The 55,495-nt window shown below is 71.5% G+C and carries 53 protein-coding genes and 4 tRNA genes (2 of these 57 running past the window's edge); 33 read left to right on the forward strand and 24 right to left on the reverse strand.

The window, feature by feature from the left end; translation table 11 throughout:
• Both DEI84_RS02170 and DEI84_RS15555 read left to right on the forward strand, forming a co-directional pair.
• On the forward strand, positions 1-641 hold the final stretch of the coding sequence (locus tag DEI84_RS02170) for a S8 family serine peptidase (protein WP_110889490.1). 1,159 nt of this gene lie to the left of the window's left edge; the window shows 641 of its 1,800 coding nt (coding positions 1,160-1,800); the start codon falls outside the window, past its left edge; the stop codon is at positions 639-641.
• Positions 638-3,391: a hypothetical protein gene (locus tag DEI84_RS15555; RefSeq protein WP_181420307.1), complete on the forward strand. Its 2,754-nt coding sequence runs from the start codon at positions 638-640 to the stop codon at positions 3,389-3,391. The genes DEI84_RS02170 and DEI84_RS15555 overlap by 4 nt, the downstream gene beginning before the upstream one ends.
• A 196-nt stretch (positions 3,392-3,587) precedes the next feature.
• Here DEI84_RS15555 and DEI84_RS02180 read toward each other — a convergent pair whose 3' ends face one another.
• Positions 3,588-4,112, reverse strand: a complete 525-nt coding sequence (locus DEI84_RS02180) for a MarR family winged helix-turn-helix transcriptional regulator (RefSeq protein ID WP_181420308.1) — start codon at positions 4,110-4,112, stop codon at positions 3,588-3,590.
• Between the two features lie 175 nt (positions 4,113-4,287).
• On the opposite strand from DEI84_RS02180, the gene DEI84_RS02185 reads away from it, so the two are divergent.
• Positions 4,288-4,599 (forward strand): hypothetical protein, encoded by a 312-nt coding sequence (locus tag DEI84_RS02185; RefSeq protein ID WP_110858041.1) that lies wholly within the window; start codon positions 4,288-4,290, stop codon positions 4,597-4,599.
• 183 nt (positions 4,600-4,782) lie between these two features.
• Here the strand turns inward: DEI84_RS02185 and DEI84_RS02190 are convergent, their stop codons facing one another.
• The 3 genes from DEI84_RS02190 to DEI84_RS02200 all read right to left on the reverse strand — a co-directional run bounded on the left by DEI84_RS02190 (position 4,783) and on the right by DEI84_RS02200 (position 8,821).
• Positions 4,783-6,588: an adenylyl cyclase gene (locus tag DEI84_RS02190; protein WP_258371664.1), complete on the reverse strand. Its 1,806-nt coding sequence runs from the start codon at positions 6,586-6,588 to the stop codon at positions 4,783-4,785.
• Between the two features lie 298 nt (positions 6,589-6,886).
• Positions 6,887-7,834, reverse strand: a complete 948-nt coding sequence (locus DEI84_RS02195; RefSeq protein ID WP_181420309.1) for an alpha/beta hydrolase — start codon at positions 7,832-7,834, stop codon at positions 6,887-6,889.
• Between the two features lie 111 nt (positions 7,835-7,945).
• Complete coding sequence (locus DEI84_RS02200; protein WP_110889494.1) at positions 7,946-8,821, reverse strand: DUF808 domain-containing protein; 876 nt, start codon at positions 8,819-8,821, stop codon at positions 7,946-7,948.
• Positions 8,822-8,924: 103 nt separating this feature from the next.
• On the opposite strand from DEI84_RS02200, the gene DEI84_RS02205 reads away from it, so the two are divergent.
• A complete protein-coding gene (locus tag DEI84_RS02205) occupies positions 8,925-9,803 on the forward strand; it encodes a serine hydrolase (RefSeq protein ID WP_110889495.1) in 879 nt (292 codons plus the stop codon).
• A gap of 148 nt (positions 9,804-9,951) precedes the next feature.
• Here DEI84_RS02205 and DEI84_RS02210 read toward each other — a convergent pair whose 3' ends face one another.
• Both DEI84_RS02210 and DEI84_RS02215 read right to left on the reverse strand, forming a co-directional pair.
• Positions 9,952-11,148 carry a PP2C family protein-serine/threonine phosphatase gene (locus DEI84_RS02210; RefSeq protein WP_181420310.1) on the reverse strand — a complete coding sequence of 399 codons (1,197 nt, stop codon included), beginning with the start codon at positions 11,146-11,148 and terminating at the stop codon, positions 9,952-9,954.
• Between the two features lie 25 nt (positions 11,149-11,173).
• Positions 11,174-11,671 (reverse strand): MarR family winged helix-turn-helix transcriptional regulator, encoded by a 498-nt coding sequence (locus DEI84_RS02215; protein WP_181420311.1) that lies wholly within the window; start codon positions 11,669-11,671, stop codon positions 11,174-11,176.
• Positions 11,672-11,790: 119 nt separating this feature from the next.
• On the opposite strand from DEI84_RS02215, the gene DEI84_RS02220 reads away from it, so the two are divergent.
• Both DEI84_RS02220 and DEI84_RS02225 read left to right on the forward strand, forming a co-directional pair.
• A complete protein-coding gene (locus DEI84_RS02220) occupies positions 11,791-15,327 on the forward strand; it encodes a proline dehydrogenase family protein (RefSeq protein WP_110889498.1) in 3,537 nt (1,178 codons plus the stop codon).
• A 59-nt stretch (positions 15,328-15,386) separates the two neighbouring features.
• Positions 15,387-15,599, forward strand: coding sequence for a hypothetical protein (locus DEI84_RS02225; protein WP_110825686.1), 213 nt, complete (start codon positions 15,387-15,389; stop codon positions 15,597-15,599).
• Between the two features lie 75 nt (positions 15,600-15,674).
• Here the strand turns inward: DEI84_RS02225 and DEI84_RS02230 are convergent, their stop codons facing one another.
• The 6 genes from DEI84_RS02230 to DEI84_RS02255 form a co-directional block, all read right to left on the reverse strand.
• Positions 15,675-16,028, reverse strand: coding sequence for a hypothetical protein (locus DEI84_RS02230; protein WP_146236283.1), 354 nt, complete (start codon positions 16,026-16,028; stop codon positions 15,675-15,677).
• Positions 16,025-17,023 (reverse strand): SDR family oxidoreductase, encoded by a 999-nt coding sequence (locus DEI84_RS02235; RefSeq protein ID WP_110825683.1) that lies wholly within the window; start codon positions 17,021-17,023, stop codon positions 16,025-16,027. Before DEI84_RS02235 ends, DEI84_RS02230 begins: the two co-directional genes overlap by 4 nt.
• 81 nt (positions 17,024-17,104) lie before the next feature.
• Positions 17,105-17,905, reverse strand: a complete 801-nt coding sequence (locus DEI84_RS02240; protein WP_258371665.1) for a YqjF family protein — start codon at positions 17,903-17,905, stop codon at positions 17,105-17,107.
• Entirely contained in the window at positions 17,902-18,744 is an 843-nt protein-coding gene (locus DEI84_RS02245) for a nitroreductase family protein (protein ID WP_110889500.1), read from the reverse strand. The genes DEI84_RS02240 and DEI84_RS02245 overlap by 4 nt, the downstream gene beginning before the upstream one ends.
• 32 nt (positions 18,745-18,776) lie before the next feature.
• The gene (locus DEI84_RS02250; RefSeq protein WP_110889501.1) at positions 18,777-19,082 is read right to left on the reverse strand and encodes a hypothetical protein; all 306 of its coding nucleotides are present in this window, start codon (positions 19,080-19,082) and stop codon (positions 18,777-18,779) included.
• An 86-nt stretch (positions 19,083-19,168) separates the two neighbouring features.
• Positions 19,169-19,606, reverse strand: a complete 438-nt coding sequence (locus DEI84_RS02255; protein WP_110825680.1) for an Lrp/AsnC family transcriptional regulator — start codon at positions 19,604-19,606, stop codon at positions 19,169-19,171.
• Between the two features lie 217 nt (positions 19,607-19,823).
• On the opposite strand from DEI84_RS02255, the gene ddaH reads away from it, so the two are divergent.
• Positions 19,824-20,714, forward strand: coding sequence for a dimethylargininase (gene ddaH / locus DEI84_RS02260; protein WP_220032856.1), 891 nt, complete (start codon positions 19,824-19,826; stop codon positions 20,712-20,714).
• Complete coding sequence (rocD, locus tag DEI84_RS02265; RefSeq protein ID WP_110889581.1) at positions 20,714-21,949, forward strand: ornithine--oxo-acid transaminase; 1,236 nt, start codon at positions 20,714-20,716, stop codon at positions 21,947-21,949. The genes ddaH and rocD overlap by 1 nt, the downstream gene beginning before the upstream one ends.
• Before the next feature lie 204 nt (positions 21,950-22,153).
• Here rocD and DEI84_RS02270 read toward each other — a convergent pair whose 3' ends face one another.
• Positions 22,154-23,155: an SDR family oxidoreductase gene (locus DEI84_RS02270; RefSeq protein ID WP_110889502.1), complete on the reverse strand. Its 1,002-nt coding sequence runs from the start codon at positions 23,153-23,155 to the stop codon at positions 22,154-22,156.
• Between the two features lie 287 nt (positions 23,156-23,442).
• Between DEI84_RS02270 and DEI84_RS02275 the strand changes: the two genes are divergently transcribed.
• Positions 23,443-24,237 (forward strand): NYN domain-containing protein, encoded by a 795-nt coding sequence (locus tag DEI84_RS02275; protein WP_258371666.1) that lies wholly within the window; start codon positions 23,443-23,445, stop codon positions 24,235-24,237.
• Between the two features lie 146 nt (positions 24,238-24,383).
• Entirely contained in the window at positions 24,384-25,394 is a 1,011-nt protein-coding gene (locus tag DEI84_RS02280) for an aldo/keto reductase family protein (protein WP_110889504.1), read from the forward strand.
• A 210-nt stretch (positions 25,395-25,604) separates the two neighbouring features.
• Here the strand turns inward: DEI84_RS02280 and DEI84_RS02285 are convergent.
• The 3 genes from DEI84_RS02285 to DEI84_RS02295 all read right to left on the reverse strand — a co-directional run bounded on the left by DEI84_RS02285 (position 25,605) and on the right by DEI84_RS02295 (position 25,891).
• Positions 25,605-25,677 (reverse strand) — tRNA-Phe (locus DEI84_RS02285).
• A 1-nt stretch (position 25,678) separates the two neighbouring features.
• A tRNA-Asp gene (locus tag DEI84_RS02290) sits at positions 25,679-25,755 on the reverse strand.
• Between the two features lie 63 nt (positions 25,756-25,818).
• A tRNA-Glu gene (locus tag DEI84_RS02295) sits at positions 25,819-25,891 on the reverse strand.
• 330 nt (positions 25,892-26,221) lie between these two features.
• On the opposite strand from DEI84_RS02295, the gene DEI84_RS02300 reads away from it, so the two are divergent.
• Positions 26,222-27,523 (forward strand): M23 family metallopeptidase, encoded by a 1,302-nt coding sequence (locus tag DEI84_RS02300; protein ID WP_146236284.1) that lies wholly within the window; start codon positions 26,222-26,224, stop codon positions 27,521-27,523.
• Positions 27,524-27,553: 30 nt separating this feature from the next.
• Entirely contained in the window at positions 27,554-29,023 is a 1,470-nt protein-coding gene (locus DEI84_RS15560; RefSeq protein WP_110889506.1) for an NlpC/P60 family protein, read from the forward strand.
• A 115-nt stretch (positions 29,024-29,138) separates the two neighbouring features.
• On the opposite strand, the gene DEI84_RS02310 is transcribed toward DEI84_RS15560, so the two are convergent.
• Positions 29,139-29,630, reverse strand: a complete 492-nt coding sequence (locus tag DEI84_RS02310) for an inorganic diphosphatase (protein ID WP_110825673.1) — start codon at positions 29,628-29,630, stop codon at positions 29,139-29,141.
• 66 nt (positions 29,631-29,696) lie between these two features.
• Between DEI84_RS02310 and tilS the strand changes: the two genes are divergently transcribed.
• The 14 genes from tilS (at position 29,697) to DEI84_RS02375 (ending at position 42,410) form a co-directional block, all read left to right on the forward strand.
• Complete coding sequence (tilS, locus tag DEI84_RS02315; RefSeq protein ID WP_110889507.1) at positions 29,697-30,734, forward strand: tRNA lysidine(34) synthetase TilS; 1,038 nt, start codon at positions 29,697-29,699, stop codon at positions 30,732-30,734.
• 9 nt (positions 30,735-30,743) lie between these two features.
• Positions 30,744-31,295: a hypoxanthine phosphoribosyltransferase gene (hpt, locus tag DEI84_RS02320; protein ID WP_110889508.1), complete on the forward strand. Its 552-nt coding sequence runs from the start codon at positions 30,744-30,746 to the stop codon at positions 31,293-31,295.
• Positions 31,296-31,413: 118 nt separating this feature from the next.
• The gene (ftsH, locus tag DEI84_RS02325) at positions 31,414-33,402 is read left to right on the forward strand and encodes an ATP-dependent zinc metalloprotease FtsH (protein ID WP_110825670.1); all 1,989 of its coding nucleotides are present in this window, start codon (positions 31,414-31,416) and stop codon (positions 33,400-33,402) included.
• Between the two features lie 6 nt (positions 33,403-33,408).
• Positions 33,409-34,371, forward strand: coding sequence for a dihydropteroate synthase (gene folP, locus DEI84_RS02330; protein WP_181420312.1), 963 nt, complete (start codon positions 33,409-33,411; stop codon positions 34,369-34,371).
• Positions 34,368-34,760 carry a dihydroneopterin aldolase gene (folB, locus tag DEI84_RS02335; RefSeq protein ID WP_110889509.1) on the forward strand — a complete coding sequence of 131 codons (393 nt, stop codon included), beginning with the start codon at positions 34,368-34,370 and terminating at the stop codon, positions 34,758-34,760. Before folP ends, folB begins: the two co-directional genes overlap by 4 nt.
• Positions 34,757-35,293: a 2-amino-4-hydroxy-6-hydroxymethyldihydropteridine diphosphokinase gene (gene folK / locus DEI84_RS02340; protein WP_110889510.1), complete on the forward strand. Its 537-nt coding sequence runs from the start codon at positions 34,757-34,759 to the stop codon at positions 35,291-35,293. Before folB ends, folK begins: the two co-directional genes overlap by 4 nt.
• A complete protein-coding gene (locus DEI84_RS02345; protein WP_146232834.1) occupies positions 35,290-35,766 on the forward strand; it encodes a DUF3180 domain-containing protein in 477 nt (158 codons plus the stop codon). The genes folK and DEI84_RS02345 overlap by 4 nt, the downstream gene beginning before the upstream one ends.
• Before the next feature lie 50 nt (positions 35,767-35,816).
• Positions 35,817-36,338, forward strand: coding sequence for a PH domain-containing protein (locus DEI84_RS02350; RefSeq protein ID WP_110825666.1), 522 nt, complete (start codon positions 35,817-35,819; stop codon positions 36,336-36,338).
• A 6-nt stretch (positions 36,339-36,344) separates the two neighbouring features.
• Positions 36,345-38,153: a PH domain-containing protein gene (locus DEI84_RS02355; RefSeq protein ID WP_110889512.1), complete on the forward strand. Its 1,809-nt coding sequence runs from the start codon at positions 36,345-36,347 to the stop codon at positions 38,151-38,153.
• The gene (locus DEI84_RS02360; protein ID WP_110825805.1) at positions 38,150-38,842 is read left to right on the forward strand and encodes a Rossmann-like and DUF2520 domain-containing protein; all 693 of its coding nucleotides are present in this window, start codon (positions 38,150-38,152) and stop codon (positions 38,840-38,842) included. Before DEI84_RS02355 ends, DEI84_RS02360 begins: the two co-directional genes overlap by 4 nt.
• 73 nt (positions 38,843-38,915) lie before the next feature.
• On the forward strand, positions 38,916-40,460 hold the full coding sequence (lysS, locus tag DEI84_RS02365) for a lysine--tRNA ligase (protein WP_181420313.1): 1,545 nt from the start codon (positions 38,916-38,918) through the stop codon (positions 40,458-40,460).
• Between the two features lie 77 nt (positions 40,461-40,537).
• Positions 40,538-40,741 (forward strand): hypothetical protein, encoded by a 204-nt coding sequence (locus DEI84_RS02370; protein WP_110889513.1) that lies wholly within the window; start codon positions 40,538-40,540, stop codon positions 40,739-40,741.
• A 142-nt stretch (positions 40,742-40,883) separates the two neighbouring features.
• Positions 40,884-41,015: a hypothetical protein gene (locus DEI84_RS15885; protein ID WP_258367478.1), complete on the forward strand. Its 132-nt coding sequence runs from the start codon at positions 40,884-40,886 to the stop codon at positions 41,013-41,015.
• A 342-nt stretch (positions 41,016-41,357) separates the two neighbouring features.
• Entirely contained in the window at positions 41,358-42,410 is a 1,053-nt protein-coding gene (locus tag DEI84_RS02375; RefSeq protein WP_110825663.1) for a sigma-70 family RNA polymerase sigma factor, read from the forward strand.
• A 176-nt stretch (positions 42,411-42,586) separates the two neighbouring features.
• On the opposite strand, the gene DEI84_RS02380 is transcribed toward DEI84_RS02375, so the two are convergent.
• Complete coding sequence (locus DEI84_RS02380; RefSeq protein WP_110825662.1) at positions 42,587-43,519, reverse strand: NAD(+)/NADH kinase; 933 nt, start codon at positions 43,517-43,519, stop codon at positions 42,587-42,589.
• Positions 43,520-43,744: 225 nt separating this feature from the next.
• On the opposite strand from DEI84_RS02380, the gene DEI84_RS02385 reads away from it, so the two are divergent.
• Positions 43,745-46,267, forward strand: a complete 2,523-nt coding sequence (locus DEI84_RS02385; protein ID WP_110825661.1) for an ATP-dependent Clp protease ATP-binding subunit — start codon at positions 43,745-43,747, stop codon at positions 46,265-46,267.
• 140 nt (positions 46,268-46,407) lie between these two features.
• Here DEI84_RS02385 and DEI84_RS02390 read toward each other — a convergent pair whose 3' ends face one another.
• Entirely contained in the window at positions 46,408-46,860 is a 453-nt protein-coding gene (locus DEI84_RS02390; RefSeq protein WP_110825660.1) for an SRPBCC family protein, read from the reverse strand.
• A gap of 125 nt (positions 46,861-46,985) precedes the next feature.
• On the opposite strand from DEI84_RS02390, the gene DEI84_RS02395 reads away from it, so the two are divergent.
• Both DEI84_RS02395 and DEI84_RS02400 read left to right on the forward strand, forming a co-directional pair.
• Complete coding sequence (locus tag DEI84_RS02395; protein WP_181420314.1) at positions 46,986-47,528, forward strand: amino-acid N-acetyltransferase; 543 nt, start codon at positions 46,986-46,988, stop codon at positions 47,526-47,528.
• 64 nt (positions 47,529-47,592) lie between these two features.
• Positions 47,593-48,282: a hypothetical protein gene (locus DEI84_RS02400; RefSeq protein ID WP_110889514.1), complete on the forward strand. Its 690-nt coding sequence runs from the start codon at positions 47,593-47,595 to the stop codon at positions 48,280-48,282.
• Between the two features lie 103 nt (positions 48,283-48,385).
• Here the strand turns inward: DEI84_RS02400 and DEI84_RS02405 are convergent, their stop codons facing one another.
• Both DEI84_RS02405 and DEI84_RS02410 read right to left on the reverse strand, forming a co-directional pair.
• Positions 48,386-48,592: a cold-shock protein gene (locus DEI84_RS02405; RefSeq protein WP_065963953.1), complete on the reverse strand. Its 207-nt coding sequence runs from the start codon at positions 48,590-48,592 to the stop codon at positions 48,386-48,388.
• A gap of 122 nt (positions 48,593-48,714) precedes the next feature.
• Positions 48,715-49,821, reverse strand: coding sequence for an acyl-CoA desaturase (locus DEI84_RS02410; RefSeq protein WP_110889515.1), 1,107 nt, complete (start codon positions 49,819-49,821; stop codon positions 48,715-48,717).
• 193 nt (positions 49,822-50,014) lie between these two features.
• On the opposite strand from DEI84_RS02410, the gene DEI84_RS02415 reads away from it, so the two are divergent.
• From DEI84_RS02415 to DEI84_RS02425, 3 genes are read left to right on the forward strand one after another with little or no spacing between them, the layout of a single operon-like run.
• Positions 50,015-50,302 (forward strand): hypothetical protein, encoded by a 288-nt coding sequence (locus tag DEI84_RS02415; RefSeq protein WP_110825657.1) that lies wholly within the window; start codon positions 50,015-50,017, stop codon positions 50,300-50,302.
• Between the two features lie 43 nt (positions 50,303-50,345).
• Positions 50,346-50,729, forward strand: a complete 384-nt coding sequence (locus tag DEI84_RS02420; RefSeq protein WP_110858042.1) for an SseB family protein — start codon at positions 50,346-50,348, stop codon at positions 50,727-50,729.
• Positions 50,730-50,775: 46 nt separating this feature from the next.
• Positions 50,776-51,891, forward strand: coding sequence for a VanZ family protein (locus DEI84_RS02425; RefSeq protein ID WP_110889516.1), 1,116 nt, complete (start codon positions 50,776-50,778; stop codon positions 51,889-51,891).
• 22 nt (positions 51,892-51,913) lie between these two features.
• Here the strand turns inward: DEI84_RS02425 and radA are convergent, their stop codons facing one another.
• Together radA and DEI84_RS02435 are read right to left on the reverse strand one after the other, a co-directional pair.
• Positions 51,914-53,275 carry a DNA repair protein RadA gene (radA, locus tag DEI84_RS02430; protein WP_110889517.1) on the reverse strand — a complete coding sequence of 454 codons (1,362 nt, stop codon included), beginning with the start codon at positions 53,273-53,275 and terminating at the stop codon, positions 51,914-51,916.
• Between the two features lie 9 nt (positions 53,276-53,284).
• Entirely contained in the window at positions 53,285-54,337 is a 1,053-nt protein-coding gene (locus DEI84_RS02435) for an SGNH/GDSL hydrolase family protein (protein ID WP_146236285.1), read from the reverse strand.
• Positions 54,338-54,478: 141 nt separating this feature from the next.
• Here DEI84_RS02435 and DEI84_RS02440 point away from each other — a divergent pair.
• Positions 54,479-54,568 (forward strand) — tRNA-Ser (locus DEI84_RS02440).
• Between the two features lie 241 nt (positions 54,569-54,809).
• Here DEI84_RS02440 and DEI84_RS02445 read toward each other — a convergent pair.
• Positions 54,810-55,495 carry the 3' portion of a hypothetical protein gene (locus DEI84_RS02445; RefSeq protein WP_146236286.1) on the reverse strand. Its footprint extends 226 nt past the window's final position, so only the last 686 of its 912 coding nucleotides appear in the window; its start codon lies beyond the right edge, outside the window; it ends in the stop codon at positions 54,810-54,812.

The raw sequence follows: 55,495 nt of genomic DNA on the forward strand, positions 1-55,495 counted from the left end.
CCCCGGCCTCGAGCCCGTACATCACCGCCGTCGGCGCGACGAGCACCGGTCTGGCCGCCGACGGGTCCGTCGCGGTCGAGGCCGGGTGGGAGACCGAGACCCGGTTCGCCCGCAACGGTGCCCTGATCCCGCCCGGCTTCGCGTACGGCGCCGGCGGTGGGGAGTCCGACGTGTACGACCGTCCGACGTGGCAGCGTCAGCTGCTCGACGAGCCGGGGACGGGGCGCCTCGTCCCGGACGTCGCCTCGATCGGCGACCCGAACACCGGGTTCGTCGTCCACGGCCCGCACAACGGCCGCGTCGAGTACGCCACACACGGCGGGACGAGCCTCGCGACGCCGATGGTCGCCTCGATGGTCGCGCTCGCGAAGGCCGCGACCGGAGTCGAGGTCGGGCTCGCCACCCCGGCGCTGTACGACCTGCTCGGCACCGACGCGATCCGTGACGTCACGCCCGCGTCGGCGGCCACCTGGTCACCGAAGGGCCCCGACGCCGGAGCCCTCTGGCCGGAGACCGTCTTCGTCTGGGACACGAAGCCGCAGAGCCTGCAGTCCGCCCCCGGCTGGGACGACGTGACCGGCGTCGGTGTGCCTGACGGACGCGCCTTCATCGAGGGCTTCGGCAAGGAGAGTGACCGATGACCGCACGCACCAGCACCAGCAGCAGGACCAGCACGAAGGCCGCCGTCGCGCTCGCCGCGACGATGCTCCTCGGACTCGGGATCGCCACCCCGGCGCTCGCCGCCCCGGCGCTCGCCGCCGACGGGGCACCGCTCGCGAAGGCGTCCGGAGTCGAGGTCGTCGACATCGACGGCGGCACGCTCACCCGTCCGACGCCCGCCGTCGAGTGGCGTTCCGGCGAAGCCGTGGAGGCCCGTGCCGACGGGACGACGGACGTCCTGAAGCTCAACACGACCCAGACGACCGGGCTGCGGACGACGGCAGGACCGGACGGCGCCGTGTCGACGATCGAGTCGGGGACGTTCACGCTCCGTGACCGCCCGGCGGTGACCTTCCGGGACCTCCGGGTCGCCTGCACCCCGGGTGCCGATCCGGTCGTCACCCTCGGCAGCCTGTCGATCGGTGGCACCGACGTCACCGCGGAGGCGACCGCCCGACCCGGGTGGAGCACCGACCTGCCGGACTCCCGGTACGGCCCGACACGGGTCCTGGTGGGGACGACCACGACCAGCGCGGACGGGACGGCGACGACCGTCGGTCTGCGGATCGACGGCGACTCGGGTGCCTCCGAGATCTCGCGCGTCCGGGCCGGCTCCGTGTCCTGCGCACCGGCGACCAGCTGGCCGACGCCGACGCCGACACCTGCCCCGTCACCGGAGCCGGCGCCTGCTCCGACACCCGCCCCGTCACCGGAACCGAGCGCTCCGCCGGCCGCTGACCCGGACGACGCGGCACGTGCCCGGTCCGTCTCCGGGGTCAGCGTCACCGCCGCGGACGGCACCGTCCTCGTCGACGGCCAGCCGGCACTGACCGGGACCGGTACCCGCACCGCGGAGCGGGTCGCAGCGGCCGACGGATCCCCGTCCACAGGCCGCGGTGTCACCGTCACGACGACGGCCGAGGGCACCTCGGACATCGGCATCGACTCGTTCGAGCAGGTCCCCGACGCCGCGACCGACCCCGTCGCCGCGTACCGCTGGCCGGCGCTGCGCGTGTACGGCCTGCACGCACACGTCACGCCCGAGGGCACGATGACGGTCGGGTTCGACGACGAGTCGAGCGCGGTCTTCGTCAACGGCGTCTGGATCAACACCGCCACCGACCTGTACACCGGGGTCGACGCCGAGGGGGAGGAGCGGGTGCAGGTGCGCTTCGGGGAGCGCGTCGTCAACCCCGACGGCAGCACGACCCTCACCGCCCTGCGCTACACGGACCTCACCGGCACCCACCCGGAGGTCGCACTCGGGATCGTCACCCTCCCGGCACCCGCCGCGAGTCCCGCTCCCGACGCGCGGGTCACCGAGGCGTGGGGCGTCGGTGTCACGGCCGCGGACGGCAGCACCCTGGTCAGCCCGCAACCGCGGGTGACCGCAGCCGGCGACCGACGGTCGGCCGAGCGGATCGGAGCCGTGGACGGCTACCCCGCCCGGGCCACGGACGTGACGGCGGCGATCGGGGCGGGGGGCGACACCGCCACCCTCTCGGTCGGACACTACGAACAGGTCCCGGGCGAGGGCGACGACCCCGTCGCCGAGTACCGGTGGCCCGCCCTCAAGGTGAACGGGCTGCACGCCGAGGTCACGGCGGACGGCACGATGGACGTCACGTTCGACGACGAGGCGAACGCCGTGTTCGTCAACGGCGTCTGGATCAACACCGCCACCGATCTGTACACCGGCCTCGACGGGGACGGGGACGAGCGGGTCCGCGTGCACGTCGGGGAGCGGGTCGAGAACGCCAACGGCACCGTCACGCTCACCGCCCTGCACTACGAGGACCTGACCGGCACGTACCCGGAGGTCCGACTCGGCCAGGTCACCATCGCCCCGACGGCGGGCGGTGACCCCGGCGACGGCGACGGCAACGGCGACGGGGCGCCCGCACCGGCTCCCGGCACCGACGACCCGGCACCCGGACGTTGGTACGCCTACGGGCTCCGGAGCACGGGAGCCAGTGACGTCGGCGCGCAACCCCTCGCGGCACCGGCTGCCTCCGGTGGTCCGGTCACGGCCCGCGCGGACGTGGTGGGCGACGGTGGTGCCGGGCAGCTCCGGGTGACCGGGGCCTCCGTGCGGTCCGCACAGGACCGCGGTGCGGTGCGACTCGACCGGGTCGTGCTCTTCCCCGGCACCCGCCTTGCGGGTGAGCTGCGCGACGTGCAGGTCACGGTCAGCGGGACGGCCACCACGGTGACCACCGGCGGCGGTCGGATCGCCGGCACGACGATCCCGGCCGGTCCGGTCGCAGCGGACACCCGGATCGCGGTGCCGGGAGGCGCGGGCACGCTCGTCCTCAACGAGCAGCGCACCACGGGTGCCGACCGGTCCGTCACGGCCGTCCACTTCACGGACCGTTCCGGACTCGGTGCCGACGTCTCGGCAGCCGTCGTCACCACCGAGCGGGTCGATCCGCCGGTCGGCGGCGGGGCTCCGGGAGGCGGGGACGCCGGTCAGGACGACGGCGCGCCCGGGCAGGGCGGCGGCAACGAGGCAGCGCCCGGCGCGCTCTCGCCCGACGGGTCCAGCCCGGCCGGTACCAGCGGAACCAGCGGGACCAGCGGGACCGGCGGGACCAGCGGGACCGGCGGGACCGGCGGGCAGGCCCTGGCCTTCACGGGTGCGTCCGTCCGGTCGGCGCTGATCGCAGCGGCGCTCCTGCTGACGGCGGGAGTGGCCACGATCGCGCTCCGCCGCCGTCGTCACTCCTCGTGACCAGCAGCGGGAGGCCACTCGTCGGCCTCCCGCTGTGCGGCGACGCGTGACACGGTGAGGTCCGGGCTGCTGCAGTGCGTCTCCGCGACGCCTGCAGCAGCCCGACCGCGTCCCCGCGACTCCTGGGGTGGCCCCGACCGCGTCGGTCAGCGCCGTCAGCGGGCGGCGCCCACGAGTCGACACCCGGCGGAGCGGTTCAGCCGTCGGATCTCGCGTCGTCGCGCTCGCCGGCCCGGCGGACCGCGTCCGCGAAGCGGGAGGCGAACCGGGTGACCACGGCGGCCTCGTCGTCGGAGAGCTCGTCGATGACGGTGATCAACGGCGTGTGGATGTGCCCGTACGCCCGGGTGAGGTCGGCGGTCGCGCTCTCGGTCGGCACCAGCACGACACTGCGACGGTCGCGCGGGTTCGGTCGTCGCTCGACCCGGTCAGCGCCGCTCAACCGGTCCACCAGCTTCGTGACGCCGGCCGTGGTCAGGCGGAGTTTCGCCGCCAGTTCCGTAGGGCTGAGGAACCGCTCCGTGCGCCCGGCCTCCACCAGGTGCAGCAGGGCCACCGCGTCGACGGGACGCATCTGCAACGCCCGCAGGGCCTGCTCGTCGGCGTCGTGCACGCTGTCACTCAGTGCCTGCAGGGCTTCGATGGCGGCCGCTCCCGCCGCGCTGCGGGGCTCCTCTGCTCCGGAACGGTGGGCGTTGCGTGCGTTGTCCTCGTTCGGCATCAGATCGGACCTCGTCCTTCGGCTCTCGATGATGCTGCTCCTCCTCAGCGGCGGAAGCAAGCAGAGTGCGTATTCTGCGAAGTACGAAACTGGGTGAGTAATCAGCGCGGTTGGAGGAGTGTCGAGATCACGCGGCCACCGGACGCCCGGTGGCACTGAACACGAAGGAGACACCATGTCGAACACGACAGGGAACACCGCGCGCCACGACAACGTCGTGCGCCGCACCTGGAACGAGACCAAGTCCGCCCTGAAGACCACGGAGTTCTACGCGTGGATCGTCGTCTCGCTCGCGATCCTCATCGCGTCCGCCGTCGTCGACAACGCGGACGAGGGCCACACCGGCTTCGGCGCCGACCAGGCCTGGCTCTACGTCGCGCTCGTGACGATGGCATACATCCTCAGCCGTGGCATCGCGAAGGCCGGCGTCCGCAAGCCGGAGCACGACGACGACGACCGCCGCGACGGCAACGGCCGCTCGAACTAGTCGAGCGACACCGCGCCCCGGCTCCGGCCGGGTGCGCGCACCAGCACGTCACACGTGCGACTCCGGAGATGGTGGACCGGATCGAAACAGGCCGTCCCGCATCCCAGCGGGACGGCCTGTTCCGTCCGTGCGACCGCACGGTCGCCGCTCCGCCCTGAGGCGCCGGGGCGGACAGTGCGGCCCCTACTCGACGGCCCCGTTCGAGTAGCGCGTCACGGTCTGTGGCTGCCCGGACACGGCTCCCGTCGCGGCGGAACCCCGGCCGTTGATGACGTGGTCGATCGTCCCCGCATCCGCGTTGAGCGCGACCGTCGTGAGGTCGTGCATGACCACGCCCGGTCGGTCCGGGACCTCGAAGGACTGCGTCGCGTGGAGCGTCGGGTCCACGTTCGTGAAGATGTAGCTCCCGAGGCCCCATGCTTCGTGCGTCCGGACGTGGTCGGACACCTTGTACGCCGCCCATCCATCGGTCTTCTGGTGTCGCCACGACGCCTGGTCCGGTGCGTCGTAGGGCAGCTCGTTCTGGAAGAAGACGGTGCGACCGCGCTCCCCGTTCCAGATCACGTTGTACTTCTGGTAGTGCTCGACGAAGAGGCCGGTCGCGGTCACGTCGTCGCCGTTCACGACGACCCCGGTGTCCGCGGTGTTGACGGTCCAGCCGACCGAGCCGGCGACCCCGTGGTCGGCCCGCCATGCCCAGATGTCGTCGAGGATCGTGTGGTCGCTGTTGACCTCGAGGCTCGTCGTCGCCTTGCCGACGTGCGGGCCGCCGATGCGGAAGAAGACGTCCTGCAGGGCGGTCGGGTCGGCTGCGCTGCCGGCGGTGGACCGGTGCCGGTCGCCCTTGTGGTGGCCGCTGCCGATCCTGAGCAGCGTCGGCGAGTTGACGGTGCCGGCGTCGAAGGTGAGCCCGGCGATGTCGACGCCCCGCACGTCGCCGACGACCATCGGGACCGCGCCGTGCTGCGCGGTGAGGGTGGCCAGGCCGAGTCCGAGCACGACGGTGTCGGCGCGCTTCACGGAGATGCTCTTCGCGACGTCGTAGACGCCCGGCGTGACGAGCAGGTTCTTCCCCTTCGCGAGGGCGGCGTTGATCTTCGCGACCGAGTCCGAGGGGTGCGCGACGAAGAAGTCGCTGAGGGGCAACGACCGGCCGGGCGTGTGCCCGTTCGCCCAGCTCGGGCCGACCGAGTCGGTCACGGCGCGCGGCACGAACACGCGGTAGGCGCCGCGGCCGTCGACGTACAGGTACGGCTTCTCGCGGGAGACCGGCGTCGCCGTCAGTGTCGTGTACGGCGGCACCGGGAAGGACTGTGCCGGGGCGTTGAGGTCGCCGGAGAACACCTGGTTCCAGACCCCGTTCGACCATCCGGCACCGAGGTCGGTGTTGCGCACGTAGAACTGCTGCTGCGACCCGTTCAGCGCGCCGCCCTCGAGCTTCGAGTCGGCGACGAACCCGCCGCTGGCGTAGTTCGGGTCCTCGCAGTACGGCATGAACGTCGTGTGGTCCTTCACGTCCACCCGGCGCATCGGCGCGGCCTGCGACACCGCCCACATCTCGCTCGCCGTGTGGCACGCGTCGGCGGTCGGCACCACGTGGACGGTCAGGTTCGACACCGACCGCCAGAACGTGTCGAGTGAGCCGCTGCCGTTGCGGCCCGTCGCGGTGACCCCGCCGTTGATGGTGACGCCGCTCGGGTCCTGCCCGAGGCCGTCGACCTCCGTGTAGTACCCGACGCGGATGTCGAGCGGGTCCGTGGCCGAGCCGTAGGTGCCGGGCTCGAACAGCAGCGCGTACCGGGACGTCCCCATCTCGTTGTCGACCTGCTGGTCGTAGACGGCGTCGACCTTCGCCTGGATGTCCGCCTGCGGCATGTCCGGGGAGAAGACGAGCACGTTCGGGCCGAGGTCGCCTGCCGGAGCGTGGCTGTGCGGTGCGGCGACGGCCGTCTGTGTCGTGGCGACGACGCCGAGCACCGCTGCGCTCACGGCCACCGTCGCGCCGATGACGCGTCTGCTGGTTCGGGCCCGTCCGAGGGGCGCTGGGGCGAAGGGGTTCACCGGGACCTGCTTCCTTGCAGATGTGCAGCACCCGTCGACATCCGGGTGACGTCGCTGTCACCCGGGCGGAGACGGGGCCACGCGGATTCGGGGTGGCGGAAGCGTAACCCCGTCCGGACGTCGCACCGACGACCGCCGCTGTGCGGGCTCGTTGCGTGGATGATCCGTCGGCATCCGGACGGACTCCTCGGCACACGGCACACGGCACACGGCCCGTCGGCGCGGTTCATGCGACGGCGAGCGCCCGGCGGAGCTCCTGGCAGAGTTCTCCGAGGGCCTGGGGCACCGCACGACTGATGCGCGGGAACGCCATGAACCCGTGGGGCATGCCGAAGTAGGTCGTGGTCCGGACGGTGACCCCAGCGTCCTGCAGGGCAGCGGCGAACCGGAGGCCGTCGTCCCGGAGCGGGTCGTGCTCGGCGACCTGCACCAGGGCTGGCGGGAGCCCCGTGAGGTCCGCGGACAACGGCGACGCGTACGGCTCGCGCGGGTCGGCGCCGCCCAGGTAGTGCTGCCGGAAGGCCAGCATGTCGGCCTTGGTGAGGATGGGGGCGGTGGCGTTCTCGTCGATCGACGGACTGGCCATCGTCAGGTCGGTCGCCGGGTACAGGAGCGCCTGGAAGGCGATCGCGGGGCCGGACCGGTCGCGTGCCATCAGCGCGACCACGGCGGCCAGGTTGCCGCCGGCGCTGTCGCCGACGACCGCGACCCGGGACGTGTCCGCACCGAGTTCGCCCGCGCGCCCGACGAGGTCCACGGTGGCGGCGTACGAGTCCTCGGCGGCGGCGGGCCAGCGGTGACCCGGGGCGAGTCGGTAGTTGAGGGACGCGACGACCACCCGGGCGTCCCGTGCGATGTTCGAGGCCAACCAGTCGTAGGTGTCGAGCGTGCCCGAGGTCCAGCCACCACCGTGCACGAGGACCACGAGCGGCGGTGTCCCGGTGAACGTGGTCGGACGGTACAGACGCACCCCGATCGGCCCGTCCTGCCCGGCGGCGGTCGTGTCGCGGACGCTGACCCCCGGCGCGAGGCCGCCGAGCAGCAGGTCGGTGACGGGGTTGTGGCCGACCACTCGTCGCTGGTCGGCGATGATCTGCGCCTCGGAACGCCGCGTCACCGAAGCCAGTCCGATCAGTCGTCCCAGGACCCTGGTCCGTCGGTCGAGTCCCGTCACCGTTGCTCCTTGCGTCTCCGCGCCGGTTGCGGCGCCGTCCTGGCCTCTGCCGGCAGTCTCCACCCGGCAGGGGGGCCAGCGGTCAGGGAACGGGAGGACCGAGCCTGCCCGTCAGTGCGTGCGCCCCCGCAGCCGGCCGATCCCGAGCACGATCCCGACGACGACCATGCCGAGCACGAGGCCCGCGACGGCCGAGATCGCGGTGTCGACGATCCACGTGACGACGGGTCCGGCGGCCTCGACCGCGTGCTCGACGTGGTGCAGCATCTCGTACGGGCCCGCCCAGAACGTCTCCGCCATGTTGGCGATGACCAGGTGCCCACCGACCCAGAGCATCGCCACGGTCCCGACGATGCTGATGAACCGGAAGACCGCGGGCATCGCGCTGACGATGCGAGCGCCCATGCGCCGGGTGCCGCGCGACGGGTTCTTCATCATCTGCAGGCCGATGTCGTCGACCTTGACCAGGAGCGCGACGGCGCCGTAGACGATCAGGGTCATGCCGAGACCGATGACCGCCAGGGCACCGAGCGTCGGCCAGAAGCCGAGGTCCGGGTCCAGGCTCGCCAGGCCGATGAGCATGATCTCGGTGCTCAGGATGAGGTCGGTGCGGATGGCCCCGAACACGAGCTTCGGTTCGGAGACCGTGGTGTCGCTGCTGGCCTCGTGGTGGACGCCGAACCACTCGGTGACCTTCTCGGCACCCTCGAAGCACAGGTACGTGCCGCCGATGACGAGCAGCCACGGCAGCACCCACGGCGCGAACGCCGACAGCAGGAGCGCCAGCGGGATGATGATGACGAACTTGTTGAACAGGCTGCCGAGGGCGATCCGTCCGACCACCGGCAGCTCCCGGGCCGGCTGGAGGCCCTGCACGTACTGCGGGGTGACGGCGGCGTCGTCGATCACGACACCCGCGGTCTTCGCGCTGGCCTTGAGGGCCGCGCTGAGGATGTCGTCCACGACGGCGAGCAGTCCGACTGACATGTGGTGGTCTCCTCGTCGCTTCCCGAACACTGTCCGATCGCACAGACTACTGGCGGCTGCCCGCGAACTCGTCTCCCGGCCGCCGAGGCGCGAGGATGGCCGGATGACACGCGCCGAGACCGTCCGCGACGCCGTCGTGGCCGAGGTCGCCCGGACCGGTTTCCGAGCGCACGGTCTGCACGTGCTCGTGGGCGACGACGACGCCGAGCACCGCTGGACGCCCGACGTGCGGGAGGACGTGCAGTCCATCGCCAAGGGCGTCTGCGTCCTCGCGACCGGCATCGCCGTCGCTGACGGGGCGGTCGACCCGGACGCGCCGGTGTCGGCGTCCCTCACCGACGTGGAGCTCGGAGCTGGTACCGACGCGGTCACCCTGCGCCACCTGCTGACCATGACGAGCGGCGTCGACCTGCCGTGGTCGCCGACGCTGCTGACCGACTGGCCGGACCTGGCGCGCGAGTTCCTCGGCCGACCCTCACGTGGGCGGGTGTTCCAGTACTCGAACGCCAGCACCTACACGGCCATGCGGGTCCTCGAGGCCCGGGTCGGCGACGTCGGCCGCTTCGTGCAGGAACGGCTGCTCACCCCGCTCGGCATCGACGACGCGGAGTGGGAGCGCTGCCCGAACGGCCACATCGCGGGCGGAGGCGGACTCCTGCTCCGGACGGCGGAGGTCGCACGTCTGGGTCGGCTCGTCCGGGACGGCGGCAGGGTCGCGGACCGGCAGCTCGTCGCGCCGGAGTGGGTCGCGGCGATGCACGGCGACTGGGTCGCCGCCGGACGGAGCCCGGCGTACGAGCGGTACGCGCTCGCCGGGTGGGACGGCCCGGGCCGGCTGTGGCGGATGCACGGGGCGAACGGGCAGCTGCTGCTGTTCGACGAGGCCGTGGGCGCGGTCGTGACGATCACGGCGGACGACCACGCCGGTGCCGACGCGGTGGCGGCGTCGGTCGCGGTGCTGCTCGCAGGCGGAGCCCGCTGACGCGTCGGCACACCACCGATGTCGGTGGTACCCGGCAGGCTCGTCCGCAGTTCGATGTTCCTGTTCGGGTCAGGCGCACGAGCCAACGGTGTCGGTACCTGTGGGCAGGTACCGACACCGCCTTCCGTCCGCGTCGCCCTGCTCGCGCTCAGCCGTCGGCGTCGCGCGCCAGCACCGCCACGGTCACGTCGTCCTCGGCGTGCTCCGCGGCGCGGAGGCGCACGGTCTGGAGGAACGCGGCGGTGTCCGGCGCGTGCCGCAGGGTCCGCCCGATGTCGGTCAGCGTGTCGATGGTCCCATCGCCCAGGTCGAGCGCACCGTCACTCGTGACGACGAGCGTGTCCCCGGGCTCGAGGACGAGCGCTCCGGCCCGGAAGGGGATGCCGCCCGGGTGCAGGCCGAGCGGGAGGTCCCGCGACCGGCGGATCTCCGACGTGCCGTCGGCTCGCAGGTGCAGCACGAGGCCGTGTCCGGCGTCGACGAAGTCCAGACGGCCGGTGCTCGGCGTCAGGCGCGCGTGGAACAGCGTCGCGAAGGCCGAGGCGCGGCTGAGGTCCTCGCTGATCCGCGGCTCGATCGCGGCGACGGCTGCGACGGGCAAGAGGTCCTCGTGCTGCCGGAGTGCTGCGCGGAGCCCGGCGGCGAGCAGTGCCGCGGGCTGCTCCTTGCCCATGATGTCGGCGAGGGTGAACGTCACGGCGTCGTCGCCCGCGGTCCAGTCGTGCACGTCCCCGCTGAGGTCGCCGTACGGCACGCTGATGCCGGCGAGACGGTAGCCCGGCACGTCCAGGGGCTGCGGAGCGAGGGCTTCGACGACCTCGAGCAGTCGATCGTGCTGGAGGCCCATGGCCAGGGCCCGCTCGGTCCAGTGGCCGAGGTCGATGAGGGCCGCTTCGTCCTGGGGGCTGAACTCCCGCGGCTCGACGTCCATCAAGCACAGGGTCCCGATGGCGACGTCGCCCGGCATGGTCAGAGGGACACCGGCGTAGAAGCGGATGCCCCGGCTCGTGACGCCCGGCAGGTCAGCGGTGCGCGGATCGGCGGCGGTGTCGGGCACGACGGTCGGCCCGGGCCGCTGCACGGTGAGCTGGCAGAACGACCACTCGAGCGGCACGGTCGTGGCCTCGCCCGGGACGTTCGGCGTCAGCGTGTGCAGGAGCGCGTCGTCGAGCAGGTTCACGTACGACATCGGCACGGCGAAGAGGTCGCGCGCGATGCGGACGATGCGTTCGAGGCGCTCGGTCGGGGCCGCGTCGACGATGTCCAACGCCGCCACGAGTGCCGCGCGCGCGGACGGCGAACCGTCGGTGTCCATCTGCTCCCCCACGAGGTTGATCGGAGGCATCCTCCCACGCCCGTCCCGGGCACGGTCAGGTGTCTCCCGGGTCGGCCCCGCCCTCGGTGTCGGTGTCGGTGTCGACCGGACCGAGCGCGTCGAGGACGCGGTGCGAGACCGACCGGAGGGTCTCCGCATCCGCCGCCACGGGCCTCCAGAACAGCTGCTCGAGGGCGGCGGTGTGTGCTCGGATGCCGGCGAGGACGGCCCGGCGGCCGTCCGGGGTCATGACCACCCAGCTGCCGCGGCCGTCCGACGGGCAGTCGGCGCGCTCGACGAGTCCCCTGGCGACCATGCGCGTGACCTGATGGCTGACGCGCGACTTCTCCCACCCGATGCCGGCGGCCACGTCGCGGACCCGCAGTCGGTGCTCGGGGTCGCGGTGCAGCCCGATGAGGATCTCGAACTCGGGCACGGAGATGCCCGCACCGCGCTGCACGGCCAGGTCCAGCGCCCGGTCGAGGCCGCGCCAGACGTCGTGGAACGCGTCCCACGTGGCCCAGTCGTGGCCGTCGACGCCGTGCTCCACCATCGGGCCAGCGTATCGACGGCGGCGGCGGTCGGGGCCGAGGATCATCCGTCCGGCTGACTCCTGGGCGGCACACGGCGGCCTCCGAGGAGACGTCGGGGGAGCGGCCTACGATCGAGAGCATGCCGCCCGCACGCCTCCAGGACTGCACCGACGACGCGCTCGCCCTCGTCGGGCGGTGGCTGGACGCCTCCCGGGGCGCGAAGCCCGACGCCGGGGCGGCCCGACTCGCCGAGGTCCTGCGCGACGACCGCGGTCTCGACTTCGCCCGCGGGTTCATCGACAAGGTGATCCGCCCCGACGACCCGAAGGTCGCGGCGCGGAACCTCGAGAAGGCCAGCCGGGACGTCCCCGACTTCCTCGCCTGGTACCTCCGCGGAGCGGTCACGGTCGGTGGCGGGTTCGCGACCATGGCACCGTGGGCCGTCATCCCGTCCGCGCGACGTGTGCTGCGACGACTCGCCGGGCACCTGGTGGTCGACGTGCCACCCGCGCGGCTCGGGTCGGCGCTCGCCAAGGTCGCCGGGACCGGCAGCCGCCTCGACGTCGTCCCGCTCGGCCCGGCCGTGCTCGGCCCGGGCGAGAGTGCTCGCCGCCTCCGCTGGATCACCGACCTGCTCGGTCGTCCCGACGTGCCGGCCGTGTCCTTCGCGGTGTCCGAGGTCCTGCCGCCGTCGTCGCCGTGGGTGCTCGACACCGCCACCGAGCAGGCCGTCGAACGGCTCGTCCCGGTGTTCCGCGCCGCCGTCGCGGGCGACAGCACGATCACGTTCCGGACCGGTGACCCGCGCGACCTCGACCTGACCGCGGCGGTCTTCCGCGAGCTGCTCGACATGGACGAGTTCGCCCACACCACCGCCGGGATCACCCTGCCGGCCGACCTCCCCGACAGCGCCGGGGTGCTCGCCTCGTTGACCGAGTGGGCGACGGCGCGGCGCCACCGTGGTGGGGCACCGGTCCGGGTCCGGCTCGTCGCCGGTGCACGCGGTGCGTCCGGACTGGCCGACGCGCTCGTGCACGACCGTCCCCTGGCCACGTACGCGACGCGCCAGGCGACGGACACCGCCCTCCTCCGCCTGCTCGACGCGGCGCTGACGCCCGAGCACACCGACGCGGTCCGGGTGACGCTCGCCGGACACGACCTGTTCGCGATCGCCGCCGCGCGGGTGCTCGCCGACCGCCGCGGGGTGGGCGACGCACTCGAGGTCGAGGTGCTCCTCGGGACGGCGGGCACCGCCCTCGACGCCGTCCGGGCCGACCTCGGGACCGTCACCGTCAGCACCCCGGTCGTGCAGCCCGACGAGTTCGACGCCGCGATCCCGTACCTCGCCCGACGGCTCCGCGAGGGTGCGACCTCGACGGCGTTCTCGATCGGCACGGACGACGCCGTGGCCGCACGGGAACGCGAGCGCTTCACCACCGCCGTCGCCGCGCTCGACGACCCGGCGCCGACGACCCTCCGCACGCAGGACCGCCGTGCGCCCCTCGGTCCTCCCGCGATCACCGTCGTGCACCCACCCGCAGCGGACACCGACCCCACCGTCGCCGCGAACCGGGAGTGGGCGGCCGACCTGCTCCGCCGGGTGACCCGTTCGCAGCTCGGCACCGCGACGATCCGCGGTGCCCGGGTCACCGACCGTCAGCGACTCGAACGGACCATCGCCCGGACCGCCCAGGCGGGCGTGAACTGGGGGCGGCAGGATCCCCAGGACCGTGCCGAGCTGCTCGACCTCGTCGCCCACCAGCTCGAGGTCCGTCGCGCAGCCCTGGTCGAGGTCGTGGTCGCCGAGACCGCGATGACCCTCACCGACGCCGACCGGCAGGTCAGCGCAGCGGTCGACGCCGCGCACCACGCCGCCGACCGTGCCCGGCACCTGACCGACGTCGCCGGCGCCGTCTTCGTCCCACCGCGTCTGACCGTGGTCGTCCCGCCGTGGAACTCCCCGGTCGCGACGCCCGCCGACGGGGTGCTCTCGGCGCTCGCGGCCGGCAGCGGTGTCGTGCTGAAGCCGTCCCCCCTCGCCAAGCGGTCCGGCGCCGTGCTCGCCGACGTGCTCTGGGACGCCGGGGTCCCGCACTCGCTCCTGCAGCTCGTCGACCTCGACGTCGACGAACTCGGCCGTGACCTCGTCGCCCACCCCGCGGTCGACCGCGTGCTGCTCACCGGCTCCTCCGACACCGCCCGGTCCTTCCGCTGGTGGCGGGCGGGCCTCCCGCTGATCGCGGACACCGGAGCGGTCAACGCGGCTGTGGTGACCCCGGCGGCGGACGTCGACCAGGCGGTGCGCGACGTGGTCGCCTCGGCGTTCGGTCAGTCCGGCCAGGCGGCCCGCGCGGTGTCACTCGTCGTCCTGGTCGGGTCCGTCGGCGAGGACGACCGCTTCCGACGTCAGCTCGCCGACGCCACCCGCGCGCTCCGGGTCGCCTGGCCCACGGACCCCGCCGCACAGGTGGGACCGCTCCTCGTCGAACCGACCGGCGCCGCCCGCGCCGCGCTGACCGAACTCGCGCCGGGGGAGTCCTGGCTCGTCGAGCCCACCGTCCTCGACGAGTCCGGTCGGCTCTGGTCGCCGGGCGTCCGCGTCGGCGTCCGTCCCGGCAGCGCCTTCGCGCAGACCGCCGCGGCCGTCCCCGTGCTCGGTGTGGTGCACGTCGAGACCCTCGACGAGGCGATCGCGATCCAGAACGGCACCGAACACGGCCTGGTGGAGGCCCTGCACACGCTCGACGTCGACGAGGTCGCGGCGTGGACGGACCGCGTGGCCGCTGGTTCCCTCGTGGTGAACCGACCGACCACGGACCCGGTCGTCGGACGACAGCCGGCCGGGGGATGGGGGCGTGCCGCGGTCGGTGCGGGTGCCGCACGCGGGGGACCGGAGTCCGTCGCCGTGCTCGGTCACTGGGCACCCGTCCCGCGCACGGTCCACAAGAGCATCCAGCTGCACGGCCTGCCGCCGCGGGTCACCGCGCTCATCGAGGCCGCCCGCAGCGGGCTGTCGTTCGAGGAGTTCGACCTGGTCCGAGCCGGTGCGACGAGCGACGCGGAGGCCCGGCAGACACGGTTCGGCCGGTCCCGCGACACCGCCGACCTCCGGGTCGAGCGGAACGTGCTCCGGTACCGCCCGCAGTCCGTGGTCGTCCGGCAGTCCGAGGGCGTCGGGACGGGTGAGCTCGTCCGGACCCTCGCCGCCGCGACCGCCGCCCGCGCGCACGTCCTGCTCAGCACCGCCCGCGCGCTGCCCGGCCCGCTGACCCAGCTGTTCGCCGGGCGTCGGTCACCGCTCGACGTGGTCGACCACCTGGTGGAGACGGACGAGGAGTTCCTCGCCCGGGCGGCGTCTGGTGCCCTCTTCCGCGAGGACTGGTCGGGTGGCACCGACGAACCGCAGGACGCGATCGACATCGTGCTGTCCCAGGGCTTCGAACCGCGGCCGCACACCGCGTTCGCCGGGCCGGGCTCCCGGATCCGGCTGCTCGGCGGGGACCCCCTCGCGGTCGAGGAAGCGCTCGGCGCCGGCATCGAGACCGCCATCCACGACGCGCCCGTCGTCGAGGCCGGTGTCGTCGAGATGGCGCACTACCTCCGCGAGCAGACGGTCATCGTCACGGCCCACCGTCACGGCGACGTCGACCCGGAGTTCGCCCGCCTCCGGCTCTGACCGCGTGGACCTGGGGCATCCCCGTGAGGGCACTGCCGGAGCGGCGTAACGTCGCGACCATGACTGCAGGAGAGCGTGACAACGGCGTCCAGACCGAGCCGATCATGGACGGTGCGAACGACGCGACGAACGACGACAAGCTGCACGGCCTCGTGGAGCAGGTCCAGCACGACCACGGCGACGAGGGCGCCGGCGTGATGGCCGACCACCTCCGTGACCGTCTCGACGAGACCGGTGTCGAGGCCGAGGACCCGGCGTCCGAGGTCGAGTAGCCCCGGCCCCCGCGCACGACGGAGCCCCGCCGACCACCTGGCCGGCGGGGCTCCGTCGCGTCGACGTGTCGGCGATCAGCGACGGCGCCCGGCCCCCACGAGGGCGACCTCCAGCACCGTCAGCAGCGTGGCGATCCACACCTGCCGGACCGCGAAGCGTCGGGACTGCCGGTCGAACAGCGCGAGCGGGACCATCGTGAGCCCGTGCACGGCGTCGACGACGGCACCGAGCGTGTGGGCCTCCGGAGTCCCGGCACGTCCCGTGATCGTCGCCTGTGAGAGCTGCCGGACGCCGAGGACCCGCCCGAGGACCGCGGGGCGCCCGAGCGCCCGCCGTGCCCCGAGCAGGTGCGCGACACCGATGCCGGCGCGGAGGACCTCGACGACGGCGGCACGGTCCACCCCGGTGGTGCTGGTCCGGCGGCTCATCGGCGGCGCCCTGCCGCGGTGGCGAGGGCGACCCCGGCGACGCCGAGCGCCGCTCCGAGGATCCCGTTGCCGAGTCGGCGGTGCTCGACCCACCAGGTCTGCGGTGACCAGTCGTGCGACTGCTCGTCGAAGGCCCCGTGCGCCCCGTGGTCACCGGGTACCGGCTCGTACAGGTTGACGCCGATCTCCTCGCCGTCCTTGTCCGGGATCTGCTGCCCGCTGACGAGCGTCTTCGCCGCGTACCAGTCCGCGAAGCGCCCGCTGATCCGGTTGGCCAGGATCGTGTAGACCGTGGACTCCCCGACCCAGGTGCGACGACGGGGGCGTTCGGCGGTGACCGCGATGGCGCGGGCACCGACCTCGGGCTGGTAGATCGGCGCGACCGGCTGCGCGTGGTGCGGGAGCGACGACTGCACCCACCCGAACTGGATCGTGTTGAGGGCCGGCATGTCCACCCGGCTGATCTGCACCTTGCTGCCCTGCTCGATGAGCTCGGAGACGACCGACTCGGTGAACCCGACGATCGCGTGCTTCGACCCGCAGTAGGCGCCCTGCAGGGGGATGCCCCGCGAGCCCAGGGCCGAACCGACCTGGATGACGTGCCCGGAGTCGCGCGGCACCATGCGCGTCAGTGCCGCACGCGTGCCGTTCACGAACCCGAGGTAGTCGACCTGCGTCGCGCGCTCGAAGTCCTCCGGCGCGGTGTCGAGGAACCTGCCGAACACCCCGACCATGACGCCGTTCACCCAGAGGTCGATCGGGCCGAGCTCCGCCTCGACGCGGTCGGCGGCGTCCTCGACGGCCTGGCGGTCGGCGACGTCGGCCACGAGCGCGAGTCCACGCTGCCCGGCCGCCTCGACCTCCGCGACGGCCGCGCGCACGCCGTCCTCACCACGGGCGAGCACGGCGACGTCCCACCCGCGAGCCGCGAGCTCCCGGACCGTGGCCCGTCCCAGTCCAGCCGATCCACCGGTCACCACAGCCACTCGTGTCATGCGTCCCTTCTACCGGACGCTGCGACCCGTGTGTCAGCCGGTGTCCCCCGATCCCCGGCCCGCCGACGCGCTCGCGATCGGTCAAGCGCGCGGCCCCGCGAACCGCGTCACGACACCGGGGGAGTACAGCACCGAGTCCGGCTCGAGCTCGGTGAGCGCGGCGGGCAGGCCGGCGGCGCGGACGAGGTCGTCGCGCAGCCCGCGGAGCGTCGCCCGGTGCAGCACCCATGCGTCGTGCTCGTTCGGCCACCACGCGGTCCGACCGGCCCGGCCGACGTGCATGCCCCACCGTGCGGTGAGGAACGACTCGAGCGGGGTCGGCTCGGCGATCGGCCCGCCGACCTCGACCTCCAGACGGGACCGTAGGTGCGTGCCGTGGCGGTGCACCGCGTACGCCGTCCGGTCGCCGTCCTGCCGTCGGCCGGTCCGCGCCCAGTGGTACGGCGTCCCCGTGACGACCCGGGCGGCGGCAGCGGGCAGCAGCTTCCCCGCGTCGAGCGACAGGAACACGACGCCGCGCCGACCGGTGTCGTCCCGCGTGTAGACGCGGACGTTGACCTCGAGGAAGTCGCCCAGGCCGCCGGTCCGGCCGAGCGGTCCGAGCGGCGGGAACCGGGTGTCCTCGAAGCTGAACGCGATGAGCCCCACCCACGTCGTCACCCCGTCGTCGGAGCCGTCGGGAGCCATGGTGTCCGGTCGGGTCCCGGCCGGCAGGAGCGGTGCGACCGCGGACACGTCCACCCGCCAGTGCACGAAGACGACGTCCCGCCAGGCCTGCTCGATCCACGGGCGCCCCGGCAGCGCGGGCGCGGTCGCCGAGACCGGGTCGACGGGCCCGCCCGGGAGGACCGGACCACCACCGGCAGGCATGGTCGCCGTCACCGCGTGCCCCCGTCCGTCGCCTCGGGGTCGAGGTGTCCGACGGCCGAGACGTCGTCCCAGCCCTCCTGCGGCGTCGCACACGTGCCGCGGAACACGTACTGCGAGGGCCGCTTCCGCTCGTTCGACACCCAGTCGATCGCCGGCCGGCGACGCTCCGGCGGGGTGTACCCGATCCGGTAGACGGCCATCAGTTCGAGCTCCGGTGGCACCTCGAGCAGCTGCTCCACCTCGTTCCACGACTCCTCGATCTCCATCGGGAACGAGACGAACTGGATGCCGAGACCGAGCTCGGTCGTGGCGAGCCAGATGTTCTCCATCGCGGCGCCCATGCTGAACACCGAGTAGAAGGCGTTGCGGGCCTCCTTCCGGTACTCGTCCCGGTCGAGCATCACCCCGAGGAGCAGCGGCGAGCCGGCCACGAGCTTCCGGTTCTCCTCGCCGAGGGTCTGCGGCACCCGGAGCGCGTTCATGAGGAACTGCCCGCGCTTGGTGAACACCTGGCTCGTGAACGGGCGCAGCGGCGCGGGGAGCTTGTCGAAGAGCATGCCGGAGCGGCGCTCGTCCATCTCCGCCTGCGAGAACCGGAAGTACGGCTTGTACCGCTCGAAGAACGTCCCCTCGGACATGGTCTTCGTCATCGTCCGGCCGCTGATGTCGGCGATCCGGTCGATCGTCTCGCGCTCCTCGACCAGGACGAACCGCCACGGCTGGCTGTTCAGCTGCGAGGGGGCGCGACCCGCGAGTTCGACCAGCAGTCGCTGGTGCTCCTCGGACACCGGGTCGGGCAGGAACGCCCCGTTGGTGGTGCGACGGCGCCGGATGGCCTCGATGAGTTCCACTGCTGTCCTTCGGACTGGGTCGGCTGGGGCGGTCAGCGCCGCAGGAGGACCGCCCCCAGGTAGGACGGCGCCGCGGCGACCGCGGTCTTCCAGTGTGCTCCGCTGCGGGGGTCGGTCCGTGGAGCGAGCGCCAGCGGCACGAGCGCGGGCAGCAGGAACAGGCCGGCCCGCGACCGCGTCCACACCGGCGTCGTCGCGGCGGCACCGGTCAGCGCCGCGGTGACGACGAACAGGCCGTGGTGGACGACCCGCAGCCTCCGGGTGCGGATGAGGCGCACCGCCACGGCGGTGCCCCACAGGCAGTTGACCACGTACGCGACGGCCGCGGCGGTGACCATCCGCCGGGCGGTGGTCGAGCCGCGAGGCGTGCCGTGCCTCCCGGCTGTCGTCGTCCGTCCCATGGTCGCGAAGCTCCGCACCGGGGTCAGTCGGAGCCGCGGCTGACGAGCTTCGACAGCACGATCGCCGAACGGGTGTGGTCGACCTGGGGCGCGAGGCGGACCCGGTCGAGGGCTTCCTCGAGCGCCGGGAGGTCCCGCGACCGCATGTGCACGACGGCGTCGGCGCTGCCGGTGACGGTGCCGGCGTCGACGACCTCGGGCACGGCGTCGAGGAGCGTGCGGAGTTCGTCGGGTGAGACCGTGCCGCGGCAGTACAGCTCGACCCACGCCTCGGTGCCGCGGTCGTCCACCGCGGGGTCGACCTTGATCGTGAAGCCCTGGATGACCCCGTCGGCCACGAGTCGGTCGACGCGACGCTTCACGGCGGAGGCGGAGAGCCCGACGACCGAACCGATCTCGCCGTAGCCCGCGCGGGCGTTCTCCCGGAGCTGGTCGAGGATGCGGTGGTCGAGCGAATCCATTGTCCCGATCCTACGCGGGCTCCTTGCGAGACCAGCACGTCCGACGCAGGAATCGTGCGCCCGGAGCGCGGCGTCGGTGCTGTGCCGGACCTCCGTCCTGTGCCAGACTCAGGACAGGCGTCGACCTGGTCCGCCTCCGGCGAGTGAGCCTGCGTCTCGTCGGAGCTCTCACCGTGGTGGTTCCTGGCAGGCTCGGGCCCCGGTCCTGGAGGACCTCGTGTCGAACACCGCACCCCAGCCCACCGCCGCTCCGCAGCGCACGGCCACCAAGCGCACCATCCTCATGTGCAAGCCGACCCACTACACGGTCAGCTACCGGATCAACCCATGGATGCACCCGGAGGAGCCGACCGACACCTCGAAGGCCGTCGAGCAGTGGCAGTCCCTCGTCGACGTCTACGAGCAGCTCGGCTTCGAGATCCACCAGATCGAGCCCGTCGATGGCCTGCCGGACATGGTCTACGCGGCCAACGGCGGCTTCGTGCTCGACGGTGTCGCCTACGGCGCGAAGTTCCAGTACCCGGAGCGCCAGCCCGAGGGCCCGGCGTACATGGACTGGTTCCGCCAGGCGGGCCTGACCGTCGCCGAGCCCGAGGAGACGAACGAGGGCGAGGGCGACTTCCTCCTCATCGGCGACACCATCTACGCCGGCACCGGGTTCCGTTCGGACAGCACTTCCCACGAGGAGCTCGCGCGGGTGTACGGCCGCGAGGTCGTCACCCTGAAGCTCATCAACCCGAGCTTCTACCACCTGGACACCGCCATCGCGGCGCTCGACCCGGTGCCCGACGCCGAGGGGAAGTCGAACATCGCGTACCTCGAGAGCGCCTTCGACGAGCCGTCCCTCGCCATCCTGCGCGAGCGCTTCCCGGACGCGATCATCGCCACCGAGGAAGACGCCGCGATCCTCGGCCTCAACTCGTACTCCGACGGGTACAACGTCGTGATCGCCTCCCGGGCCGCCACGTTCGCCTCGCAGCTCCGTGAGAAGGGCTACAACCCGATCGGCGTCGACCTGTCCGAGCTGCTCCTCGGTGGCGGCGGCGTGAAGTGCTGCACGCTCGACCTGCACCCCGTCGGCACCGGCACCTCGGTGGCGCGGTCCTGATGGCCGGCGCGCTCGGGGCGAACACGGCCGCCGCGCTCGCCGTGGAGGACCGCACCCTCGCCCACAACTACAGTCCGCTGCCGGTCGTCATCGCGTCCGGTTCCGGGGCGACCGTCACCGACGTCGACGGCCGGACGTACCTCGACGGGCTCGCGGCGTACTCGGCGGTGAACTTCGGGCACGGCAACCCGCGCCTCCTCACCGCGGCCCGCGACCAGCTCGACCGCGTGACCCTGACCAGCCGCGCGTTCGTCACCGACCGGCTCGGACCCTTCGCCGAGGGGCTCACCGCGCTCACCGGCACCGAGATGATGCTGCCGATGAACACCGGCGCCGAAGCGGTGGAGTCCGCGATAAAGGTCGCCCGAGCCTGGGGCTACCGCGTCAAGGGCGTCCCGCAGGGGCAGGCCACGGTCATCGTCGCGAGCGGGAACTTCCACGGCCGCACCACGACGATCATCTCGTTCTCCGACGACCCCTCGGCGCGGGACGACTTCGGTCCGTACACGCCGGGCTTCCGGACCGTCCCGTACGGCGACGCGTCGGCGCTCCGGGACGCGATGGACGACACCGTCGTGGCCGTGCTGCTCGAGCCGATCCAGGGCGAGGGCGGCGTGGTGATCCCGCCGGCGGACTACCTGCCCGCGGTCCGCGCGGTCTGTGACGAGTTCGGTGCGCTGTTCATCGCCGACGAGATCCAGTCCGGGCTCGGCCGCACCGGGCACACCCTCGCCGTCGAGCGCGTCGGCGTGACCCCGGACCTCGTCACGCTCGGCAAGGCGCTCGGAGGGGGGATCGTCCCGGTCTCGGCCGTGGTCGGGCGCGCGGACGTGCTCGGGGTCCTGCGCCCCGGGGAGCACGGGTCGACCTTCGGCGGCAACCCGCTCGCCGCGGCCGTCGGCACCGAGGTCGTGGCGATGCTCGCCGAGGGCACCTTCCAGCAGCGGGCGCTCGACGGCGAACCGGTGCTCCGCGGGTACCTCGACGAGCTCATGGACGAGGGCGTCGTCGCACACCGGGTCGCCGGACTGTGGGCCGGCATCGACATCGACCCCGCGCTCGGCACCGGCAAGGAGGTCGCGAAGGACCTCGCGGACCGCGGGGTGCTCGTGAAGGACACGCACGGCTCGACGATCCGCTTCGCCCCGCCGCTCGTCGTCACGGACGAGGAGATCGGCACCGCCATGCAGGCCCTCGGCGCGGTCCTCCGCGCCCGCGCCCCGCGCGGCGCCTGAGCGGCGGCCAGCCGGCGCGAGCCGCACCCGCACAACAGGAACCGGCTCGAACCACGGACGTCCGCGGTTCGAGCCGGTTCCTGTTGCGCCCCGCCAGTGCGCGCCGCGTTGCGCGCCTCGCGCTCCGCGGCGGCCGGAGCCCGCTGCGCACCGGACGGGAGGCGCGGGGCCAGACCGGCCGCGCCTCCCGTCCGACGGCGCTCGCTAGACGCGGCCCGGCGCGTACGCCTCGGCCAGGCGGTCCATGAGTGCGTCCTTCTCCTCGTCGACGACCTGCGCCTCCGGGTGGGCGTCGTACCAGGCGACCAGCTCGCGGGCGCCCTCGCGGAACGTCGTCCGCGCCGCCCAGCCCGGCACGAGCGTCCGCACCTTGCTGTTGTCGAAGACCATGCTGTTCGCCTTGTCGCCGACGACCCCGGCACCCCAGTCGGCGTCGGCGGCCATGATCGCGTCCGAGGGGACGTGCACGATCGTCGGCTCGGGCGCTCCCGCCGCGGCTGCGACCTCCTGGTGGATACGGTCCCACGTCGGCGACTCCTGGCCGGTGATGTGGAACGCCTCGCCGATCGCCTCGGCCCGGTCGAGCACCCCGACGAACGCGACCGCGAAGTCCCGCACGTGCGTGAGCGTCCACAGCGAGGTCCCGTCGCCCGGCACGATGACCGGCTTGCCGCGGCGCATCCGGTCCACGACCGTCCACCCGCCGTCGAACGGCAGCAGCGTCTCGTCGTAGGTGTGCGACGGCCGGATGATCGTCATCGGGAAGTCGTCCTGCCGGTAGGCCGCGACGAGCAGGTCCTCGCACGCGATCTTGTCCCGCGAGTACTGCCAGTACGGGTTCTTCAGCGGCGTCGACTCCGTCACCGGCAGGTGCGTCGGCGGGGTCTGGTACGCCGAGGCCGAGCTGATGAAGACGTACTGCCGGGTCTTCCCGGCGAACAGGTCGATGTCGGCCTGCACCTGGTCGGGCGTGAACGCCACGAAGTCCGCCACGACGTCGAACGTGCGGTCGCCGAGCGCCGCCGCGACGGCGTCGCGGTCCGACACGTCGGCCTGGAGGCGCGTCACCGTGTCCGGGAGCGCCCGCTTCTCCGTCGTGCCCCGGTTGAGCACGCTGACGTCGAAGCCCTGGTCCACCGCCTCGCGGACGCAGGCGGCGCTGATGACGCCGCTCCCGCCGATGAACAGCACACTGGGTCCGGTCATGGATGCTCCCTTGCTCCCGGCGGTGCATCCGCGCACCGCGTCCCTTGCGATCCTGCACCTCCTGCGCTGGGGCGGGCGTCGAGGACCGCGGGGAGCGTCACGGCGACCCTCCTGCACCTGAGCCGGCATCAAGTGGTGCAGGGCTCCGAGCGCTAGTACCGTGGTTCTCAACGACCCTTGCCGTTGACCGCCCGACCGATCGTGGGCAGGCCGATGACAAGGGTCTTTCTCTGTGGGGAGGGACGAGCATGGCGATCGGTCGAGGCCGTAAGGAGACACTCACGCCGGTGACGGGGAACGTCGACTCCGTACCGGTCCCGGTGCGGGCAGAGCAGGTCACCGCGATCTTGGTCGACGGCGGCTTCTACCGGCGTCGGGCAGCTCGGCTGTTCGGCCACAAAGACCCCGAGCAGCGTGCCGACGAACTGCTCGAGTACTGCCGCAGGCACACGCGCAAGGCGAAGTCGCGGCTGTACCGCATCTTCTACTACGACTGCCCGCCGTCCGAGAAGGTCGTGTTCCATCCGCTGACCCGTACGAGCGTCAACCTCGCGAAAACGCCGGATCACGATTGGATGGTCGACTTCCACAAGGCGCTCGTCAAGCGGCGCAAGGTCGCACTACGACGTGGCGAGCTGCTCGAGACGCAGTCCGGGTACCAGCTGCGGGCCGAGAAGCTCAAGAAACTCCTCTCTGGTGCCATCTCGGTTGCGGATCTCGACGAGAAAGACTTTTCGCTCGACATCACGCAGAAGGGCGTCGACATGCGCCTTGGTCTCGACATCGCGACGTTGGCGGCGAACGGACACGTGAACCAGATCATCATGATCGCCGGCGACAGCGACTTCGTCCCCGCGGCGAAGCACGCCCGTCGTGCTGGCATCGACTTCGTCCTCGATCCGCTGTGGGCGCGGATCTCAGAGTCGCTTCACGAGCACATCGACGGATTGTGGGAGTGCGTGAACCGAGAGCCTCGGAACCTCGAGGACCCGCTGCACGCCGACAACCTCCGCCAGCATCGTCCGATGTCCCCCTGTGATGGCGATGCTCTCGACTTGAACGACGAGTCGGACGGCCGCTAGCCTTCCCATCGAAGACCCCGGAACGATCACTGGCCACGGCCACATCGCCGGGGTTCCGTCGTTCCGGGCTGGGGTGGCCGGTACGGCCGAGGACTACCGTCACGGGCGGTGCCGCACCGACGCGGCCACGACAGGAGTGACAGCACATGGAGTACCGCTACCTCGGTAACTCGGGCCTCAAGGTCTCCGAGATCACGTACGGCAACTGGCTCACCCACGCCTCCCAGGTCGAGAACGACGCGGCGATCGCCTGCGTCAAGGCCGCTCTCGAGGTCGGCATCTCGACGTTCGACACCGCGGACGTCTACGCCAACACCGGGGCCGAGACCGTCCTCGGTGAAGCGCTGAAGGGCGAGCGCCGCCAGTCGCTCGAGATCGCCACGAAGGTCTTCGGGCCGACCGGTCCCAAGGGCCACAATGACACCGGGCTGTCGCGCAAGCACATCCTCGAGTCGATCGACGGCTCCCTCGGCCGCCTGCAGACCGACTACGTCGACCTGTACCAGGCGCACCGCTTCGACCACGAGACGCCGCTCGAGGAGACGATGCAGGCGTTCGCCGACATCGTGCGCCAGGGCAAGGTCCTGTACGTCGGCGTCTCCGAGTGGACGGCCGACCAGCTCCGCGCCGGTGCCGCACTGGCGAAGGACCTCGGGTTCCAGCTCATCTCGAACCAGCCGCAGTACTCCGCGCTGTGGCGGGTCATCGAGGAGGAGGTCGTCCCCACCTCGAAGGAGCTCGGCATCTCGCAGATCGTCTGGTCACCGATCGCGCAGGGCGTCCTGACGGGCAAGTACCAGCCCGGTCAGCCGCTGCCCGAGGGCTCGCGCGCCACCGACGACAAGGGCGGCGCGAAGATGATCGAGCGCTTCATGAACGACGAGGTCCTCTCGGCCGTGCAGGAGCTCAAGCCGATCGCGGACGAACTGGGTCTCTCGATGGCGCAGCTCGCCGTGGCGTGGGTCCTGCAGAACGAGAACGTGGCGTCGGCGATCATCGGCGCTTCGCGACCGGAGCAGGTGCACGACAACGCCGGCGCTGCCGGGGTGCAGATCCCGGCCGAGCTGATGAGCCGCATCGACGACGCCCTCGGTGGTGTCGTCGAGCGCGACCCGGCGAAGACGAACGACAGCAGCCCGAAGACCCGCGAGGCGTAGGCCGCGCTGCCCGGCCGGGAGGAGCCTCCTGGCCGACGCCGCACAACAGGAAGCGGCTCGAACCGTGGATCCCCGCGGTTCGAGCCGCGTCCTGTTGTGCGGGGACGATCCGAACCGCGACCGCGAACCGAACCGCGACCGCGACCGCGGACCGGGACGACGCCCACCAACGCAAAAGAGCCCCTCACTCTCGTGAGGGGCTCTTCACCGTGGCTGGACGCGGCGTCGATCCGCGGACCTTTCGATTTTCAGTCGAACGCTCTACCAACTGAGCTACCCAGCCGTGGCGACCCTGACGGGACTTGAACCCGCGACCTCCGCCGTGACAGGGCGGCACGCTAACCAACTGCGCTACAGGGCCATGTGGAATTACTGTTGTTGCTTCGGTTTCGTTCTGTTCTGCTTGCTGTCCCCCGATGAGGAGTGACCCCAACGGGATTCGAACCCGTGCTGCCGCCGTGAAAGGGCGGTGTCCTAGGCCACTAAACGATGGGGCCGCAAGCAGTGCATCGCGCTACCGATGGACAAGCATACGGACGGTCGGCCCTCTTGCCAAATCGAGCCCGTCCGACGCCGTCCTTCGGCGTGTCGCGGGTGTTCCCGCACGTCCGAGCGTGCTGACTCCCGCACCGCTCAGGACGTGCACCTCGATGGACCTTCAGCAAGCGAGCCGAGCGGTGTCCCACGGTGACGCCCGCCGCGGTGGAACCATCGACAGCGGCCACTCACCCCTCCACGGGGGTGTCCCCGGGCTCGGTCGTGTTGTTACTGTTGCGTTTGTTGACAGTGTGACGCACGCCGCACCGCACCGTTACGAGATCGAGACCATGACGACATCCTCATCGCCCGCTCGCCCCCGCCGCCGCTTCGTCGCCGCCGGGGTGTCCGTCGTCCTCGCGGCCGGAGCCCTCGTGGCACTCGTGCCGAGCGGCGCCGCTTCCGCCGCGAGCTACCCGAGCTGGGACGACGTGCAGGCCGCCAAGCAGTCGCAGGCCGCACAGTCCGAGAAGATCTCCGAGATCAAGGGCCTCATCGCCCAGCTCGAGTCCGCGTCCGCTGCCAAGGAGAAGGCCGCCGCTGCTGCCGGGACGGCCTACCAGGACGCCCAGACGGAGTACGACCGCAAGGCGCTCGAGCAGCGGAAGCTCCAGGCCCAGGCGGACGAGGCGGCCAAGACCGCTTCCGCGTCCGAGGCGCAGGCGGGACAGCTCGCCGCGCAGCTCGGCCGCTCGAACGCCGAGGACGTCACCACGGACCTCCTCACGAAGCCCTCGGCCTCCGGCGACCTGCTGTACGAACTCGGCGCCATGTCGAAGCTCACCGAACAGGCCGACGGCATCTACTCCGAGGCGAGCCAGGACCGCGGCACCGCGCAGGCGCTGGCCGACAAGTCGAAGGTCGCCGAGGACGCCCTCGGTGACCTCGCCGACGAGGCCCAGGCGAAGATGCGCGCTGCGCAGGACGCGGCCGACCAGGCGCAGGCCGCGGTCGCCGCCCAGCAGGCGAACCAGGACCGCCTGGAGGCCCAGCTCGCCGCCCTGACGTCGAAGACCGAGACGACGCAGGCCCAGTACGAGAAGGGCGTCCGTGCCGAGAAGGCGCGGCAGGCCCGCCTCGCGGCGGCCCGCGCCGCGGCGGCTGCCGAAGCGGCGAAGGCGCTGCCGCCGGCCGCGACCGCCGGAGTGCCCGCACCCGCGACCGGGAACGTCCCCGCGGCCTCGTCCGGGTGGGTCCGGCCCGCCGCCGGCTACCAGTCGAGCCCGTACGGCCTGCGCGTCGACCCGTACACGCACGTCTACACACTGCACGCGGGCGTCGACCTGGCCCCGGCCTGCTACTCGCCCATCTACGCAGCGGCATCCGGCACGGTGACCTTCGCGGGGAACGGCGGCGGGTACGGCAACGAGGTCATCCTCGACAACGGCGGCGGCATCTCGACGGCCTACGGGCACATCGTCGATGGCGGGATCATGGTCTCCTCCGGGCAGCACGTCACCGCCGGCCAGCAGATCGCCCAGGTCGGCTCGACCGGCTGGTCGACCGGCTGCCACCTGCACTTCGAAACCCGGGTGAACGGCGCAGCCGTCGACCCCGTCCCCTTCATGGCAGCGCGGGGGATCTCGGTATGAGCACGAGCACTGCCAGGAGGCACTGACCCGATGAAGAAGCCTGCACGTTCCCTGGTCTGCGGGATCGCCACCGTCTCGATGCTCAGCCTCGGGCTGTCCGTCGCGGTCGCCGTCCCCGCCCAGGCCGCACCGTCCGCTCCGTCGTGGAAGGACGTGCAGGCAGCGAAGGACGACCAGGCGGAGCAGCAGCGCACCGTCGACGCGCTCACCGCCCGGATGGCGACGCTGCAGGACCGGGTGGACCGCACCGGTGCGACCGTGCAGGAGGCCGGGCAGACGTACGCGCTGGCGGCCTCCCGGCAGCAGCAGGCGAAGGACACGCTCGACGGCCTCACCGCGGAGTCGGAGCGGGCGGAGGCCGCGGCGGACGAGTCGGCCGGTCAGGTCGCGGCGCTCGTCGTCGAGCTGTCCCGGTCGGGTGGCGGTGACCTGTCGACCTCGATGCTCGTCGACTCGCGTGACGTCGACGACCTGCTCTACCAGGTCGGCACGATGTCACACCTGTCGGAGCGATCGGCCACCGTGCTCGAGCGGGCGCAGGCCGACCGCCGCACGGTCGACTCCCTCGCGGCCCAGCAGCGTCAGGCGACGAAGGCCCTCGCGGACGCCACGGACGCCACGAAGGACGCCTTCGACGCCGCGAACGACGTCGCCGCCGATGCGCAGTCGGCGCTGCAGGCCGGCCAGGAGGCACAGGACGAGGTGCTCGAGCAGCTCGCCTTCCTCAAGGGCACGACGGTCGCGACCGAGCAGGCGTACTGGTCGGCGAAGCAGGCCGAGCAGGCGGAGATCGAGCTCGCGGCGCAGGCGAAGCGGGCGGCGGCGCGGCCGTCCCGGTCCGGTGCTGCCCGTCCCGCGGCGGACACCGGTGCCGACGGTGGGGGGAACGCCACGGGGTCGACGCCGTCGAGGAACCCGGCGAACCCGTCCGTCCCGGCACCGGCAGCACCGAAGCCCGCAGCCCCGAAGCCGGCAGCTCCGAAGCCCGCAGCCCCGAAGCCCGTCGCACCGGCCCCGCAGCCGGCGGCGCCGAAGCCGGTGGCACCGAAGCCCGCCCCCGCTCCTGCGCCCGCGCCGGCTCCGGCACCCAAGCCCGTGAGCAGTCCGTCGAAGGCAGCCGGCGCGATCGCGTACGCCCGTGCGCAGCTCGGCAAGCCGTACCTCATCGGCGGCGCCGGGCCGAACTCGTGGGACTGCTCGGGCCTCGTGATGATGGCCTACAACTCGCAGGGCATCGCGACCGGTGGCCACAACGTGGTCTGGCAATACAACTACTTTGGCTCGATCGGCCGACTCGTCCCGCTGTCGCAGCGTCAGCCCGGTGACATCCTGTTCTACTCGCACACCGGCACGGCTTCCGGCGGGTACCACGACTCGATCTACACGGGCGGCGGCATGATGGTCGAGGCCGCGAACCCCCGGGTCGGTGTGGTCGAGCGGCCGATCTGGCTGCCGGGCGACCTGCTGCCCTACGTGGCCCGGCCCTCCGGCGCGGTCTGACGCGACCCGACCCGGCGCACGGCGCACGCAACGCGCCCCACAACGGACGACGCGCCCTGTCGGAACGGGGCGCGTCGTGCGTTGCGAGGCGGGGCGGCCCGGCGTCAGGGGGGTGTCAGTGACCAGTCGGCACGTACGCGGCCTGGCCGGCCTGCACGATGGCCTCGGCCTCGGCGGCGTCGCCCCAGCCCTCGGCCTTGACCCACTTGTTCGGCTCGAGGTCCTTGTAGCGCTCGAAGAAGTGCGCGATCTCGGCCTTGGTCTGCTCCGGGACGTCCGCGATGTCCTGGATGTGCGCCCAGCGCGGGTCCTTCGCGGGGACGACGAGGACCTTCTCGTCCTTGCCGGCCTCGTCGCTCATCTTGAAGACGCCGACCGGGCGGACCTTGACGCCCACACCGGGGAAGGTCGGGAACTCGAGGAGCAGCAGCGCGTCCACGGGGTCGCCGTCGTCGGCCAGGGTCTTCTCGAAGAAGCCGTAGTCCGTCGGGTAGACGAACGAGGTGAAGAGCACGCGGTCCAGGTACACGCGACCGGTCTCGTGGTCGACCTCGTACTTGTTGCGGCTGCCCTTGGGGATCTCGACGACGACGTCGTACGCGGCCATGTGCACTCCTTGGTTCTTCCGGTGGTGGTCTGTCGGCCGTCGGGACGGCCCGGCTAACGTTACCGGGTGAACACTCCGCGCCCCCGGCTGGACCCCGCGGTCGCCGAGATCCGGCGGTCCGTCCGGTCCCTGCTCGAACGCGCCCGGGCCGACGGCACCGTGGCGTCGGGCGACCTCGTGCTCGTCGCCCTGAGCGGCGGCCCGGACTCGCTCGCGCTCGCGGCCGCCACCGCGTTCGAGGCGCCGAAGCAGGACCTCCGTGCCGGTGCCGTCGTCGTCGACCACGCGCTCCAGGCGGGGTCCGAGGCGGTGGCGGGACGGGCCTCCCGGCAGGCCGCCGAGCTGGGACTCGACCCGGTGAGGGTCCGCCGGGTCACCGTCGGCTCCGACGGCGGTCCGGAGGGCGCCGCCCGCGAGGCCCGCCACGCGGCCCTCACCGAGGTCGCGGCCGCCACCGGGTCACCCCTCGTGCTCCTCGGGCACACGCTCGACGACCAGGCCGAGACGGTGCTGCTCGGCCTGCTGCGCGGCAGCGGACCGGACAGCCTGTCCGGGATGGAGCCGTTGACCGCCCGCGCCGCGGGGCCCACGTACGGACGTCCGCTCCTCGGGGTCCGGCGGCACGTGACCCGGCAGGCCTGCGCTGCGTCCGGCCTGGTGCCGTGGGACGACCCGCAGAACACCGACCCGACGTACGCCCGCGTGCGGGTGCGGACCGCGCTGATGCCCGTGCTCGAACGCGAGCTCGGGGCCGGCGTCCCGGAGGCGTTGGCGCGCACGGCCGACCAGCTCCGCGAGGACGCCGCGGCGCTCGACCACTTCGCCGAGGAGATGGCCGAGGACCTCGCCGAGCACTCCGAGGCGGGCATCTCGCTGTCCGTCCCCGAGCTGGCCGCGAACCCCCCGGCGCTCCGGCAGCGGCTGGTCCGGCTCGCGGTGGAGGGCGAGTTCGGGGTGACGCTGTCCCGGACGCAGACGCTCGAGGTGTGCCGGCTCGTGACCGACTGGCGCGGGCAGGGGCCGATCGACCTCCCCGGCGTCCGGGCCACCCGGTCCGGTGAGCGGGTGGCCTTCGCCGCCAGGGAGCCCCATCCGGGCGGTTAGGGTGGTGTGGTGGAACTCTCCGACGTGCAGGCAGACCTCTCCGAAGTGCTCTTCACCCCCGAGCAGATCGACGACAAGATCGCCGAGCTCGCCGCAGCGGTGGACCGTGACTACGCCGGGCGCGACCCGCTGCTCGTCGGCGTGCTGAAGGGCGCGGTCATGGTCATGGCCGACTTCTCCCGCCACCTCAAGATGCAGGCGCGGATGGACTGGATGGCCGTGTCCTCCTACGGCTCCGGCACGAAGTCGTCCGGCGTGGTGCGGATCCTCAAGGACCTCGACACCGACCTGCACGACCGTGACGTCATCATCGTCGAGGACATCATCGACTCCGGCCTGACGCTGTCCTGGCTGAAGCAGAACCTCGAGTCCCGCGGGGCCGCGAGCGTCGAGATCGTCGCGCTGCTCCGCAAGCCCGAGGCCGCCAAGGTCGAGGTCGACGTCAAGTACGCCGGGTTCGAGATCCCGGACGCCTTCGTCGTCGGGTTCGGTCTCGACTACGACGAGCGCTACCGCAACCTGCGCGGCATCGGCGTCCTCGCGCCGCACGTCTACTCCTGACGGGCGAGCGGGAGTTCGCCCGCAGAGGACACCCATTCTCGCCACAGAGTCACCGCCGTATGCTGACTCGCACGCACTTCAGGCAGAGAAAGGTGTCGGGCCGTCGGGCCCGGATCACATGGACTTCAAGCGCATCCTCCGCGGGCCGTACATCTGGATACTGGTCGCGCTCGTGGGGATCTTCATCGGATGGACGTTCATCGCCCAGTCCGGCACCCAGGAGATCTCCACGCAGAAGGGCCTCGAGCAGCTCTCGGACGGCAAGGTCTCGGCGGCCGTCATCAACTCCACGGAGCAGCGCGTCGACCTGACCCTCCGCGGCGAGGGCGGCACCGAGCAGTTCTACTACTCGACGCCCCGCGGGCCCGAGGTCGTCGAGGCGGTCTCGCAGGCCGACCTGCCGAAGGGCTACAACGACCACGTCCAGCAGTCGAACGTCCTCGTGTCGCTCCTGCTGACGCTGCTGCCGTTCCTGCTCATCGGCGCGTTGTTCTGGTTCCTGCTCTCGAGCGCCCAGGGGGGTGGCTCGAAGGTCATGCAGTTCGGCAAGTCCAAGGCCAAGATGAACAACAAGGAGAACCCGCAGGTGTCGTTCGCCGACGTCGCGGGCTCCGACGAGGCCATCGAGGAACTCCACGAGATCAAGGAGTTCCTCAAGGAGCCAGCGAAGTTCCAGGCCGTCGGCGCGAAGATCCCGAAGGGCGTGCTGCTGTACGGCCCTCCCGGTACCGGCAAGACCCTCCTCGCCCGCGCCGTCGCGGGAGAGGCCGGCGTGCCGTTCTACTCGATCTCCGGTTCGGACTTCGTCGAGATGTTCGTCGGTGTCGGTGCGAGCCGTGTCCGTGACCTGTTCGACCAGGCCAAGCAGAACTCGCCCGCCATCGTCTTCATCGACGAGATCGACGCCGTCGGTCGTCACCGCGGCGCCGGCATCGGCGGCGGCAACGACGAGCGCGAGCAGACGCTGAACCAGCTCCTCGTCGAGATGGACGGCTTCGACGGCAAGACGAACGTCATCCTCATCGCGGCGACGAACCGCCCCGACGTGCTCGACCCCGCGCTCCTCCGCCCCGGTCGCTTCGACCGGCAGATCGGCGTGGATGCACCGGGCCTGCAGGGCCGCAAGCAGATCCTCGAGGTGCACGCGAAGGGCAAGCCGCTCGCCGCGAGCGTCGACCTCGAGTTGCTCGCCCGCAAGACGCCGGGCTTCACCGGCGCCGACCTGGCGAACGTCCTGAACGAGGCCGCGCTGCTCACCGCACGGTCGAACGCGCAGCTCATCGACAACCGCGCCCTCGACGAGGCCGTCGACCGCGTCATGGCCGGGCCGCAGCGCCGCACGCGCATCATGTCCGACCAGGAGCGCCTCATCACGGCGTACCACGAGGGTGGACACGCCCTCGCGGCCGCCGCGATGCGTCACACCGACCCGGTCACGAAGATCACGATCCTGCCGCGCGGCCGGGCACTCGGCTACACGATGGTCCTGCCGCTCGAGGACAAGTACTCGGTCACCCGCAACGAACTGCTCGACCAGCTCACCTACGCCATGGGTGGTCGCGTCGCCGAGGAGATCGTCTTCCACGACCCGACCACGGGCGCGTCGAACGACATCGAGAAGGCCACGGGCACCGCGCGCAAGATGGTCACCGAGTACGGCATGAGCCGTGCCGTCGGGTCCGTCAAGCTCGGCGCCGGGTCGACCGAGCCGTTCGTCGGCCGCGACATGAGCGGTGGCACCGGTCGCGACTACTCGGAGAACATCGCCGAGACCGTCGACGCGGAGACCCGCGCCCTGCTCGAGGCCGCGCACGACGAGGCCTACCAGGTGCTCAACGCCAACCGGGACATCCTCGACCGCCTCGCCGGCGAACTCCTCGAGAAGGAGACGCTCGACGCGCCGGAGCTCGTGGAGATCTTCAAGGACGTCCGCAAGCTGCCCGAGCGCCCGCAGTGGCTCTCGAGCGACAAGCGCCCGGTGAGCGACCTGCCCGCGATCGAGGTCCCGGGCAAGGCCGCCGCGACGGCCGAGGAGCCCGTCGGCATCGACGCCTCGAAGCCCCGTCGCCACCGCCCGTTCGGCAACCCCGGTATCGCCCCCGCGTAGGCCGGCATGACGGACCTGCCGACGAGACGGTCGCGTCGGCTCGCCGAGGTGAGTCGAGCGCGCGAAGCAGCAGCAGGACCGGCGACGGTCGCGATCGACCTCCGAGCACCCTCCCCGGTGCCGGAGGTCGTGACCGGCCGTCGCCGCGACCGCTCCACCGGGGACGCCACCCGTGTGATGGGCATCCTCAACGTGACGCCCGACTCGTTCAGCGACGGCGGCCTGCACCTGGCCGTCGACGCGGCGCTGGAGCACGCCCGGACCCTCGTCGCGACCGGTGCCGACATCGTCGACGTCGGCGGTGAGTCCACCCGGCCCGGGGCCGAGCGGGTCCCTGCCGAGGTCGAACAGCAGCGTGTGCTGCCGGTTGTGCAGCAGCTCGTCGCCGAGGGCGTCGCGGTGAGCGTCGACACCATGAACGCCAGCACCGCTGAACGGGCGGTCGACCTCGGTGCCGTCATCGTCAACGACGTCTCGGGCGGACTCGCCGACCCGGACATGGTCCACGTCGTCGCGGACTCCGGCGTCGGCTACGTCGTCATGCACTGGCGCGGCCACAGCGACCGGATGCACCGGAACGCCGAGTACACGCACGCGGTCGAGGAGGTGCGGCGCGAGGTGGAGATGCGCGTCGCGGAGCTCATCGTCCTCGGCGTCCGCCAGGAGCAGGTCGTCATCGACCCGGGTCTCGGCTTCGCCAAGCAGGGGCGGCACAACTGGGAGATCCTGGCGGGTTACGACCGCTTCGCCTCGATCGGGCTCCCGGTGCTCGTCGCCGCGTCGCGGAAGCGGTTCCTCGACGGCGTGGGCAGTCCGGCCGGGGCGCCACCGGCCGAGCGCGACCTGGCCACGGCGGCGATCAGCCTGCTCGCGGCCGAACGCGGCGCATGGGGCGTCCGCGTGCACGACCCGGCGCCGACCCGCGCCGTACTCGACGTCTGGGACGCCTGGAGGGCAGCTCGATCATGAGGGACACCATCCGCCTCGTCGGGGTCCGCGCACGCGGCAACCACGGGGTCTTCGAGCACGAACGCGCCGACGGGCAGGACTTCGTCGTCGACGTCGCGGTCGAGGTCGACGCCACCGCGGCCGCCGACTCGGACGACCTCGCCGAGACCGTGCACTACGGGGTGCTCGCCGAGCAGGTCGTCGCCGAGATCGAACGCGACCCGGTCGACCTCATCGAGACCCTGGCCGAGCGCATCGCCGCGGCCGTCCTGACGCACCGGGCGGCCCTGGCGACCGAGGTCACCGTGCACAAGCCGCAGGCTCCAATCACGGTGCCCTTCACGGACGTGTCCATCACGATCCGTCGGGAGCGCACGAGCGCTGCCGACGGGACCGAGGAAGAGGAATGACGCGCGTCGTCATCGCCCTCGGCGCCAACCTCGGCGACCGGGGGAGCACCCTCCGTGCCGCCGCGCGAGCGATCGCCGCGCTGCCCGGGGTCCGTCCGATCGCGTCGAGTTCCGAGGTCGAGTCCGTCGCCGTGACCCTCGACGGTCCGGACGCGGCGAAGCCCCGCTACCGGAACGCGGTCGTGGTCGTCGACACCGACCTCGAGCCGGACGAGCTCCTCGACGCCCTGCACGGCATCGAGGACGAGCACGGCCGGACGCGGGAGGTCCGGTGGGGCGACCGGACGCTCGACCTCGACATCATCGCCGTCGACGACCGGCACATCGACACCGCGACGCTCACCGTGCCGCACCCCCGGGCGCACGAGCGCGCCTTCGTCCTCGCGCCGTGGGCGGACGCCGACCCGGACGCCGTCCTGCCCGGGCGCGGAGCCGTCGTGGCGCTGCTCGCAGCCCTCGGCGACGACACCGAGCGGGTCGACGAGCCGCGGCTGTTCGACGCGATCGCGCCGGCGGCGGGAGCCGCCTCGTGAAGCCGACGCGGGCCTCCACGCTGGTCAGCGTCGCGATCGTCGCCGCGGTCGCCGGGTTCGCCCTCGACACCGCCCTGACCGCACGGCAGTCCCCGACGCTCCTCATGTCGGTGCCCCTCGGCCTGACGCTCGCGTTCATCGGCATCGCGCTGCTGTTCATGGCCGCGCCGATCCGTCGGCAGACCCGGGGCCGCGCCGAGCGACGGGTCGACCCGATGTACGCGACCCGCGTGGTGTTCCTCGCGAAGGCCTCGAGCATCTGCGGTGCGCTGTTCGGCGCGTTCGCCCTCGGACTGCTCGTGTACCTCCTGACCCGGTCGGTCCTGCCTTCGCTAGGCTCGACCCTGCCGAACGCGGTGGCGTTCGGCGGCGGGATCGTGCTCACCGTGTGCGCCCTCGTCGCCGAGCGGATGTGCATCGCGCCGCCCCCGGACGAGGACGACCACGACGGGCGGGGCGCCACCACGGCCTGACCGGTGCTGCCGGTCGACGAGGACCGATCCCCGCAGACCAGGAGACCCCGATGCCGCTCGAACGCCTCGACGAGACCGGACTGGGTCTGCACGACGTCACGTGGACCCGGGTCTCCGCGAAGCTGGTCTGGACCGACCTCGTCGGGACCGTCCTGGTCGGCGGTGTCGTCACGGCGGGGCTCGTGCTCCTCGGCGTCGCGAGCGGCGGCACGGGCGGCACGGCGGGCCTCGTCTGGTTCGTCCTCGGCGCCGTCGTCGCCGTCGTCACGCTCGTCACCGCCGTCCTCACCCCGCGCCGCATCCGGTCCATCGGGTACGCGCTGCGCGAGGACGACCTGGTGCTGCGTCGCGGGCTGATGTGGCAGCGCTTCACGGCCGTGCCCTACGGTCGGCTGCAGCTCGTCGACGTGAACCGGGGCCCGCTCGACCGGGCGCTCGGGATGAGCGAGCTGAAGTTCGTCACCGCGGCGGCCTCGTCGAACATCCGGATCCCGGGCATCCCCGCGAGTCAGGCCGACGAGCTGCGCGACCGCCTCGTCGAACTCGCCGAGTCCCGTCGCGCGGGGCTGTAGGCCGTCGTGACGTTCCGACCCGAGGCCCCGATGCCCGCGCCGCCCCGCAAGGGCGACGCGGCAGCGGCTGCGCCCCTCACCGACGGCGAGTGGCACCGCCTGCACCCGCTCACCCCGCTGCTCAAGGGCGGCATCTTCCTGGTCGTCATCCTCGGCTACGTCCTCAACAACCTGCGCGACCAGATCGTCGAGGTGTTCATCCCGGGCGAGGGCGGCCCGCAGGAGGACGGGGACCCCGTCCGCTACGTCTACGAACACGGCGTGGTCGGCTGGGTGCTGCTCGGGATCGCGGTCCTGATGCTCGTGCTCATCGGGCTGTTCCACCTGTCCTGGCGCATGCACGAGTTCCGCGTCACGGGCGAGATCGTCGAGGTGCGCTCGGGCGTCGTGTTCCGCACGCACCGCAAGGCCCGGCTCGACCGCATCCAGGGCATCAACATCTCGCGGCCGCTCATCCCGCGGCTGTTCGGCACCGCCAAGCTCGAGGTGGCGCAGGCCGGCAACGACGCCAACGTGCAGCTCGCGTACCTGGGGGCGAAGGCCGCGGACGACCTCCGGCAGCGCATCCTCGTCCTCGCCTCGGGCGCGAAGGACCCGGCACGCGACCCGCGGGCCGCTGCCGCTGCCGCCGCCGCCGGCGGCGCGTACGGGCGCGTGGGGGAGTTCCTGGCGCCCGAGCTCGACCCCGAGGCCGTGCACGCGACCCGGGTCGTGCGGGTGCACCCCGGACGGCTCATCGCGTCGATGCTGCTCTCCGGCACGACGGTCGTCATCCTGCTGCTCGTCGTGGCGATCATCGTGAGCATCAGCCTGACCGGGCAGTACTTCCTGCTCGTGTCGCTGTTCCCGGCGGTCATCGGCGCGGGCGGCTACTACGTCCGCAAGTTCTCGAAGTCGCTCCGGTACACGATCGCGGAGACCCGGGACGGCATCCGGATCGGCTTCGGGCTGTTCTCCACCTCGAACGAGACGCTGCCGCCCGGCCGCATCCACGCCGTGAGCGTCGCCCAGCCGCTGCTCTGGCGCCCCTTCGGCTGGTGGGACATCCGCATCAACCGGGCGACGAACGCCGGCAACGGCGCGACGACGAACCAGCAGGCCTCGTCGATCGTGCTGCCCGTCGGCACCGCGGCCGACGTCCGTCAGGTGCTCGAGATCATCCTGCCGGAGCTCGTCGGCGCGGCGGTCGTCGGACCGGCGGCGTCGATGGAGCGGTTGCGCGAGGGGTCGGCCGAAGCCGTGGGTGTCGTCGACGACAGCCTCACGACGACGGGCGACCAGGGCGGTTTCGTCCACTCGCCCCGTCGCGGCCGGTGGCTGCGCCCGTTCTCCGCGTCGCGCAACGGCTACCGCTTCGTGCCCGGAGCCGTGCTGCTCCGGCTCGGTGCCGTCTGGCGCTCGCTCGTCGTGGTCCCGCTGCCGCGCGTGCAGAGCGTCAAGGTGACGCAGGGACCGCTCGAGCGCGCGCTGCGCGTCGCATCGGTGCACGTGCACACGGTCTCCGGTCCGGTGTCCGCCCGCGTCGGCGCGCTCGATGCCGGTGACGCGCAGCGGCTCTGGTCCGGCACGACCGAGCGCGCGGTCGAGGCGGCGGCCGCCGACACCTCGCACCGCTGGCGCGACGGCCAGGAGGCCCACCCCGCCGCCGACACGTCGGCGCACGGTCCCCAGGTGGCCGGATCGCACGCGCCCGGGCCGCACGTGACCGAGCCGGACGGCGGGGGCCAGGCCGACGGCCGACCGGCACCCGCGTGGCTGACGCAGGACGGGCCTCCCGGCTGGCACACCGTCCCGTGGCCGGGAGCCCTGCGATGAGGGCCGGGCGTCTCGGTGTCGGCATCATCGGCGCCGGACGGGTCGGCCCCGTGCTCGGAGCCGCCCTGGCGAACGCCGAGCACGCCGTCGTCGGGATCACCGCCGTCTCCGAAGCCGGACGCGACCGCGCCGAGGCGATGCTCCCCGGGGCGCCGGTGCTCGGCACGCCGGAGCTCGTCGAGCGCAGCGAACTCGTGCTCCTCGCCGTGCCGGACGACCAGCTGCCGTCACTCGTGCAGGGTCTGGCGGACGCGGGCATCTGGCAGCCGGGTCAGCTCGTGGTGCACACCAGCCCGGACCACGGGGTCGACGTCCTCGCCCCGGCGATGCGCGCCGGGGCGATCCCGCTCGCGATCCACCCCGCGATGGCGTTCACCGGGACCAGCGTGGACCTCGCCCGGCTCCGGGACGCGTACTGCGCCGTGACCGCGCCGGCGCCGGTGCTCCCCATCGCGCAGGCCCTCGTCGTGGAGATGGGTGCCGAGCCGTTCGTCGTCGCCGAGCGGGACCGACCCGCGTACGCCGACGGGGTGCGCGCGGCGGTGAGCTTCTCGACGGCGATCATCGACCAGTCCGTCGGCGCGCTGGCGGGCATCGGCGTGGAGCACCCCGGGCGGGTGCTCGGCGCGCTCGTGCGCTCGGCGGTCGACAACGCGCTGACCGCGGCCGACGGGCAGTCGACGCTCTGAGGGACGGCGGGGGGAGCGCAGCCGGGCGGGTAGCATCGACGCGATCCCCCACGACCTCCGGAGCCGCACCAGCATGACCGACGAGACCGCCCCCGCACGCACCGACACCGCGGCCGAGACCGCGGTCGCCGACGCCGCCGCACTGGCCGAGCAGGAGACGAGCGAGCAGCGTCAGGTCCGACTCGACAAGCGCGCACGACTCCTGGCGTCCGGAGTCGACGCCTACCCGGCCGAGCTGCCGATCACGACGACGATCCCGGCCGTCCGCGAGCAGTACGCGCACCTGGAGACCGGCGAGGAGACCCAGGACGTGGTCGGCGTCGCCGGGCGCGTCGTGTTCTCCCGGAACACCGGCAAGCTCTGCTTCGCCACGCTGCAGTCGGGTGACGGTTCCCGCATCCAGGCGATGGTCTCCCTGGCCGAGGTCGGCGACGAGTCGCTGGCCCGCTGGAAGGAGTTCGTCGACCTCGGGGACCACGTGTTCGTGCACGGCCGGGTCATCTCCTCGCGTCGTGGCGAGCTGAGCATCATGGTCGACGAGTGGGCGATCGCGGCGAAGGCGATCCTGCCGCTGCCGAACCTGCACAACGAGCTGAACGAGGAGACCCGGGTCCGCCAGCGGTACCTCGACCTCATCGTGCGCGAGGACGCGCGGAAGACCGTGCGGGCCCGCGCCGCCGTGATGTCGTCGCTCCGCCAGACCTTCACGTCGCACGAGTACCTCGAGGTCGAGACCCCGATGCTGCAGACCCAGCACGGCGGCGCCTCGGCCCGACCCTTCGTCACGCACTCGAACGCCTTCGACACCGAGCTGTACCTGCGCATCGCGCCCGAGCTGTTCCTCAAGCGTGCGGTCGTCGGCGGCATCGACCGGGTGTTCGAGATCAACCGCAACTTCCGGAACGAGGGCGCCGACTCGTCGCACTCGCCCGAGTTCGCGATGGTCGAGGCGTACCAGGCGTACGGCGACTACGAGCAGATGGCCGACCTGACCCAGGAGCTCGTGCAGAACGCCGCTCGTGCCGTCACCGGCGGACCGCTCGTCGTGACGCTGCCCGACGGCACCGAGTACGACCTCGGTGGCGAGTGGGCGCGCATGGACATGTACGGCTCACTGTCCGAGGCCGCCGGTCGGGAGATCACCCCGGAGACCCCGCTGTCCGAGCTGCAGGCGCTCGCCGAGGCCGAGGGCGTCGAGGTCGCGCACGCCACCCACGGCAAGTACGTCGAGGAGCTCTGGGAGCACTTCAACTCGGACGCGCTGTACGCGCCGACGTTCGTGATGAACTTCCCGGTCGACACCTCGCCGCTGACCCGACAGCACCGGACCCGTCCGGGCGTCGTCGAGAAGTGGGACCTCTACGTCCGCGGGTTCGAACTCGCGACGGCCTACTCCGAGCTCGTCGACCCGGTCGTGCAGCGGGAGCGCTTCGTCGAGCAGGCCCGACTGGCCGCGGGCGGTGACCCGGAGGCGATGCGCGTCGACGAGGAGTTCCTCCGTGCGCTCGAGCACGCGATGCCGCCGTCGGGCGGCATGGGCATGGGTGTCGACCGGCTGCTCATGGCCGTCACCGGCCTCGGCATCCGCGAGACCATCCTCTTCCCGCTGGTGAAGTAGGCCCGACCCCGCGGAGGAGGCCCGGTCCGCGTCGGACGCAGGCCGGACCTCCCGACCGGGCGGGGTACCATGAACGCGTGCCGAATGGACTCGTGAGTGGGATCGTCTTCGCCCTGACCCCGACCGTCCTGCTCGGGCTCATCTTCTGGTTCATCATGCGCGCGATCATCCGCGCCGACCGCACCGAGCGCACCGCCTACGCGAAGATCGAGGCGGAGGAGCGCGCCCGCTTCGAGCGCGAGCGCGGCATCGCCACCACGGCCCCCACGAGCGCCGAGTAGCCGGGCGAGCGCCGGGCGACCCGGCCGGCGCCGACGGGTCCGGACCGCTCTCCCGCTGCACCGTCCGCGCGGCACCGTCCGGTGTCCTGCCGGTCACCCGTCGTTCACGCCGTCGTCGCCGTGCCGTGTGAGCATCGTCGGCATGTCCATCCTGCAGCCCTCCACAGCCCGCAGCCTCGTCGGCGACATCGAGAGCGAGTACGACGAGTTCGACCGCGACGCCGACCACGAGGTCTCGAAGGCCAGGGACGGGTGGCTCGAACCGTCCTGGTGACACCACCGCGACATCCTCTTCGGGGTACGTCGACCGGATCCCCCGATCCGGCACGACGTACCCCGTTCCCGTTGTCCGGATGGCGTTGCACCCCGGGGTACAGGTGTCCCCCTCGACGCTCAGCGGGAGTTGCACCCGTGTGATTCCGCGCCGATCCGCGTCCTGGCGGGGATCGACGGCGAGCACGCAGGGCAGGGGCGGAGTACCGCCCGGTTGTCCCCCGGTCGTGAACCACGGAGATCCCTGGGAATCGATCCAGCGGGTTTGTGGGGTACAGCCCCTGACCGCCAAACTCGGTCTCAGCCCACGAAGGACCATCCGTCACAGGCAGGGAGAGTCACCATGGCGATCGCAACGGCCGCACCCAGCACCACCTCGCGCCGCACCAAGAAGGCAGCGACCAAGACCACCTCCGCCGAGGTCACCACCCTCGACACCGTCGCCGAGGTCGAGGCCGACGAGCAGCTCGCCGGCGTCCGCGGCGCATCCGTCGACCAGGTCGGCGACTACCTCCGTCACATCGGCCGGCTCGCCCTCCTCACCGCCGAGGAAGAGGCGGACATCGCCCGCCGCATCGAGGTCGGCCTGTTCGCCGAGGAGAAGCTGCACAACGAGCCGGGCCTCGAGAAGTCCCTCGAGCGTGAGCTGCGCTGGCTCGTCCGCGACGGTGAGCGCGCCAAGGAGCGGATGATCACCTCGAACCTCCGCCTGGTCGTGAGCATCGCGAAGCGCTACTCGCAGCGCGGCCTGCCGTTCATGGACGTCATCCAGGAGGGCAACCTCGGGCTGGTCCGTGCGGTCGAGAAGTTCGACTTCACGCAGGGCTACAAGTTCTCGACCTACGCCACCTGGTGGATCCGCCAGGCGATCTCGCGTGGTCTCGCCGACAAGGCACGCACGATCCGCATCCCGGTGCACACGGTCGAGCTGATCAACAAGATCTCGCGCACCGAGCGCGACCTGACCGTCGACCTCGGCCGCGCGCCGATGCCCGACGAGGTCGCCGCCGAACTGAGCATGAGCGTCGAGGAACTCGTCGACCTCAAGGGCCGCTCGCACGAGCCGGTCTCGATCCACACCGTCGTCGGCGACTCCGACGACAGCGAACTCGGTGACTTCATCGAGGACGAGGACGCCGCGAGCCCGAACGAGCTCACCGAGACGACGCTCCTGCACCGCGACATCCGCTCCATCGTCGCCGAGCTGCCGAGCGACGAGGCCAACGTCATCCGCATGCGCTACGGCCTGGACGACGACAAGCCGATGACGCTCGACGAGATCTCGAAGATCGTGCACACGACCCGTCAGGCCGTGAGCCGTGTCGAGTCGCGCGCCAAGCTGCGCCTGTTCGCCAAGGCGGTCTCGCAGGACATGCAGCTGTACCTGACCGAGTAGGTCAGCAGACTCCGGTCGGCCCGTACGGGTCGGCCAGGGGATCCGGGTCGGTCCGTGGGAAGACGATCCGTGGGGTGATGGGATGAGGCCCGTCCGGTGCGAACCGGACGGGCCTTCCGTCGTCCCGGGGACGCGCCGGGGACGCGCCGGGGACGGGCCGGGAGGCGCGGACCGCGTCAGTCCTCGGTCTCGCGTCGCAGCTTCTGCCGCAGGTCGTGCGGGATGAGCTCGATGAGCTGGTCCGGCCGCAGCGGCAGGTCCAGGAGGCCGAGCTTGAGCCGTCCGGTCCGACCGTGCCGTTCCGCGTCGAGCCGAACCACGCTGCCGGCGTCCTTGCGCAGCCGCACCTCGAGCTGCGCGCCGGTCGCGACCTCGCCGACGACCAACCCGTCGACCTCGAGCGCCGCGCTGCGGGTGCCCTCGGCGATGTCGAACCGGTAGCGCTCACGGGCGGCGAGCACCACCGAGCGGTCGATCCCCGCCATCGGGGCCACCGGCGTGACGACGGACCCCGACAGTGCGGGGGACAGGACCGGGCCGCCCGCAGCGTAGTTGTAGGCGGTGGACCCGGCGGGCGTCGCCGCGACGACGGCGTCTGCGCGGTAGTACCCGTACATGAGCCCGCCGACGCTGAGGTCCGCCGACACCTGGCCCGCACCGGGGCGGCGGACGATCGTGATGTCGTTGAACGCCAGGTAGTCGGTCCGGGCACCACCCCAGGAGAGCCGGGCCTCGAGGGCGTGGTGCGGTTCGAGCTGGTACTGCCCGGCCGAGAGCCGTTCGAGCGCGGCCTCGAGCTCGGGCGGCTCGATCTCCACCAGGAACCCGACGTTGCCGTAGTTCACGCCGAGCACCGGCACGGGCCGACGGGCGACGAGCCGCATCGCGCCCAGCATCGTGCCGTCCCCACCGAGCGCGACGACGAGGTCGACCCGGTCGGTGAACTCGTCGTCGTCCACGACGTCGATGTCGCTCCGGAGCCGAGCGGCGTCGATGCTCCGCGCCATGAGCCGGCCCGCGCCGGACGCGTTCCAGCGGTCCAGGATGTCGACGGACTCCTGGACGTTCTTCGACGGGTGGACGACGAGGCCGACGACGGGCTGCTCCATGGTGCGGATCGTACCCGGCGGCGGTCCGGAACCGTCGGGCGGGACCCGTCCGCGGCAGCCGTGGCGGGCCTCCCGGCAGGCCCGGTGCGCCGCGCGCACCGAGGTCACGCCCACGGCGAACAGGGGCAGCCCTGACGGGGAGCGCTGGTTAGTCTCGATGTACGTGACCGGACTCACACGAGTCCGGCTGTCGGCCCCCGCCCCAGCGGGGCCAAGGGAGAGCACATGTTCGAGAGATTCACCGACCGGGCCCGTCGTGTTGTCGTCCTCGCTCAAGAAGAAGCGAAGATGCTCAACCACAACTACATCGGTACGGAGCACATCCTCCTCGGCCTCATCCACGAGGGCGAGGGCGTCGCCGCCAAGGCGCTGGAGTCGCTCGGTATCTCGCTCGACGCCGTGCGCGAGCAGGTGCAGGACATCATCGGGCAGGGCCAGCAGCAGCCGACCGGGCACATCCCGTTCACGCCGCGCGCCAAGAAGGTCCTCGAGCTGTCCCTGCGCGAGGCGCTGCAGCTCGGCCACAACTACATCGGGACCGAGCACATCCTGCTCGGCCTCATCCGCGAGGGCGAGGGTGTCGCCGCCCAGGTCCTCGTCAAGCTCGGCGCCGACCTGAACCGGGTCCGCCAGCAGGTCATCCAGCTCCTGTCCGGCTACCAGGGCAAGGAAGCGGTCGCCGTCGGCGGCGAGCAGCAGCAGAACGGCCAGCAGCAGGGTTCGCAGGTCCTCGACCAGTTCGGTCGGAACCTCACCCAGGCCGCGCGCGACGGCAAGCTCGACCCGGTCATCGGGCGCGAGAAGGAGATGGAGCGGGTCATGCAGATCCTCTCCCGCCGCTCCAAGAACAACCCCGTCCTGATCGGCGAGCCGGGTGTCGGCAAGACCGCCGTCGTCGAGGGCCTCGCCCAGGCGATCGTCAAGGGCGACGTGCCCGAGACGCTGAAGGACAAGCAGCTGTACTCGCTCGACCTCGGGTCGCTCATCGCCGGGTCCCGCTACCGCGGTGACTTCGAGGAGCGCCTGAAGAAGGTCACGAAGGAGATCCGCACCCGCGGCGACATCATCGTCTTCATCGACGAGATCCACACCCTCGTGGGTGCCGGTGCCGCCGAGGGCGCGATCGACGCCGCGTCGATCCTCAAGCCGCTCCTCGCCCGCGGTGAGCTCCAGACCATCGGTGCCACCACGCTCGACGAGTACCGCAAGCACTTCGAGAAGGACGCCGCACTCGAGCGCCGCTTCCAGTCGGTGCAGGTCAACGAGCCGTCGCTGCCGCACACGATCAACATCCTCAAGGGCCTCCGCGACAAGTACGAGGCGTTCCACAAGGTGTCCATCACCGATGGGGCGATCGTCTCCGCGGCGAACCTGGCGGACCGCTACGTGCAGGACCGCTTCCTGCCGGACAAGGCCATCGACCTGATCGACGAGGCCGGCGCCCGCCTGCGCCTGTCGATCCTGTCGGCACCGCCGGAGCTCCGCGAGTTCGACGAGAAGATCTCGACGGTCCGCGGCCAGAAGGAAGCCGCCATCGAGGAGCAGGACTTCGAGAAGGCCGCGAGCCTGCGCGACGAGGAGAAGAAGCTCCTCGGCGAGCGTCTCCGCCTCGAGAAGCAGTGGCGTGCGGGTGACGTCGCCGCATCCGGCACCGTCGACGAGGGCATCATCGCCGAGGTCCTGGCGCAGGCCACGGGCATCCCGGTGTTCAAGCTCACGGAAGAGGAGACCTCGCGTCTCGTCTTCATGGAGAAGGCACTGCACCAGCGCGTCATCGGTCAGGAGGAGGCCATCTCGGCACTCTCCAAGACCATCCGCCGCACCCGAGCCGGCCTGAAGGACCCGAACCGCCCCTCGGGCTCGTTCATCTTCGCCGGCCCCACGGGCGTCGGGAAGACCGAGCTCGCCAAGGCGCTCGCGGAGTTCCTGTTCGACGACGAGGGCGCGCTCATCTCCCTCGACATGTCGGAGTTCGGCGAGAAGCACACCGTCTCGCGCCTGTTCGGTGCCCCTCCCGGGTTCGTCGGGTTCGAGGAGGGCGGCCAGCTCACCGAGAAGGTGCGCCGCAAGCCGTTCTCCGTGGTCCTGTTCGACGAGATCGAGAAGGCCCACCCGGACATCTTCAACTCGCTGCTGCAGGTCCTCGAAGAGGGTCGTCTGACCGACGGTCAGGGCCGCGTGGTCGACTTCAAGAACACCGTCATCATCATGACCACGAACCTCGGTTCGCAGGGCATCGCCGGTGGTCCGGTGGGCTTCCAGGTCGAGGGTGACTCGGCCGTCGGCTACGACCGCATGCGCTCGAAGGTGAACGAGGAGCTCAAGAAGCACTTCAAGCCCGAGTTCCTGAACCGCGTCGACGACACGATCGTGTTCCCGCAGCTCTCGCAGTCCGAGCTGCTGCAGATCGTGGACCTGTTCGTGAAGCGCCTGTCGGACCGTCTGCTCGACCGCGACATGACCGTCGAGCTCACGCTCCCGGCCAAGGAGCAGCTCATCAAGGTCGGGTTCGACCCCGCCCTCGGTGCACGACCGCTGCGCCGCGCGATGCAGCACGAGGTCGAGGACCAGCTGTCCGAGCACATCCTGCAGGGTGAGCTCACCGCTGGTGACCACGTGAAGGTCGACTTCGCGGACGGTGCGTTCCAGTTCGAGACCGGGCGTCAGCCGGGTCGCGAAGAGGTCCTCGCCGGCGCCCCCTCGCTCGAGAAGGCGCCCGAGGCGCCGACCGGCGAGGTCGAGGGCTAGTCAGCCCAGGCACGCCACAGACGGGAGGCCCGGTACCAGCTGGTACCGGGCCTCCCGTCCGTGTGGGAGCAGAGCCCGGACACGACAGGAGGCGCGGTACCGAGCGGTACCGCGCCTCCTGTCAGCGCTGCGGGTGCGTCCTACGCCTGGACGTCACCGCGCCAGCCGTCGGCCGTGGGGGCCGCCTCGACGCGCTCCTTGTAGTTCTGCAGGTCCTTCTTGACGGCGTGGCCGCCGACGCCGACCGCGGAGCCGAGCTTCTCGAGGATGCCCGAGGGCTCCCAGTCGATCTGCACGGTGACGCGGGTCTCGGCGTCCGAGAGCTTGTGGAAGGTGACGACACCGGCGTGCTCGGTCTCGCCGTCCTTGACGGTCCAGGCGACACGCTCGTCCGGGTGCTGCTCGGTGATGAGGGCGCGGAACGAACGCTCCTGGCCGGCGACCTTGACGGTCCAGTCGGTGGTGGTGTCGTCGACCTGGACGATCTTCTCGACCTCGTCCAGGAACGTGGGGAACTCCTCGAAGCGGGTCCACTGGTCGTAGGCCGCACGCACGGGGACGTTGACGTCGACGGTCTCGATGATCTGGGGCATTGGTGCTCCTCCTGCTCGTCGTACTGGTGTACCCGGGACGGTAGGCCGGTGCGCCTGTGGGCCGTCCCGGTGTGTGTCCCCCGATGACGCGCCCCGATCGTCGCCCGCGCCGTAGGCTGTGGCGGATGACTGAGCACGGACGGCATGCGTTCTCCGAACGGGACGAGCACGGGATCCTGGTGCGCCCCGCGTTGGCGTCCGACGTCCCGCACATCCAGCGGCTCATCGCGCCGTACGTCGACCGGCGGATCCTGCTCGGCAAGGAGAACGTCGTCCTGTACGGCTCGATCCAGCAGTTCCGGATCGCCGAGGGGCCGGACGGCGTGCCGATCGGCTGCGGAGCCCTCGCGGTGTTCTGGGACGACATCGCCGAGGTCCGCACGCTCGCACTCGACCAGGACTGGATCCGCAAGCGGGTCGGCCACCGCATGCTCGAAGCGCTCGAACACGACGCCCGGGAGCTCGGCATCGCGCGGATCTTCTGTCTGACCTTCGAGGTCGACTTCTTCGCGAAGCACGGGTACCTCGAGATCGGCGAGACCGTCGTCCCGCCCGAGGTGTACGCCGAACTCGTCCGCTCGTCGGACGAAGGGGTCGCGGAGTTCCTCGACCTGGCCCGGGTCAAGCCGAACACCCTCGGCAACACCCGCATGCTGAAGATCCTCTGACGGCTCCGCCCCTGCCTCGGCGGGGGTCCCCGACACGTGCCGTGCAGGTGTCTACCCTGTGCGCATGTCGTCGATCCGCCACCCCGTCGGTCCCGAGCGCCCCGGGGTCTACTGGCGCCGCCGCGCCCTCGTGCTCGGGGTGGTCCTGCTCGTCGTGGTCGTCGTCGTCCTCATCGTCGTCGGACGGGGGAACGGCGCTCCCGGTGCGGGGCCGACCGCATCCCCGTCCGCGTCGTCCGCCGCCCCTGGCGCGGGCGTGACGCCGGCCGCTGGAGCGCCGTCCGCCCCGTCGTCGTCGTCGGCTGCGGCGTCGTCCGCTCCGGCGTCGTCCGCTCCGGCGCGGAAGGACGGAGCGGCGTGCGCCGAGGACCAGATCACGCTGACGCCCGTCGTCGACGAGCGCGTCTACGCGGCCACCGACGACCCGCAGATCGCCATGACCATCGAGAACACCGGGTCGAACTCCTGCCACATGGACCTCGGGTCGGCGCAGCAGGTGCTCACCATCACGTCCGGCACCGAGCAGTACTGGACGTCGAAGGACTGCCAGACCGGCGGGACGAACCAGGACGTCACGCTCAAGGCGGGTCAGGAGCTGACGACGCCGGCGATCACCTGGGACCGCACCCGGTCGTCGGCCACGACGTGCGACGCCGCACGGGCGGCCGTGCCGGCGGGCGGGGCCAGCTACCACCTGCAGGTCGCGGTGGGGGAGATCGAGTCGGCGGAGTCGGTGCAGTTCGTGCTGGAGTGACGCGGCCGGTCGTCGCACGCTGGTGGGCGCCGGGCGTCGGTGGGACGACGAAGCGCCGGGCCGGAGGATTGCTCCTCCGACCCGGCGCTCACGATGACCGAGGTCAGCCGATGACGGTGATGTTCTCCGCCTGCGGGCCCTTGCGGCCTTCGGTGATCTCGAATTCGACCTTCTGGTTCTCCTCGAGCGACTTGTAGCCGTTGCCACCGATCGCGGAGAAGTGGGCGAAGACGTCAGCGCTGCCGTCGTCCGGCGCAATGAAGCCGAAGCCCTTTTCGTTGTTGAACCACTTGACAGTTCCAGTTGCCATTTCGGCGTTCCTTACTTTCTTACGTGCGCGGCGAGAGAATTCCACCACCGCGGGTTTCGACGACGTTGCCATCGAGTTGTGTGCGGCACCCGGCATCGAGCGGGGCGACGGAGATCAGAGGTTCAGTGCAATCGGTAGGCACTGACCATCGGGCAGGTGAACGGGTCGCGCGCTGCGAGACCGACCCGGTTGAGGTACCGGACGACGATCCCGTAGGAGCGGAAGATCGTGGTCTCCGTGTACGGGACCCCGTGCTGTTCGCAGTGCTCACGCACGAGGGCCTTCGCACGACGCAGGTTGGGCCGCGCCATGCTCGGGAACAGGTGGTGCTCCGCCTGGTGGTTGAGGCCACCGAGCAGGTGGTCCACCCACACGCCACCAGTGATGTTACGGGAAGTCCGGACCTGGCGCGAGAAGAAATCGATCTTGGCACCTTCGGCGATGACCGGCATGCCCTTGTGGTTGGGTGCGAACGACCCGCCCATCATCACGCCGAAGACCGCCATCTGGACGCCGAGGAAGGCGAACCCGATGCCGAGCGGCATCACGGCGAACACGAACCAGGCCAGCAGGGCGAAGCGCGCGAGGAGCAGGACGGCCTCGAACCGGCGCTCCTGCGGGGTGCCCTTCGCGGCCTTGCCGGTGACGACCGCGCGGATCGAGAGCCAGTGCAGGTTGGCGCCCTCGAGGGTCAGGAGCGGGAAGAACGCCCAGCCCTGGACCATCGCGAGCCGGCGGAGGAGTCCGCGACGCTCGACGGCGTCCTCCTCGATGAACACGACGCCGTCCGGCGCGATGTCCGGGTCCTTGCCGATGGTGTTCGGGTTGCCGTGGTGGCGGTTGTGCTTGTTCATCCACCACGAGTAGGACAGGCCGACGACGAAGACGCCGAGCCAGCGGCCCGCGTGGTCGTTCCACTTGCGCGAGGCGAAGATCTGGCGGTGCGCGGCCTCGTGCGAGAGGAACGCGAACTGCGTGAAGAGGACACCGAGCACCGCGGCCGGGATGAGCTGGAACCAGGAGGCCCCGAGCATGGCGGACACGACGAAGGTCGCGGCGGTGAGGACGGTCAGGACACTGAAGACGGCCCAGTAGAAGCCGACACGGCGTTCCAGCAGGCCTTCAGTGCGGACCCGCTCGAGCAGGTCCTTGTACGTCGACGTCGGTGTCGGCGCTCCCGGGGTCCGGGCGGTGGTCGGTCGGTAGAGGGTGGGCGATGGTGCCGGCATGGAAGCTGCTTCCCCATCAGGAACAGCCCTTCGGCCGTACAACGAGAGTTCCCGCGATTGCGATTGGTCCGAAGGTAGTGGCGTTGGCTGAGTTCTCACTCCAAGGGTCGGCCTGAGTGCGCCTACAGGATCATCGCAGGCTGGCCCTCGGACTCCCCGCGTAGCGTCACGGCCATCGACGAAGGGCTGGGCCATGAAGTACCTCATCTACGGGGTCGCCTCGGTCATGACGAGCGACGAGGCGGCGTACGCCGTGCTCGACTACGCGACGGCGCTCGCCCAGTCCGGGCTCGCGGACCGGGTGGACGTGCCGTCGGTCGACGACTACGGCATGGCAGCCACGTCGAGCTTCGTGCTCGCGCCGGCGATCGGCGTCCTGGTGCAGTCCGCGCCGGACGACGAGCTCGCCCCCGAGACCGATGCCTTCACAGCCGACCTCCGGTGCCGCACGCATGCCGTCCAGGCGGGACGCGCCTCCTGAGCGGATGCCCCGCGTGCAGCGTCCGGCTGCTTGACTAGGGGCGATGGCACAGAAGGAACAGCGCTTCCGGAGCGAACAGCTCGAGGAGGCCCTCGCGAAGCAGGACGTCGCCGCGGTGGCGTACGCCCTGCGCAACGACATCGTGATCGTCCCGCGGCTCGTCACCGGGAAGAAGGACATGCAGGTCCGTGTGTTCGGCCGGGAAGGGTCGGACAAGCGCATCCTGCTGCTGTTCTCGTCGGCGGACGCCTACACCGCGATGGTGCCGGGGGAGAAGCTCCGGCAGGTCATGGTCTACGACGCCGAGCGGCTCGAGGAGTTCCTGGCCGCGCACCTCGACTCCCTCGAAGGCGTGTTCTTCGACATCGCCGGTCCGCACACCATGCAGGCCGAACCCGCCGACCTGCTCGCGGCACTGCGCGCGTAACGACCGGTCCCGTACCGGACCGGGTCCCTCCGGATAGCGTCGGTCCATGGGATCGATCGTGCCCGGCATCATCGCCTTCGCCCTCGGCGCCGTGCTCGCCGTCGCCGGGCTGGTCCCGTGGGCCGCGCGCGAGTACCGGCGACACGGGAAGCTCGGCGTCCGACGCGGCCTGCTCGCGTTCGGGACGCTCGTCTACGCGCTCGCGCTCGTGACCTACACGCTCCTCCCGCTGCCCGACGACGTCGCCGCCGTCTGCCGTACCGCTGCCCGGCCGCAGCTGCAGCCGTTCGCCTTCGTGGGCGACATCGTCCGCGAGGGTGGCATCACCGGACCGCGGTCGGTGCTCGGCAACCCCGCCGTGGCGCAGGTGCTCCTCAACGTGCTGCTGTTCGTCCCGCTCGGTGCGCTCGTCCGGCACGCGGTGCTCCGCCGCCGACTCGTCGCGGGCCTCCTCGTCGGCGGTGCCGCGGGCTTCGTACTGTCGCTGCTCATCGAGTTCACGCAGCTCACCGGCGACTGGTTCCTGTACCCGTGCGCCTACCGTTTGTTCGACGTCGACGACCTCATCGCGAACACCGCGGGCGCCCTGCTCGGCACGCTCTTCGCACCCGTCGTCGGCTTGCTCGCCGGATCGGCGCGGACGACGGAGGAGGCCCGGGTGCCGCGACCGGTCACGGCCGGCCGGCGGTTCTTCGGCATCCTCGCCGACGTCCTGGCCATCTGGTTCACGACGGGCCTGCTCACGTCGGTCACCTCGGTCGGCCTCGCGCTGCTCGGGGTGCCGGACGGCGGGCCGCTCGCCGTCGGTCTCGGCATCGTCGCCGCGTTCGCCGCGCCCGTCGTGCAGCTCGTCATCGTCCTGGTGTCGGGGCGGACCTTCGGTGAGCACGTCGTGCGGCTCCGGCCGGTGCCCGTCCCGGGAGGCGCGGCTCGGCTGGTGCGGTGGGCGCTCGGTTCCGGCGGGTGGTCGGCGCTCACCGCCAGCGGGCTGCCGTTCTCCGGGTTGGTCGCGTTCGCGCTCGCGGTGGCAGCGGTCATCGGCGTGTGGGCGACGCGGGACCGGCGTGGGTTCGCCTCCGCCGTCGCGGGCACCGGGATCGAGGACGACGTGGATACCGAGGTGCCCGCCGCCGAAGTGGTCGCCGGCGACCAGCGACCGTGACGGCGTCGGTCCTCTCGGGCGGTCAGAAGGCGGCGTCGAGCTCGCGTTCCCGCGGGGACTTCGTCATCGAGAACGCGACCCGCAGGGCTTCCCGGAGGTGTTCCGCGTCGGCTCCGAGGACCGTCGTGAAGCCGAGTCGTCCCGCCTCCGCCACGCGCTGTTTCGCGCCGGTCGCCGTCCGGATCTCGCCGGCGAGGCTGATCTCGCCGACGGCAGCGAGCGTGTGCGGGTACGGGCGGTCACGGGCCGCACTCGCGAGCGCCAACACGATGGCGAGGTCGGCGCCGGGTTCGGTGAGCTTCATGCCGCCGACGGTCGAGACGTAGACGTCGGCGTCCGAGAGCTTGATGCCGGCTCGTCGTTCCAGCACCGCGAGGAGCATGGCCACACGGGATGCGTCCACCCCGTTCACGACGCGACGCGGCTGCGGTGCCGAACTGGGGACGACGAGGGCCTGGATCTCGACCGGGAGCGCCCGCCGTCCCTCCATCGCCACCGCGATGCACGTGCCGGACACCGGGGCGCCGTTGCGGGACATGAAGAGGCCGCTCGGGTCGGGTACCTCGTGGATGCCGTCACCCGCCATGTCGAAGCAGCCGACCTCGTCCGTCGGTCCGAAGCGGTTCTTCAGAGCCCGGACGAACCGGAGTGCGGTCTGGCGGTCGCCCTCGAACTGGCAGACCACGTCGACGAGGTGTTCGAGCAGACGGGGTCCGGCGATCGTGCCGTCCTTCGTGACGTGTCCGACGATGAGGACCGGGAGCGCGGCCTGCTTCGCCACCCGGATGAGCGTGGAGGCCACCTCGCGCACCTGGGACGTCCCACCGGCGATGCCGTCGACTGACGCGGACGAGATCGTCTGCACCGAGTCGGCGATGAGCAGGTCCGGCTGCACCTGTTCGATCTGGCCGAGGATGACGCCGAGGTCGACCTCGCTCGCGAGGAACAGTTCGTCGTGCATGGCGCCGGTGCGTTCCGCGCGGAGGCGCACCTGGTCGACGGACTCCTCCGCACTGACGTAGAGGACGCGTTTGCCCATCGAGGCCGCGCGGGACGCAACCTCGAGCAGGAGCGTGGACTTGCCGACTCCGGGCTCGCCGCTCAACAGGACCGCGGCCCCGGGGACGATCCCGCCGCCGAGCACGCGGTCGAACTCGCCGATGCCGGTCTGCCAGCGCTGCACGGCACCGCCGCGGGCCTCCGTGATCGGCCGGGCGATGCGGTTGCCGGTGACGGCGATCGACGCCGTCCCGCGGCTGCTGGCGGTCGCCGCCGACGCGTCCTCCACCGTCCCCCACGACTGGCACTCGCCACAGCGACCGACCCACTTGATGCTGGTCCACCCGCACTCCGTGCAGCGGAACGAGGACTGGGGACGGGCCATGGGACGAGGTTAGGCGGCTCCGCCGACATCGGCCCGGTCGGCTCCGCCGACATCGGTCCGGTCGGCTCGGCCGACATCGGTCGGTTCGTCGGCTCGGTCGTCGGAGCCCTCGTCATCGCGGTCGCCGCTGGCGTGCGGACCCGGCAGCGGGACCGAGCCGGTGACACGCTGACGCAGGCGGTCGAGTGGATTCGGTCGGTTCGCCGTGTCGAGCACCGCGGCGTCGTCGGTGTCCTGCTCTGCACGGGCGTGCGCGACGTCGCCGGCCTGGCTCCCGAGCTCCTCGGCTTCCCGCGCGGAGAGGTACCGACGGATGGCGGCCACTGTGTCCACCCGTGCGTCGACCGCCGGTTCGAAGGCGCTCGCCCAGATCTCGTACCCGCGGTCGTTCGGGTGGAACAGGTCGCCGTACGTGTTGAAGAAGGTGCGCCGGATCCCGACCCGCTTCGTGATCGCGTGCAGCGGTGCCACGGTCAGACCGAGCTCACCCGCGACCCGGTGGATGATCTCGTTCGCGACCGCGACCTTGCGCTCCCGGTCCGGCACGAACATGCACGGGAGTTCCCCGACGATCGCGTGCGACGGCACGGCCCCGTAGATGGCCCGGATGTTGCGCTCGAACTTGTCCGGGTTGAAGTCCGCGATGTCGTTGGCGCCGATGGACACCGTGCAGACGTCCGGGGTGAAGTGGTGCAGTTTCGGGAGCTGGTGCTGCTTGGCCCCCCAGGTCGTCGCACCGGACACGCTGAGGTTCACGACCCGCACCGTCAAGCGGGAACGGTGCCGGATGCGACGAGCGAGCAGGCCGACGTACCCGCGACCCGGAGCCGTCGCGCCGACCCCCTGTGCCGCGGAGTCACCGATCGCCACGTAGGTGAGCTGGCCGTCGTGGTGCAGGCGTTCGCGCCACCAGTCGGCGTGCACGGGGAGCATGTCGACGATCCGCTGGGACGCTGCCCGTTGCCCGCGGATGCCCGCCCGTGCGCCGATGCCGGCGGCTCCGCTGACGACGGCCGCGCCGACGACGGAGGACAGCAGGGCGACGAGGGTGCGCGTTCTCATGGCGGAGACGGTACGCGCGGCGCCTCGGTCTGCGGTCACCGTCGTGGCGGTCTGAGGAGGAGGAGGCGGACCCAGCCGCGTGTGGAGGGGAGGAGCGCGGGGTGTCGTCACGGGCCTCCCGGATCGTGTAAAGTCTCTCCCGGTACCGTGTCCGAGCGGCCTAAGGAGCATGTCTCGAAAACATGTGTGGGGGCGACTCCACCGTGGGTTCAAATCCCACCGGTACCGCCACAGGGCGATTCACGGAACTCAGTGAAGAGATTCACGGAACTCGTGAAGCCCGCCGAAGGCCCCCAGGGACTCCCTGGGGGCCTTCGGCATGGGTGGGATCAACATCACGTTGACTTGATGCGACGAGCGTGGCGGCTGAACGGGCAGACGCCCCTCTGCGTGCGTGCAGCTCGCGGGTGTTGTTGTTTCGTTGCGTTCACCTTTGTGTCCGATATGTGGACGAGCGGGGGCCCGCGTGGGCTCAGAAGGGAACCTCGTCGTCGTAGGGTGACGGCGGCCCCCACGCGCTCTCTGTTGTCTTTCGAGCGTTGGACTCTTCGTGGGCGCGAGCACGCGCCTCTTCTTCGAGAGCCCATTGCCGCCGCTCCGCGGCGCGTTTCTCGTGTAATCGTTCGATGTCGCGTGGGTCCTCGTCTGACAGCCGAACGATTAGCGCCGCTGCGACATGAATAGCGAGCCAGGCGTCAGCTTTTGTAACGTCATCGTCGCGGAACTGATGCGCATTGCCTCTCGCGGAGCGCTCGCCGTTTTCCCAGTCGATGAAGGGCTTGAGCAACTTTCGGTCGAGCTGGCTTATGACGCCTTCGTTAGCGGCGTTGTTGAGCTGTTCGGAGATGCTGCCGCCCTCGATACCGAGAGCGCGGAAGAACTCTTGCACCGCGGTTGCAGCATCAGTGATGGCCACTGCCGGTTTGTTCTCCGACAGTCGAGTAAGGGCTGCTTCGAACCCGGCGGACGTCCGTGCGAACTTCGGGTTCAAGTCGAGGAGCGAGGAAGCCGGCTTCACCACGGATGCGTGTAAGACGTAGTTGCCCCGCTGCTGGAAGTTCCTCCCGTCCCAAATCCAGTCGACCCGCGCGCCGAGGAGGATGTCGTTCACAGTCGTCGTGAACGTCCCGACCTCATATTCCGCGGCAACCCATTCGG

The sequence above is a fragment of the Curtobacterium sp. MCBD17_023 genome (genome assembly GCF_003224415.1).
Classification (GTDB): domain Bacteria; phylum Actinomycetota; class Actinomycetes; order Actinomycetales; family Microbacteriaceae; genus Curtobacterium.

Excerpts from the sequence above, each read along its gene's own strand:
- folK (WP_110889510.1), top strand. The coding sequence starts at position 34,757 with ATGACGCGCGTCGTCATCGCCCTCGGCGCCAACCTCGGCGACCGGGGG.
- DEI84_RS02395 (WP_181420314.1), top strand. The coding sequence starts at position 46,986 with ATGACTGAGCACGGACGGCATGCGTTCTCCGAACGGGACGAGCACGGG.
- DEI84_RS02310 (WP_110825673.1), bottom strand. The coding sequence starts at position 29,630 with ATGGCCGCGTACGACGTCGTCGTCGAGATCCCCAAGGGCAGCCGCAAC.
- DEI84_RS02400 (WP_110889514.1), top strand. The coding sequence starts at position 47,593 with ATGTCGTCGATCCGCCACCCCGTCGGTCCCGAGCGCCCCGGGGTCTAC.
- DEI84_RS02390 (WP_110825660.1), bottom strand. The coding sequence starts at position 46,860 with ATGCCCCAGATCATCGAGACCGTCGACGTCAACGTCCCCGTGCGTGCG.
- DEI84_RS15885 (WP_258367478.1), top strand. The coding sequence starts at position 40,884 with ATGTCCATCCTGCAGCCCTCCACAGCCCGCAGCCTCGTCGGCGACATC.
- DEI84_RS02410 (WP_110889515.1), bottom strand. The coding sequence starts at position 49,821 with ATGCCGGCACCATCGCCCACCCTCTACCGACCGACCACCGCCCGGACC.
- DEI84_RS02235 (WP_110825683.1), bottom strand. The coding sequence starts at position 17,023 with ATGACACGAGTGGCTGTGGTGACCGGTGGATCGGCTGGACTGGGACGG.
- DEI84_RS02425 (WP_110889516.1), top strand. The coding sequence starts at position 50,776 with ATGGGATCGATCGTGCCCGGCATCATCGCCTTCGCCCTCGGCGCCGTG.
- DEI84_RS02435 (WP_146236285.1), bottom strand. The coding sequence starts at position 54,337 with ATGAGAACGCGCACCCTCGTCGCCCTGCTGTCCTCCGTCGTCGGCGCG.
- DEI84_RS02360 (WP_110825805.1), top strand. The coding sequence starts at position 38,150 with ATGAGGGCCGGGCGTCTCGGTGTCGGCATCATCGGCGCCGGACGGGTC.
- lysS (WP_181420313.1), top strand. The coding sequence starts at position 38,916 with ATGACCGACGAGACCGCCCCCGCACGCACCGACACCGCGGCCGAGACC.
- DEI84_RS02205 (WP_110889495.1), top strand. The coding sequence starts at position 8,925 with ATGACACGCGCCGAGACCGTCCGCGACGCCGTCGTGGCCGAGGTCGCC.
- DEI84_RS02210 (WP_181420310.1), bottom strand. The coding sequence starts at position 11,148 with ATGCCTCCGATCAACCTCGTGGGGGAGCAGATGGACACCGACGGTTCG.
- DEI84_RS02250 (WP_110889501.1), bottom strand. The coding sequence starts at position 19,082 with ATGGTCACCGCCGCGGCCGTCGCGTACGTGGTCAACTGCCTGTGGGGC.
- DEI84_RS02300 (WP_146236284.1), top strand. The coding sequence starts at position 26,222 with ATGACGACATCCTCATCGCCCGCTCGCCCCCGCCGCCGCTTCGTCGCC.
- DEI84_RS15560 (WP_110889506.1), top strand. The coding sequence starts at position 27,554 with ATGAAGAAGCCTGCACGTTCCCTGGTCTGCGGGATCGCCACCGTCTCG.
- DEI84_RS02420 (WP_110858042.1), top strand. The coding sequence starts at position 50,346 with ATGGCACAGAAGGAACAGCGCTTCCGGAGCGAACAGCTCGAGGAGGCC.
- ftsH (WP_110825670.1), top strand. The coding sequence starts at position 31,414 with ATGGACTTCAAGCGCATCCTCCGCGGGCCGTACATCTGGATACTGGTC.
- DEI84_RS02225 (WP_110825686.1), top strand. The coding sequence starts at position 15,387 with ATGACTGCAGGAGAGCGTGACAACGGCGTCCAGACCGAGCCGATCATG.
- DEI84_RS02375 (WP_110825663.1), top strand. The coding sequence starts at position 41,358 with ATGGCGATCGCAACGGCCGCACCCAGCACCACCTCGCGCCGCACCAAG.
- radA (WP_110889517.1), bottom strand. The coding sequence starts at position 53,275 with ATGGCCCGTCCCCAGTCCTCGTTCCGCTGCACGGAGTGCGGGTGGACC.
- DEI84_RS02255 (WP_110825680.1), bottom strand. The coding sequence starts at position 19,606 with ATGGATTCGCTCGACCACCGCATCCTCGACCAGCTCCGGGAGAACGCC.
- DEI84_RS02385 (WP_110825661.1), top strand. The coding sequence starts at position 43,745 with ATGTTCGAGAGATTCACCGACCGGGCCCGTCGTGTTGTCGTCCTCGCT.
- folB (WP_110889509.1), top strand. The coding sequence starts at position 34,368 with ATGAGGGACACCATCCGCCTCGTCGGGGTCCGCGCACGCGGCAACCAC.
- rocD (WP_110889581.1), top strand. The coding sequence starts at position 20,714 with ATGGCCGGCGCGCTCGGGGCGAACACGGCCGCCGCGCTCGCCGTGGAG.
- DEI84_RS02220 (WP_110889498.1), top strand. The coding sequence starts at position 11,791 with ATGCCGCCCGCACGCCTCCAGGACTGCACCGACGACGCGCTCGCCCTC.
- folP (WP_181420312.1), top strand. The coding sequence starts at position 33,409 with ATGACGGACCTGCCGACGAGACGGTCGCGTCGGCTCGCCGAGGTGAGT.
- DEI84_RS15555 (WP_181420307.1), top strand. The coding sequence starts at position 638 with ATGACCGCACGCACCAGCACCAGCAGCAGGACCAGCACGAAGGCCGCC.
- DEI84_RS02200 (WP_110889494.1), bottom strand. The coding sequence starts at position 8,821 with ATGTCAGTCGGACTGCTCGCCGTCGTGGACGACATCCTCAGCGCGGCC.
- DEI84_RS02185 (WP_110858041.1), top strand. The coding sequence starts at position 4,288 with ATGTCGAACACGACAGGGAACACCGCGCGCCACGACAACGTCGTGCGC.
- DEI84_RS02415 (WP_110825657.1), top strand. The coding sequence starts at position 50,015 with ATGAAGTACCTCATCTACGGGGTCGCCTCGGTCATGACGAGCGACGAG.
- DEI84_RS02215 (WP_181420311.1), bottom strand. The coding sequence starts at position 11,671 with ATGGTGGAGCACGGCGTCGACGGCCACGACTGGGCCACGTGGGACGCG.
- DEI84_RS02230 (WP_146236283.1), bottom strand. The coding sequence starts at position 16,028 with ATGAGCCGCCGGACCAGCACCACCGGGGTGGACCGTGCCGCCGTCGTC.
- DEI84_RS02180 (WP_181420308.1), bottom strand. The coding sequence starts at position 4,112 with ATGCCGAACGAGGACAACGCACGCAACGCCCACCGTTCCGGAGCAGAG.
- DEI84_RS02280 (WP_110889504.1), top strand. The coding sequence starts at position 24,384 with ATGGAGTACCGCTACCTCGGTAACTCGGGCCTCAAGGTCTCCGAGATC.
- DEI84_RS02405 (WP_065963953.1), bottom strand. The coding sequence starts at position 48,592 with ATGGCAACTGGAACTGTCAAGTGGTTCAACAACGAAAAGGGCTTCGGC.
- DEI84_RS02270 (WP_110889502.1), bottom strand. The coding sequence starts at position 23,155 with ATGACCGGACCCAGTGTGCTGTTCATCGGCGGGAGCGGCGTCATCAGC.
- DEI84_RS02350 (WP_110825666.1), top strand. The coding sequence starts at position 35,817 with ATGCCGCTCGAACGCCTCGACGAGACCGGACTGGGTCTGCACGACGTC.
- DEI84_RS02380 (WP_110825662.1), bottom strand. The coding sequence starts at position 43,519 with ATGGAGCAGCCCGTCGTCGGCCTCGTCGTCCACCCGTCGAAGAACGTC.